This window comes from Streptomyces sp. PR69 (genome assembly GCF_026420845.1).
Taxonomy (GTDB): domain Bacteria; phylum Actinomycetota; class Actinomycetes; order Streptomycetales; family Streptomycetaceae; genus Streptomyces.
The window spans coordinates 1-44,544 of record NZ_JAOWCB010000038.1 but is presented as its reverse complement, the minus strand read 5'-3'; the positions used below and the strand labels follow the sequence as shown (position 1 = coordinate 44,544).

The window sequence follows — 44,544 nt, the reverse complement described above, 5'->3', positions numbered from 1 at the left end:
CGCACCCGGCCCCGTCCCCACACCCCCACCCGCCCTCGCACCCGGCGCGGAGGGTGAGCGCGGTCACCGAACCACCGCGGCGGCCCCGGCTAGCGTGAAGACTCCCGCGGGGGCATCGTTCCCCGCTCACCACGAGGAGTGGCCATGCTGCGTGCGGTGTGGAACGGCACAGTGATCGCGGAGGCGCCGCGCACGGTGATCGTCGAGGGCAACCACTACTTCCCGCCCGAGTCCCTGAACCGGCAGTACTTCACACCGAGCAGGGCGAGGTCGCTGTGCTTCTGGAAGGGCGTGGCGCGCTACTACAGCATCGAGGTCGACGGCCTGGTGAATCGGAACGCCGCCTGGTACTACCCGAGGCCCAGCCCCCTGGCCCGGAGAATCAAGGGCCATGTGGCGTTCTGGCAGGGCGTACGTGTGGAGGGGACGCCGGAGCCGGACCGCGCGGAGCCGGACCAGGCCGCAGCAGGCGAGGGGTGACCCGAGGAGCGACCCGATATCGGCGTCAGCCGTCATGGCCGCCCAGGTCGGCCAGGTCGGCCAGGGCGTCCTCCACGGCGCGGTGGAAGGTCGGGTACGCGAACATCATGTGCCGCAGCCGGTCGACCGGGATCTCGTTCTGGACGGCGATGGCCAGCCCGTAGAGGACCTCGCCGCCCGCCGGGCCGACGGAGGCAGCCCCGACCAGGACCCCGCGTTCGGCATCCTCGACCAGCTTGACCAGGCCGTCGTTGCCCGCCTTGTGGATCCAGCCGCGCGCCGAGGACGGGAGCCGCGCGCTGCCCGTACGCACCCGCAGCCCCTGCTCGCGCGCCGCTTGTTCGGTCATGCCCACGGAGCCGATCTCGGGGTCGGTGAAGGTGACCCGCGGCAGGGCCCGGTAGTCGGCCTCCGGCCCCGGCTCGCCGAGGATGTCGCGGACGGCGAGCTCCGCCTGGTACATCGCCACATGGGTGAAGAGGCCGCGGCCGGTGATGTCGCCGACGCCCCATACGCCCTGCGCCGCCGTCCGCATCCGGCCGTCGACGGCCAGGGCGCGCGCGCCGGGGTCGAGGCCGACGGTCTCCAGGCCGAGTCCGGCCAGGTGCGGGCGGCGTCCGGTGGCCACCAGCAGCCGCTGCCCGGTGATCTCCTCCCCGCCGTCGAGGGTGAGCCGGAAGGCGTCGGCTCCGGCGTCCGCACCGTCGTCCGCACTGTCGTCCGCGTGCCGCACTCCGGCAGCCCGCGCCCCGGTGCGTACGGTGCAGCCTTCCGCCCGCAGCACATCGGCCAGCAGGGCGCCGACCTCGGGCTCCTCCGCGGGCACCAGCCGCTCCATCGCCTCCACGACGGTCACCGCGACGCCGAAGCGGGCGAACACCTGCGCAAGCTCCACGCCGATGGCGCCGCCGCCGAGCACCAGCAGCGAGGCAGGCGGCTCCTTGGCCGAGACCGCCTGCCGGTTGGTCCAGTACGGCACCTGGTCCAGACCCGGTACGGGCGGGAGCTGCGGGCGGCTGCCGGCGGCCAGCACCACCGCGCGCCGGGCGGCGAACGTCCGGCCGTCTGCCTCCACCCGGCCGGGGCCGGCCAGCCGGGCGCGGCCGCGGATGAAGCGCCCGCCCTTGCCGGTGAACCGGTCGACGGCCACCTGGTCGTCCCAGCCGTCGGCCGCCTCCTCCCGGACGCGGTCCGCGACCGGCGAGAAGTCCGCGACGACCCGCGAGGCCCCGGCCATGCCGGGGACGCGCCGGGCCTCGGCGAGCAGATTCCCCGCCCGGATCATCATCTTGCTCGGAATGCACGCCCAGTACGGGCACTCCCCGCCGACCAGCTCCGCCTCCACCCCCAGGACGTCCAGCCCCGCGTCCGCGAGCCGCCCGGCGGCATGCTCGCCGCCGACCCCCATTCCGATCACCACGACATCGACATCATGCACCGGCACCATCAGGGGCCTCCTTGCTCAGCTGTTTCCCAGGGTCTCGGTCACCGGGTACCCGGGATGCGCCCCACACCAGCGCGCCGGTCAGCAGCAGGAGCGTCAGCGGGTAGAACACCGGGCGCAGCGGGATCAGGACCGGCAGCAGCGCGGCGGCGGCGCCCGCGCCCAGGGCGAGCAGAAAGGCCGGCACGCAGCAGGCGAATCCCAGCAGGAACGCCGGGAGCACGCCCAGGAGCCGGGCGTACCGGGTGGGCCGGCACGCGGCGGCCTGCCGGGCCGTGTGGGCGGCGACGGCGATGTTGCAGCCGACGAGCGCCGCCACGACCGCGCCCAGCAGCAGGTTGACCGGGCTGACGAACACCGCGAGATGGCTGGTGGGATGCCAGGCGAGGACCGGTTCGAACAGATACGGCGCGCGCGGGTCGAACAGCTGCTCAGGCGCGGTCCGCACGGCGGGGGAACCGGTGAACCGGCCCGAGGGGGACACCGCCAGATCCCCGATGGAGAACAGGTAGACCAGCAGGGTGACGGCGGCGGCGGTCAGCGCGACCCGGCGGCTGCGGCGAACCGCGAGGGCGCTGCGCACCCGGCGGGGGGTGGCGGCGACCGCGGCGACGGCGGCGTCCCCGGCGTCTCCGACCCTGGCGAGCGCGGTCAGGAGCCCGTTCGGGAGTCCGGTCAGGAGCCGGGTCAGGAGCCCGGTCATGGGGGTGCCTGTCATGTCCGCACCTGGCCGCTGGGGTAGAAGGCGTACCAGGCGAACCACATCGAGTCGAGATGGTCAGCGGGCTCCCAGCGCTCCCCGGCCTGCTGCACGACGCGGGCGGCGCCGAGCCTGTCGTCCCAGCGCGCCTCCACCAGGACGCCGCCGGCCTCCGCCCGCACGACCCCCTTCGTGCGGACGACGTCCTTGGGGATGGCCAGCCGCTCCGCGCCGACGCGTACGCCCACGACGACGTCCTTGTCGGCGAAGCGGTCACTGGAGGCGAGGACCGGGAAGATCGGGCGGCCCCCGGCGTAGTAGCCGCCGCGGTCCGGATAGGAGTCATAGGAGCCGTACGGGTCGCTGCCGTACGAGCGCAGCGCCCCGGTGTCGGTGGACAGCACCTGGGTGTCGGGGTGCGCGGTGCGCCACTGCCCCCATGTGGTCCAGACCAGGGGGACGGTGTCGAGCCGGGTGCCCTTGAGCGGTCCGCTGACCGCCTGACCCAGCAGCTGGGGCCACTCGGAGCCGGTCTGCCGGTCGTACATCAGCAGATTGGAGTTGACGAGCCTGCCGGTGGTGCCGAACGTCAGCCGCTGGGTGTCGGGCGGGGCGGAGAATCCGATGACCGTGCCGGTCAGGGGGCAGTAGGTGACCGCGAGCGGCGCACCGCCGACCGTGTCGTTGACGATCTCGTGCCATACCAGCACCAGCTGCGGGTACGCCTTGACCTCGCCCCGGTGCTCCAGGCCGAAGACCGGGTCGTCGTCGGAGAGGAAGCCGGCGTCGCCGGCCGCGACGAACCGGGGCTCGTCGATGGAAGGGATGCCGTCCTTGCCCGGTCCGCCGGACACCGCGGCCCCGGCGAGCGCCTCCAGCGACGGGTCCTGGCCCGGCTGCACGGCCGTGACCGGCTGGGACGGGCGGTCGGAGACGGCCTGCCAGCCGATCACGCCGCCGCCCACGAGCAGGACCGCGGCCGCACCGATCGCTCCCGCGCCCTTGACGGCCTGCCGCCGTGACCGGCGGGGCGGCTGCCGACCGTTCATCTCGCACCTCCCGGCCCCCCGGGGACGCCCCGACCCCGCGGGACACCGGCTCGTCCCGCCTGGTCGCGGTCACCCACTTCCGATGGTGCCGGGAGCATGGCGGGCGCCTCGGTGAGCGCGCTTACAGTTCCCGCCGCGGGGAGGCGGTTCAGGGCACCTGTCCCTCCGTTCAGGGCGCTATCCCTCTTCGATGAAGCCCTCCCGCACCAGCCACTCCTTGGCCACCTCGTGCGGGTCCTCGCCGCCGACGTCGACCCTGGCGTTCAGCTCCTGGGCCGTCTGGGTCGTCAGCCTCGCGGTCAGGGGGTTCAGCAGGTCCGCGATCGCGGGCCACTTTTCGAGGGTGGCGGTGTGGATCTCGGGGGCCGCGTTGTAGTTGGGGAAGAAGTGCCGGTCGTCCTCCAGGACGTCCAGGTTCATCGCCTTGATCCGGCCGTCCGTGGTGTAGACCTCGCCCAGCAGGCAGGAGTCGGACTGGGAGATCTGGGTGTAGATGATCCCGGCGTCCATCTTCTTGATGCTGGCTGCGGGGAGGTCCATCCCGTAGGCCTTCTGCATGCCGGGAAGCCCGTCGTCGCGGGACGCGAACTCGTTCTCCACGCATACGGTCACGGCGGACGGGTTCCGCTCGGCCAGCTCCGCCACGTCCGAGAGCGTCTTCAGTCCGTACTCCGCGTTGTTCCGCTTGCTGATCGCCAGGGCGTAGGTGTTGTCGAGGGTGGACGCGGGCAGCCAGGTCACGCCTTCCGCGAGGTCCGTGTCGCGGACGGCCTGCCACTGCTCCCGCGGGTCGGTGATCGGGTCCTGGTTGCCCTGGTAGGTGATCCAGGCCGTGCCCGTGTACTCGTACATCGCGTCCGCGTCGCCGTTCACGATCGCCTCGCGGGCGCTGATCGAGCCGGGCAGGTTCGTCCGGTCCAGCACCTCCGCGCCCGCCGCCTTGAAAATCAGGCCGATCATCTGGCCCAGGATGAGCTGCTCGCTGAAGTTCTTGGACGTGACCGTCAGCGAGGCGCCTTCGAGGGGGCGGCCCCGGCCCACCGAACCGGGGGAGACGTCGTCGGCCAGCGGCGAGCCGCTCTTGAGGCCGCAGCCCGTCAGCCCGCCGAAGGCCAGCAGGGCGAGGGCCGCCGCCGCGGCCGTGAACCGTTTCACTCCGCCTCCAGCCCGCGCGGGGTCAGCACCAGCTCCGCCAGCGACGCCAGCCAGTCGACCAGCAGCGCCAGCGCCACCGTGAGCACCGAGCCGAGCACCAGTACCGGCATCCGCTGCGTCTGGATGCCCGAGGTGATCAGATCGCCGAGCCCGCCGCCGCCGACGAACGTGGCCAGCGTCGCCGTGCCGACGTTGAGGACCAGCGCGGTGCGCACCCCCGCCAGGATCAGCGGCACGGCCAGGGGCAGTTCGACTCTCAGCAGGGTGCCGGCCGCGGACATGCCGATGCCGCGCGCGGCCTCCACCAGCTGTGGGTCGATCGCTTTCAGGCCCGCGACCGTGTTGGCCAGCACCGGCAGCACCGCGTAGATCACCATGCCGGTGACGGCGGTCGAGGGGCCGATCCCCAGCCAGATCACCAGCAGCGCCAGCAGCCCGATCGCCGGGGTGGCCTGCCCGATGTTGGCGATGGCGGTCACCACGGGGGAGGCCCTGCTCAGACCGCGCCGGGTCAGCGCGATGCCCAGCGGGATGGCGATCAGCAGCACCCAGAAGGTGGAGATCGCCGTGAGCCGGATGTGCTGCCACAGCCGCAGCTGCACGGTGTCTCCGGCGAGCGCGTTCCCGGCGATCGAGTCGAGGTCCGCGTTCGCGATCCAGACCCAGGTGGCCGCCGCGACGAGCACGACCACACTCGGCAGCAGCGTCAGCCGCTGCCACCCGATGCGGGGCCGGGGGCGGGGCGCGAGCCGCGGAGGGGGTTCCTCCGCCGCCCGGTCCGCCGCCCGGTCCGCCGCCTGGTCCGGGGCGTGATCCCGAGCCTGATCCGGAGCCCGGTCCGGGGTCCGATCGGCCGCGAGGTCCTCGCTCATCCGCCGAACCCCTCAAGCTCCCGCTCCGTACGGTCGTGGCGCAGCTCCTCCAGGTGGTGGTGGTGCTCGATCGCCGCCAGCCGGTCCGCCTCCAGCATCTCGTGCACGGAGTTCATCAGCGTCTCCATGTCGACGACGCCGATGTACTCGCCCCGCCGCCCGGTCACCGCCGCCCGGCCCCCGGAGTCCGTCAGCACCGCCTCCAGCGCGTCGCGCAGGGTGGCGTCCCGTGTCACCGTGTCCTGGACCAGCTGTCCCGCCCTGGCCAGCGAGCCCTTGGCGCGCGCCAGATCGCCGCGGCGCAGCCATTTGTACGGGCGGCCGCGCCGGTCCAGCATCAGCAGCTCATTGTGCGGGCCCTCCCGCAGCTTGTTGAAGATGGACTGCAGCGGATCGTCGACGCTGACCGTCGGGAACTCGGCGATCACCACATCCCGTACACGGGTGAGGTTGAGCCGCTTGAGGGCCGCGCCCGCTCCCACGAAGCCGGAGACGAAGTCGTCCGTCGGGTTGGTGAGGATCGCCTCCGGGGTGTCGAACTGGGCGATGTGCGATTGCTCCCGCAGCACCGCGATCCGGTCGCCGAGCTTGATCGCCTCGTCGAAGTCATGGGTGACGAAGACGATGGTCTTGCGCAGTTCGTGCTGCAGCCGGATCAGCTCGTCCTGGAGATGGTCCCGGGTGATGGGGTCGACCGCGCCGAACGGCTCGTCCATCAGCAGCACCGGCGGGTCCGCGGCCAGCGCCCGCGCGACGCCCACCCGCTGCTGCTGGCCGCCCGACAGCTGCCGCGGATAGCGGCCGTGGAACTCGCGCGGGTCCAGGCCCACCAGATCGAGCATCTCCTCGACCCGGCCCCGGACCCGCGCCTTCGGCCAGTCGGCCATCCTCGGCACCAGGGCGATGTTCTCCGCGACTGTCATATGCGGGAACAGCCCCGAGGCCTGGATCGCGTACCCGATCTTCCGCCGCAGCTTGACCGGGTCCATGTCCGTGACGTCCTCGTCGTTGATCCGGATACGGCCGGACGTGGGCTCGATCAGCCGGTTGATCATCTTCAGCGTGGTCGACTTCCCGCAGCCGGACGGGCCCACGAAGATCACGATCTCGCCGGCCTTGATCTCCATGGAGACGTTGTCGACGGCGGGCGTGGGGTTGCCGGGGTAGCGCTTGGTGAGGTTCTCCAGCTGGATCGTGGCGCCGGACGCGCCATCCGGGGAGACGGCGGTGCTCGCGGACCCGGTGTTCCCGGACCCGGTGTTCCCGGACGCGGTGTTCTCAGGCACGGATCCCCCTCGGAATGGTCAGCCGGCCGAGCAGTACATACGCGGCGTCGAACAGCAGGGCGAGGACGACGATCCCGAGCGTGCCCGCGAGAACCTGGTTGACGGCGTTGGCGCTGCCGAGCGAGGCGATGCCCCGGAAGATCTCATTGCCCAGGCCGGGGCCCGACGCATACGCGGCGATCGCGGCGATGCCCATCAGCATCTGCGTCGAGACCCGGATGCCGGTCAGAATCGGCGGCCAGGCGAGCGGCAGCTCCACCCGCAGCAGCCGGGCCGTACGCGACATCCCGATGCCCTTGGCCGCGTCGACGAGCGAGGGGTCCACCCCGCGCAGCCCGACGATCGCGTTGCGGACGATCGGCAGCAGCCCATACAGCGTCAGGGCGATCACCGTCGGCGCCACGCCCAGGCCCACGACCGGGATCAGCAGGCCGATCAGGGCGAGGGAGGGGATGGTGAGGAAGGTGGCCGTGGAGGTGATGGCGAGATTCCCGGCCCAGGCGCTGCGATAGCTGAGCACCCCGACGAGGACGCCCAGCGCCGTGGCGATCACCATGCACTGGAAGACGGCGCTGGCGTGCTGGAAGCCGTCCGTGAGCAGCTGCTGGTGCCGGGTGGTCAGATACTCCCAGAAGCTCACACGCGCTCCCTCGGTCGGCGGACACTCCGATGTCCTCTCCTCGCCGAGAGGCCCTCGCCGAGGGGCGGCTACCCGGTCTGCGCCCGGCTAGGGGGCGTTTTCCGGCCAGACCGCCGGCCGCGCCGTCCGCTGAACTGCTGCTCCGGCGGCCACTGCTCGCAGCTCCGCGGCCACTGAGCCCGGCCCCGCCCGCCGCTACTGCGCCCGGTCCCGGGCCGCCTGCTCCACCAGCGGGATGATCCGCAGCGGCACAGGGTTCTCCATCACGATCGCCGTCGACGCCCGCACGATGCCATCAAAGCCGACAACCCGGTCGATCACCCGCTGAAGGTCGGCGTTGGAGCGGGCGACGAGCCGGCAGAGCATATCCCCGTGACCGGTCGTGGTGTGCAGCTCCAGCACCTCCGGCACGGTCGCCAAATGGGCCCGGACATCAGCCCCTTGGCCCTGTTTGATCTCCAGCGTGGCGAACGCGGTGACGGGATAGCCCAGGGCGGCCGGATCGACGTCCGGGCCAAAGCCGCGGATGACTCCATTGGACTGAAGCCGGTCCATCCGCGCTTGCACCGTGCCCCGCGCCACGCCGAGCCGGCGGGACGCCTCCAGCACCCCGATCCGCGGCTCACGCGCCAGCAGGACGATCAGCCGGGCGTCCAGATGATCGATCACCATGAGGTCTCCTGAGTGGTCATCCTGTACACATAGCCCGGCGATTCCCGGCTCACGCTATGCAGATTGCCCAGCGCACAGGCAAACTATTGCGCACCTTGTGGATCGGCGGGAGTCTGCGGCTATGGCAGACAACGCGATGACCATGGATCAGACCCCTCACACCGCGCGCGAGGCAGACCCCTTCCCGGTCAAGGGAATGGACGCGGTCGTCTTCGCCGTCGGCAACGCCAAGCAGGCCGCGCACTACTACTCCACGGCCTTCGGCATGAAGCTCGTCGCCTACTCCGGGCCGGAGAACGGCAGCCGCGAGACCGCCAGCTATGTGCTGACGAACGGCGCGGCCCGCTTTGTCCTCACCTCCGTGATCAAGCCGTCCACGGAGTGGGGCCGCTTCCTCGCCGAGCATGTCGCCGCACACGGCGACGGAGTCGTCGACCTCTCCATCGAGGTCCCGGACGCCCGCGCCGCCTACGCGTACGCCGTCGAGCACGGCGCGACCGGCCTCACCGAGCCGTACGAGATCAAGGACGAGCACGGCACGGTCGTGCTGGCCGCGATCGCGACCTACGGCCAGACCCGCCACACGCTCGTCCAGCGCGACGGCTACGACGGCCCGTATCTGCCGGGCTTCGTCGCCGCCTCCCCGATCGTCGAGCCCCCGGCCAAGAGGACCTTCCAGGCGATCGACCACTGCGTCGGCAACGTCGAACTCGGCAAGATGAACGAGTGGGTGGGCTTCTACAACAAGGTCATGGGTTTCACCAATATGAAGGAGTTCGTCGGCGACGACATCGCGACCGAGTACTCGGCGCTGATGTCGAAGGTCGTCGCCGACGGCACCAAGAAGGTGAAGTTCCCCATCAACGAGCCGGCCATCGCCAAGAAGAAGTCCCAGATCGACGAGTATCTGGAGTTCTACGGCGGCCCCGGCGTCCAGCACATCGCACTCGCCACCAACGACATCGTGTCCACCGTGCGCTCGATGCGCGCCGCGGGCGTGCAGTTCCTCGACGTCCCCGACACGTACTACGACACGCTCGGCGAGTGGGTCGGCGACACCCGGGTGCCGATCGAGGAGCTGCGCGAGCTGAAGATCCTCGCCGACCGCGACGAGGACGGCTATCTGCTGCAGATCTTCACCAAGCCGGTGCAGGACCGGCCGACGGTCTTCTTCGAGATGATCGAGCGGCATGGCTCCCTGGGCTTCGGCAAGGGCAACTTCAAGGCGCTGTTCGAGGCCATCGAGCGCGAACAGGCCAAGCGCGGCAACCTCTGACCGCCGGCCTCTGACCGGCGGCCACGACCGCCGGCCTCTGACCGGCGGCATCGGAACGCCGAGCGATGGACCGCTGTCCGGGAGCGGGGGCCCGGGCAGCGGTCGCTTACGATCGGCGGGGTGTGCGCTGATGTGATGGTCGCCGAGGACGACGGCAAACAGGGCGAGTTGATCCGCCGCTATCTGGAGCGGGAAGGACACACCGTCACGCTCGTACGGGACGGGCGCGCCGCGCTCGACCTCGTACGGCGGCGGGAACCCGATCTGCTCGTCCTCGATGTGATGATGCCGCGCGCCGACGGGCTCGATGTGCTGCGCGTGCTGCGGGCCGAGGCCAGCGAACTGCCCGTGCTCATGCTGACCGCCCGCAGCACCGAGGACGATCTGCTGCTCGGGCTCGACCTCGGCGCGGACGACTACATGACCAAGCCGTACAGCCCGCGCGAGCTGATGGCCCGCGTCCGCACCCTGCTCCGCCGCACCCGGCGCGGCGCAGGCGGAGGACCGGCGGCGGCCGACCCGGTGCTCGCCGTCGGCACGCTGACGGTCGACCCGCAGCGGCACGAGGTGACCGTCGACGGGACGGGCGTGGAGTGCACACCCGGCGAGTTCCGCATCCTCGCCGCCATGGCCGCCGAACCCGACCGGGTCTTCACCCGGCAGCGGCTCCTCGAAGAACTCCACGGCTTCGACCGGTACATCAGCGGCCGCACCGTCGACGTGCACATCATGAACCTCCGCAAGAAGATCGAGGCCGCCCCGCGCCGCCCCGCCCGGCTGCTGACGGTCTACGGCGTCGGCTACAAGCTGACCGACCCGGCCGCCTCCGCCGCCCGCGCCCCGCGCACGATATGAAGCGCGCCCGGAAGCCGGCCGACCGGCGGCTGCCCCTGCGCAAGAGCCTCCTCGGGCGGCTGCTCGCCGTCTCCGCGCTGGCAGCCGCCTGCTCCGTCGCGGCCACCGCCTGGCTGGCTGCCCAGACCACCTCCGGCGCGATCCGGCAGGAGCAGGGGCAGAACCTCGCCGACGACGCCCGCATCTACAACACCCTGCTCGGCTACGCGGCCACCCACCCCCGCTGGGACGGCGTCGAGACGGCCGTACGGGAGCTCGCACAGCAGTCCGGCCGCCGTATCGCGCTCACCACACAGGACCGCCGTACGCTCGCCGACTCCGCCGCCCCGCACGGCGAGGGGACAGCCGGCGGCGGGGCGGAGGGGCCGCCGCCCGAACTGCCGCCCCGCGCCTCAGCCGTCGTCGACCCCCTCTCGCCCGACACCGCCCTGTCGCCCCCGGCCGACCCGTCCCGGGCCGCGGCGGCCGACCGCATCGACCCGCGCGCCGTCGGCCCCTTCAAGCTGCCCGCCGCCGAACGCGCCGCACTGCGCCGCACCGCCGAGACCACGGCCGACTGCCTCAGCAAGTTCTCCGTCGCCGCCGACATCGTCGACGGCCCCAGCGGCCGCCCGCACATCCAGGTCGTCGGCAGCACCGAACGCGCCGAAGCCACCCGCTGCCCGACCGAGGACCTCGACCGGCCCACCAAGACCGAGGCCAAGGCACTCGACGCACTCAGCAGGCTCACCGACGCCTGCCTGCAGCGCCAGGGACTGGCACCCGTCGAACTCTCCCTCGATCTGTCCTGGACGGCGGCGAACCCGGCCCCCGTCCCCCGCGAGGCCCTCCCCGCCGAGCAGACCGACGCCGCCGACCGCGCCATCGCCTCCTGCGTGGACACCGCACGCCGCGAACAGCTCAGCTCCTACGTCGCCTCACCCGCGCTGCTCTACATCGGCGACCCCCGCGGCGGCGCCGTCCCCGGCTTTGAACTGTCCCCCGCCAACACCGCGAAGATCGCCGGGGCCGCCGCCCTCGTGCTCGCCCTGACCGTCGGCGCTTCGGTGCTCGCCGGCACCCGTCTCGTACGGCCGCTGCACGCGCTCACCGGGGCCGCCCAGCGGATGAAGGACGGCGAGGACACCGCGCCCGTGCCCGTCACCGCGGACAACGAGATCGGACGGCTGGCCGCGGCCTTCAACGACATGTCCGCGCACCGCGCACGGCTCGAAGCCCAGCGCAAGGCGATGGTCAGCGATGTCGCACACGAGCTGCGCACCCCGCTGAGCAATATCCGCGGCTGGCTCGAAGCCGCGCAGGACGGACTCGCCGACCCCGACCCCGCGTTCGTCTCCTCCCTCCTGGAGGAGGCGATGCAGCTCCAGCACATCGTCGACGACCTCCAGGACCTGGCGGAGGCCGACGCCGGCGCGCTGCGGCTGCACCCGGAGCCGCTGCGGGCCGCCGACCTCCTCGCCCAGGTCGCCGCCGCGCACCAGGCCCGCGCCGAGACCGCCGGGGTCACGCTCGCCGTCGACGCCGGGCCGCCGGACGGCCGCCCGCCCGCGCCGGAACTCCACGCCGACCCCGTGCGGCTGCGCCAGGCCGTGGGCAACCTCGTCTCCAACGCCGTACGCCACACCCCGCCCGGCGGCCGCGTCACGCTGCGCGCGTACGGCTCCGAGGGCGGCGGCGGCTTCGACGGCGGCGGGGCGGCGGCCGGGCCCGCGGCCCTGATCGAGGTCGCCGACACCGGGTGCGGCATCCCGGCCGCCGACCTCCCTCATGTCTTCGACCGCTTCTGGCGCGCCGAGAAGTCCCGCAGCCGTCGCACCGGAGGCAGCGGTCTCGGCCTCGCCATCGTCCGCAAGCTGGCGGAGGCGCACGGGGGTGCGGCGCGGGCGGAGAGCGAGGAGGGGAAGGGGTCGGTCTTCTCTCTGAGGATTCCGGCCGCACCGCCCGGACCGAGAGACGAAGCGCCCTGATCCGAAACACACAGCGGTCTGACAGCTTTCTCACAACTCCCCGCCAGTCTGGGGGACATGCCCGGCGGCGAGCAGTTCCGGCCGATGACCGGGCGTTGTCCAACCCAGCTGACACGGGAGCTTCACGCTATGTCCCACCGACTGACCCTGCGCGCCGCCGTCCTCACCGCCTCCGTGGCGGGCGCGGTGCTCTTCCCGTCCGCCGCCGCCTTCGCGGACGGCATCCCGACCCCGGCCCCCAAGGAGGATGCGTCCGTCCAGCCCAAGGACGACACAGCCCGTCCCGTCCCGGCCGAGAACGACCGCGAGGCCAAGGCGCGCGCCGAGAAGGCGCAGGCGGACAAGGAGGCCATGCCCGCGCCGCGGGGCGGGGTGGCCGCGGGTGAGCGGGCCGATGAGGGCACGACGAACACCGCCGCCGTCCTTGCCGGTTCCGCCGCCGGTGCGGCGCTCCTCGGCGGCGTCGGCTTCACCGTGATCCGCCGCCGCGCGGGCGCCTCACGCGCCTGACATCCACCGCGCCCCTCCCCCTGACCGGGGGCTCCGCCCCCGGACCCCTGCGCCTCACTCTCCCCCAGCTACCGCTGGGAGGTGCCCCCAGGCGGGGCTGGGTTTCTGGCTCTTGCGCCTCAATCGCCGGCGGGGCTGAGTGTGTGCTGCCAACGCCCGGCGGGCTGGGATTTGGCGCAGCCAAAATCCAGCCCGTTGGGGGCACCTCCCGGACGGAGTCTGGGGGAGTTTGAGGACACGGCCGAAGGCCGTACGGGGGTCTGGGGGCTGCCCCCAGTTACGGGAAGGGGCGGGGTGGGGGAAAGAACAGGAACCCCATGACCCTGACCCGCGCGCGACTCCTCGTCGCCACCCTCGCCACCCTCGCCGCCCTCACAGGCTGCTCCGCCTCACAGGACGCCGCCCGTACGCCCCCGCCGCCCGCCCCGACCGTCGCCGTCGTCCCCGGAGGGGACACAGCCACCGCATCCGCGGAGCCCGTCCACCTCGCCATCCCCTCGCTCGGCGTGCAAAGTCCCCTGATGCGGCTCGGCCTCAACGCCGACGGGACCGTCGAAGTGCCGCCGCCCGACAAGGGGATGACCGCAGGGTGGTACACCGGCCGCTCCAGGCCCGGGGAGACCGGGCCCGCGGTGGTCATCGGGCACAATGACACCCGCTACGGACGGGCCGTGTTCCACGATCTGAAGAAGATCGCCAAGGGCGCGGACATCGCCGTACGGGACACCCGCGGCCGGACCGTCCACTTCACCGTCACGGCGACGGAGGTCGTCAGCAAGAAGGCGTTCCCCACCGAGAAGGTGTACGGCGCGACGGACGCCCCCGTGCTGCGACTGGTCACCTGCGACGGCGGATTCGACGCCGAGGGCCATCCGGTCGACAACCTCATCGTGTACGCCGAGCTGGCCCGCTGAATCACGTTCAGCTCCCTGACGCGGAGGGCGACGGAGACGGCGAAGGTGACCGCGGCGCCGGGGTCGGCGCCGGCGCCGCGCTCGACGCCGCCGGAGTCCCGGCCGGGGTCCGGGCCGGGGTCCGGACCGGCTGCCGCTCCGGCCGCTCCAGGTCCCGCGGCCCGCCCTCCGGCGGCTCCCCGAGCGCCTCCAGCGCCTCCTTCGCCTTCGGCGCCCACAGCGGCGAGAAGTCGGGGTTCGTCCGCACGGCCTCCTCCAGATGCCGCCGCGCCGCCCCGTACTGCCCCAGCGCCCGCTCGATCTCCCCCCGGTGGTACGAGAACAGCGCACTGCGCCGCCCTTCGTCCGTCGCCTTCCGGGCGAATTCCAGCGCCTGCTGCGAGCGGCCCGCCCGGTGCAGCGCCCAGCCCAGCGCATCCGCCATGTCAACGCTGTGCCGCCCCTTGTCCCACTGGGCCTGCAGCCGCCGCGCCGCCGTCTCGGGGCTGCCGTGGTCGGCCTCGTACCGCCCCAGCTCCAGCGTCGAGTCCACCCCGTGCTTCGCCGCCTCAGCCGCTCCTTCGCGGAGCCGCTCGTACTGGAGGCGGGCGTCGCCGTCGAGGCCGAGCGACTGGTAGAGCTCACCGGCCTCAAGCGCGTACGCGGGCAGCGGACGGCCCTTCTGCGCCGCCTGGTAGTCGCGCAGCGCCTCGTCCGTACGGCCCAGCGCCGCCAGCGCCCGGGCCCGTCCCGCCAGCGAGGCGTGATGGTCGCGCCGGGACCGCAGCGCCGCGTCGTAGTGGGCGATGGCCTCCGCGGGCTCGCCCCGCTCCCAGGCGAATTCGCCCATCCGGTACAGCGCCGCCGCCTTCTGCTCTGGGTGCTCTGCGTTCGCGGCGGCGTCGTGCGCCGTCGCGGCCGCGTCCTCGCGCCAGCCGCGGTCGCGGTAGACGAGCGCGGCCGTGCCCATCGCCTCGGGTCCGGAGTTCAGCTCCAGCAGCCGGTCCATGGCCCTGGCGGCCGCCTTGTAGTCGCCCAGGCCGTTGTACGCGTCGATCAGCAGCGGATACGTCGTCCACCGCTTCGGCTTCCGCTTGACGGCCCGCTCGCCCCACTCGCGGGCCCCGGCGAAGTCCCGCCGGGCGTTGGCCAGCGCCGCCATGCCTGCCATCGCCTCGACGTTCCCCTTGTCGGCCGGGACGACGTCCAGCGACTTCTTCAGCGCCCGCTCGGCCTTCGGGAACTGCTCCGGCCGCGCCAGCCGCATCCCGCGCTGCACATACGCCGCGCCGAGCACCGCCCACGCCTCCTCGTCGCGGGGGTGGTCCTTCAGCCATTTCTCCCGGTCCTCGATGAGCGCGGCCAGATCGGCGGGCGCGGCGGGGGCGCCGCTGCCCGCCGCCGCCATCGCCCGCCCGGCGGGCCCCGGCGCGGACGGCGGATCCTCGCCCCATCCGGGCGCGAGCGCGATGACTCCGGCGACGAGCGTCGCACCGACCAGCAGGCTGACCGCGGCGTTCTTCACGTGATCCCTCATGGCGCTCACTGTGCGTCAGGGCGCAGCCCGTACGGAGGACACACTCGGCGGTGCGCAGTACAAGGCGGCCGGGTTCACACCGATGGCCCCCGGTGGAAGGCTGGGATCATGGATGAACTCCTGCACCGCGGTCCGCAGCGGGCCCCGCAGCCGCTGATCGAACGGCTGGCCGCCGGGCTCCCCGCAGAGGCCCTGATCTCCGACCCGGACGTCATGGCCTCCTACGCCAACGACATGGCCAGCTTCTGTCCGGCGGGCCTCCCCGCCGTCGTCGTCCTGCCCCGCACGGTCGAACAGGTGCAGCACATCATGCGCACGGCCACGGAGCTTCGCGTCCCCGTCGTCCCGCAGGGCGCCCGTACGGGCCTGTCCGGCGCGGCCAACGCCAGCGACGGCTGCATCGTGCTGTCCCTGGTGAAGATGGACCGCATCCTGGAGATCAGCCCCGTGGACCGGATCGCGGTCGTCGAGCCCGGCGTGGTCAACGCGGCGCTGTCCCGCGCGGCGGGCGAGCACGGCCTGTACTACCCGCCCGACCCCTCCAGCTGGGAGAGCTGCACCATCGGCGGCAACATCGGCACGGCCTCGGGCGGACTGTGCTGCGTCAAGTACGGGGTGACGGCGGAGTACGTCCTCGGCCTTGACGTCGTCCTCGCGGACGGCCGGCTGCTCACCACCGGCCGGCGCACCGCCAAGGGCGTGGCGGGCTATGACCTCACCCGGCTGTTCGTGGGCTCCGAGGGCAGCCTCGGCATCGTCGTCAAGGCCGTCCTCGCCCTGCGGCCCAAGCCGCCCGGGCAGCTCGTCCTCGCCGCCGAGTTCGACTCGGCCGCCGACGCCTGCGCGGCCGTCTGCGCGATCATGGAGCGGGGCCATACGCCGTCGCTGCTGGAGCTGATGGACCGTACGACCCTGCGGGCGGTCAACGCACTGGCCGGCATGGGGCTGCCGGAGCGCACCGAGGCGCTGCTGCTGACCGCCTTCGACACCGCGGAGCCGGCCGCCGATCTGGCCGCCGTCGGCGAGCTGTGCGCGGCGGCGGGCGCGAGCGAAATCGTTCCTGCGGATACGGCGGCCGAATCCGAGCTGCTGCTCCAGGCGCGCAGAATGTCGCTCACCGCTCTGGAGGCCGTGAAGTCCGCCACGATGATCGACGATGTGTGCGTGCCGCGCTCCCGGCTGGGCGCGATGCTCGACGGCACGGCCGCCATCGCCGACAAGTACGGGCTGACCATCGGCGTCTGCGCCCACGCGGGCGACGGCAACACCCACCCGGTGGTCTGCTTCGACCATGCCGACCCCGATGAGTCCCGGCGGGCCCGGGAGTCGTTCGACGAGATCATGGCGCTCGGTCTGGAACTCGGCGGCACCATCACCGGCGAGCACGGCGTGGGCGTGCTGAAGAAGGAGTGGCTGGCGCGGGAGCTGGGACCGGTGGGCATGGAGCTGCAGCAGGGCATCAAGCAGGTCTTCGACCCACTCGGTCTGCTCAACCCCGGCAAGCTGTTCTGAGCCGTCCGCGTCGCGCTGAGCCGCCGAAGCCGCCGAAGCCGCCGAGGTCGCCGAGGTCGCCGAGCCGCAACGGTCGTAGGACACGGGTCGCAGCGGGGTCGGCACAAAAGACCGATGACCGGATGGGGGCCTCCGCATAGCGTGAGCAGGGTCATACCGGACCGGAGCTGACCGACCGGACCTGAGGAGGAACAGCCGTGCCCGCACGCCTCGACCACACCATCGTTCACAGCCGTGACCGCTTTGCCTCCGCGCGCTTTCTCGCCGAGCTGATCGGCGAGCCGGAGCCCAAGCCCTTCGGCCCCTTCGCCAGCCTTCCGCTCGCGGGCGGCGTCACCCTCGACTACCTCGACGCGGACGACGACGACTTCACCCGGCAGCATCTGGCGCTCCTCGTCTCCGAGAGCGAGTTCGACGAGATCCTCGGCCGCATCACGGCGCGCGGACTGCCCTACTGGGCCGACCCGCGGCATCAGGAGCCGCAGCAGATCAACCACCACTTCGGCGGCCGCGGGGTCTATATCGACGACCCCGACGGCCACAACATCGAGTTCCTCACCCATACGTACGTCATCGACTGAGGTCAGCCCTGCCCCTCCGAAGACTCGTCGGAAGACGGCCGGAACCTCTCCCGCAGCCATACGTCGTCGGCCGGGGTCCGTGCGAGCAGCCCGGCCAGGCCATCGTCGATGCCGAGCTGCCCGGACTCAGAGCCCGGAGGGACCACCCGCAGCGTCCGCTCCAGCCAGGCGGACACCGCGGGCGACGGCGCCTCCAGCAGCGCGTCGCCGTCGGGGGAGCTGAGCGCCATCAGCACGACGCTGCGCCCCTCGTACTTCGTCGGCCAGATCCGCACATCCCCCTGGCCGCACGGCCGGAACACGCCCTCCACCAGCAGCTCACGGGCGAAGGTCCAGTGCACGGGGTGGTCGGAGCCGATGTGGAAGGTGATGTGCACGGCGTACGGGTCATCGGTGCGATAGGCCAGCCGGGCCGGCACGGGGATGCTGCGCTCGGGCGACAGCACCAGTTTCAGCTCCAGCTCGCGTTCCACGACGGTGTGCTGCATCGAAGTGCCTCTTCTCTCGCTTTCGGGTGTTTCTGAGTGCGGGTGCACCGGCCGCCCCGGGGGCGGCCCTGCTGGAGGAGACACGGATGCCGGCCGGTCATTACGCGGGTTCCGAAGATTTTTCCGGGGCAACTTTCCGTTACCGCATGGCGACTGAAAAGTGGTCGTTACGGCTGGAGCGGTCCGCGGGCGCTCAAGGGTCTGATAGATGTGGTGCCTTGAAGTGAGCCTCGAGCAGATACGGGACCACGGTGATGAGCGCCCCAACCCCGGCCACAGGTGACGGCAGCAGCCCCACACCCGGCTATTACCCGGATCCCTCCATTCCCGGATATGTCAGGTACTGGAACGGCGCGGCCTGGGTGCCCGGCACAAGCCGTCCCGCTCCGAAGGCGGGCGAGGCGATGCCCGCCGCCCCGCGTTCGGCGGCCGCGGCCGCCGCTTCCGCGACCGCCTCGGCGTCCGCGCCTCCGCCGCCCGCGGCGACGCCGGGCCCGGCCGCCGTGGAGGAGACCGGCCCGGTCTTCCTCGACGAGGAGCCGGACGCGGGGGCCCCGGCCTCCGGGGCGTCGCACTCCGGTGCGCTCCCCGAGCCGGCCAGTGCCTGGGCGGCCGACGCCGCACGGCAGTCGGGCTTCGGCGGGGAGCGCGACAGCCGCGTCTCCTGGGGAGACACCGCGGGCACGGGCGGGGCGGAGTCCGGTGCGCCCGCGGACCCGAGGGCGCCCGCCGATCCGACAGGCGGGGCGCTGCCCGGGGTCCGGGCGTCCGGCTCCGGTTCCGGCGGCGCTGGCGGCTCCGGCGCGGGCGAGGCCACGGGCCAGGGCGACGGGACGATGACCTTCCGCTCTCCCGTGAAGGGCGCCTCCGGTGCGGGCGCGCCCGCCGCATCCGCTGCCTCCGCCGCGCCCGCTGCCGAGAGGCCGCGCCCCCAGCCGCGTACCCCGCAGTCGCAGTCGCAGTCGCAGACGCCCGTACGCCCCCACGTCCCCTCGCAGCCCCAGCCCCAGTCGCAGCCTCAGCAGCCCCGGCCGCACGCCCCTGCCGCCCAGTCGCAGTCCCCGGTGGCCGCCGGGCCCGGCGGCGGCGCGGCGTCCTGGCCGCAGCAGGTCCATCAGCTCGCCCAGGGAGCACAGGCCGCCCAAGCGGCTCAGCCAATCCAGCCGGGGCAGCCGGGGCAGTCCGCCCACGGCGTCCGCACCGGCAGGGAGCCGGAACAGCCGGTCGTCCCCTGGAAGCCGCCGGTCAACGACCCCTTTCTGCAGGCGGCCCAGGCCCAGGCGGCGGCCCGCCCCGCGTCCCTCGGCAAGCGGTTCGCGGCGCGGCTGATCGACACGCTGCTGCTCGGCGGGCTCGTCGCCACCGTCGCGGTGCCGGTGCTCGGCCAGGCCGTCGCCCATGTCGACGGCAAGATCGAGGCCGCCAGGCAGTCGGGCCAGACCGTCACCGTGTGGCTGGTCGACGGCACGACCGCGGGCCATCTCGGCATCGTCCTCGCCGCCCTGCTGGTCTTCGGGCTGCTGTACGAGACGCTGCCGACCGCCAAGTGGGGCCGCACCCTCGGCAAGAAGCTGTGCGGTCTGAAGGTCTGCCATATCGAGTCCCACGAGACGCCGACCTTTGTGGCGGCGCTGCGCCGCTGGCTGGTCTACAGCCTGCTCGGCGTCCTCGTCATCGGTCTGCTCAATGTGCTGTGGTGTCTGTTCGACCGTCCGTGGCGGCAGTGCTGGCACGACAAGGCGGCGCATACGTTCGTCACCGGCTGACGCCCTGCGCCCATCGGCTGACGGTCCGTCGGAGACTGTCGCCCGAACGGCGTGTCATACGTTGCGAGGGCCCCGGGGGCACGGTGCACTGCCCCCATGAGCCCCATGAGCAATGACGACCGGCCGCCGTCCGGAGAGCCGCCCGAGGAAGACCCGTTCCGCAAGAAGCCGCCCGAGCAGCCGCCGCCCGGCTCGACGCCCCCGCCAGGTCCGCCCCCTCCGGGTTCCACGCCGCCGCCCCCTCCGCCGGGCGGCGGCGGTCCTCTGCCCCCGTACGGTCCGGGCGGCGGCTACGGAGGCGGCTATGGCGGCGGCCCCTACGGGGGCGTCGATCCGCTCGCCGGGATGCCGCCGCTCGCGGACTTCGGCCGGCGGCTGGCGGCCAGGATCGTCGACTGGCTGATCATCGCCGTGCCGCTGTTTCTGCTCTCCCTGCTCTTCGGCGGCTGGGACTTCACCACGGAGAGCGACAGCTGGGAGGAGATCAGTGAGGAGCTGAACACCGGCAGACAGTGGCTCTACTCGATTGTCTCGGTCGTCGCGTACGTCGGCTACGACACCCTCATGATCAGGAATGATGGCCAGACCCTGGGCAAGCGCTGGATGAAGATCCGCGTGGCCATGCTCAACGACGGCAGCGTGCCGGATGTGAACTCCTCCCTGCTGCGCGCCGCCGTGCTGTGGGTGCCCGCGCTGATCTGCTGCTTCTGCATCTGGTGGATCGTCATCGTCATCACGATGCTGACCGACAAGCCGTATAAGCAGGGAATGCACGACAAGGCGGGCAAGACGGTCGTGGTGCGGGTGCAGTAACGCTTCAGCGGTGCAGGGAATGGACGCCCGCGCCCGTGCGCTGCGCCGGCACGGGACCGGTCGGCGTGGCCGGCGCGGCAGGCGCGGCCGGCGCGGCGGAGGGGCCGGGCTGCGCCTCCCGTGCCGTATGCAGTGCGGCGTCCAGGGCTGCCCCGCGACGCCTGCGCATGTCCCGCTGGTGCAGCGCGGCGGAGACGGTCAGCCCAAGACCCAGTGCCACGGCGGCGACGGCGGCGACGGCGATGCCGCTCTCGGCGCCTGTGAGCAGCAGCAGGGCGAGGGCTGAGAAGACGACGGCAGCGGAACCGTAGGCGAACTGTGCGGCAGTCGGACGCGGCATGACGGTATCCGTCCTCGGGGCAGGGGGGGCGGCCTCGGGAGCCGGCCGGCGCGGTCGCACTGCCGATCGACTCTATGACGGTGCATGCCCGAGGGGAACCAGCGGTAAGCGTGACCTAACCCACGGTGCCGGTGCATGGGGGGCGCATGGATTCATCCGCGCTGCCAATTGGCCGAAAATATGCGCCTATTGTCCGGTCCTTAACCCTTTCGAGGGTGTTCGAATTCCGGAACCTGACTCGCACATAGTGCAGTTGGCTTGTCCAAGTCAAGGACTGTCTTTTCTTCGTCAACTCCGGTCGAATGTCGTCACTTGTGACGCGACTCCGCGCGCGGACTACCCCACATCTTGTCCGTGGCGGCGGGGCGCAGGGGAGGACACCAATCAAGTGACCAGTAGACGACGCACGTTCAGAGCGTCCGCGGTGCTCGTGGCGCTCGCCGCGACCACCGCGACGGCCTCGGCCTTCGCCACCGCGCAGGCCGACGACCACCGCTCGGACCCGACCGCCATCGAACGCCATGACCCGGCGCCGGGCAAGGCCAAGGGGGGGCATGGCGAGGGGCCCGAGAAGGCCCATGTCGAGCACGATCTCGAAGGCCCGTTCAGCAAGCAGCAGGAGGAGCAGCGGCAGGCTGCCCTCGAACAGGTCATATCGGGCGACGCGACCGTCCAGAAGCGGGGTGCTTCCAAGGTCGTGCGGCTCGATGACAAGAAGTACGTCGAGCTGGGCCGGGAGAAGACCGACAAGATCTTCACCATCCTGGTGGAGTTCGGCGACAAGGTCGACGACACCACGATGTACGACCCCGACGGCGACGGCCCCAAGCCGCCCGTCAAGAAGTACGGCGGCACTCCGGGCCCGCTGCACAACGAGATCGCCAAGCCCGACCGCTCGGTCGACAACTCCACCGCCTGGCAGGAGGACTTCGACCGGGAGCACTTCCAGGACCTGTACTTCGGCGAGGGCGAGAACGCCGACGGCACGCCCAAGCACTCGCTGAAGACCTACTACGAGCGGGCCTCCTCGGGCCGCTACTCGGTCGAGGGCACGGTCTCCGACTGGGTCAAGGTCGAGTACAACGAGGCCCGCTACGGCTCCAACTACTGCGGCCAGTCGAACTGCTCCAACGTCTGGGACGCCGTCCGCGACGGCGTCAACGCCTGGACCGCCGACCAGAAGGCCAAGGGCAAGACCGACGAGCAGATCAAGGCCGAGCTGTCCCAGTACGACAAGTGGGACCGCTATGACTTCGACGGCGACGGCGACTTCAACGAGCCCGACGGCTATATCGACCACTTCCAGATCGTCCACGCAGGCGAGGACGAGTCCGCGGGCGGCGGCGCACAGGGCGGCGACGCCATCTGGGCCCACCGCTGGTACGCCTACGGCACCGACGTCGGCAAGACCGGCCCCGCCGAGAACAAGGCGGGCGGCACGCAGATCGGCGACAGCGGCATCTGGGTCGGCGACTACACCGTGCAGCCGGAGAACGGCGGACTCGGCGTCTTCGCCCACGAGTACGGCCATGACCTCGGCCTGCCGGACCTCTACGACACCTCCGGCGGCGGCGAGAACTCCACCGGCTTCTGGTCCCTGATGTCGTCCGGCTCCTGGCTGGGCACCGGCGGTGAGACCATCGGCGACCTGCCCGGCGACATGACCGCCTGGGACAAGCTTCAGCTCGGCTGGCTCAACTACACCAAGGGCAAGGCCGCGACGAAGTCCAAGCACAAGCTGGGCGTCGCCGAGTACAACACCAAGAACCCGCAGGCGCTCATCGTCGAGCTGCCGAAGAAGGAAGTCACCACCACCGTCGTGAAGCCCGCGCAGGGCTCCAAGCAGTGGTGGAGCCAGATGGGTGACGACCTCAAGAACACCCTGACCCGCTCCGTCGACCTCACCGGCAAGACGTCGGCCGAGCTGTCGCTCAAGGCCTGGTACGACATCGAGGCCGAGTACGACTACCTCTACACCGAGGTCTCCACGGACGGCGGCGCGACCTGGACCGCGCTGGACGGCACCGCCGACGGCCAGGCCATCCCGCGCGACGCCTCCGACACGCCCGCGCTGACCGGCGTCTCGGAGACGCACAAGGACCTCGTCTACTCGCTGGACGCGTACGCGGGCAAGAAGTTCGACCTCCGCTTCCGCTACCAGACGGACGGCGGCGTCGCGCCGCTCGGCTTCACGGCCGACGCGATCACCCTGACCGCGGACGGCGCGACCGTCTTCAGCGACGACGCCGAGGGCGACGACGCGGGCTGGACCGCCAAGGGCTTCACCCGCATCGGCGAGGGCTTCACCAAGGAGTACGAGCAGTACTACATCGCCGAGAACCGGCAGTACGTCTCGTACGACCAGACCCTCAAGGTCGGCCCCTACAACTTCGGCTTCGCCGAGCCGAAGGAGAGCTGGGTCGAGCACTACCCGTACCAGAACGGCCTGCTGATCTGGCTCTGGGACACCTCCCAGGCCGACAACAACACCAGCCAGCACCCCGGCAAGGGCCTGATCCTGCCGGTGGACGCCCACCCCGAGCCGCTGAAGTGGAAGGACGGGTCGCTGATGCGCAACCGCATCCAGTCCTACGACTCGACCTTCAGCTGGTGGCCGACGGACAGCATCAAGCTGCACAAGGCGGGGGTCGCCCAGCGGATCTGGCCGAAGTTCGGCAACCCCGTCTTCGACGACCGCAAGGGCACCTACTGGTACAAGGAGAACCCGACCGCGAGCGTCGACGTTCCTGACACCAACACCAGGATCTCGATCCTCTGGCAGCCCTGGAGCGGCAAGACGGTCACCGTCAAGGTCGGCCCCTCCACCAAATAATTGACATAATCGCAGGTCAAACCATGATCGGCCGTTGCCCCCTGGCGGGCGGCGGCCGATCGTGTTTAGGTGCGGGGGACGAGACCCTTATTGACACCAGCGCACGGGGGAGTGGATTGGCATGCCCGGAGGCGGGTTCTGCAAGCTGCCGGGAGGCAGCGTCGTGGTAGCGATAGGGCTGCCCAGTCCGGCCGGGGACGGCGGGACGGTCCGCATCCTGGTCCACGCGGCGAACCGGGCGAGGGCGCTGACGCGGCTGCGGAATCTGGGGCTGCGGGCGGTGTACCTCCGCGGCAATGCGGAGCCGCCGACGCCGGATGAGATCACGGCGGTGCTGCACCACCCTGACGGCCTCCTCTGGCGCACGTCGGGCGCGCCCGCGGCGCAGGAGCTCTGGCACCCGATCCGCGCGCTGCTGCGGCCTGCGAGCAGCGCCTGACCGCCCCTCCGGGGGCTCCGCCCCCGAACCCCCGCGCCTCAATCTCCCCCAGCTACCTCCCCCAGCTACCGCTGGGAGGTGCCCCCAGGGGTGCCCCCAGGCGGGGCTGGGTTTCCGGCCCCCGCGCCTCAAACTCCCCCAGCTCCCCCCAGACTCCGTCCGGGGGTACCCCCACGGCGGTACCCCCAGGCGGGGCTGGAAAATCCAGCCGTTGGGGGGCGCCTCCCGGACGAAGTCCGGGGGAGATTGAGGACACGGCCGAAGGCCGTGCAAGGGGTCTGGGGGCTTAAGCCCCCAGTGTCGGGAAGGGGAACGTCACACCACCGGCTTGCCGGAGAGTTCGACGCCCGCGGCCCGCATCTCCTCCAGCGCCCGCTGCGTCGTCTCCTCCGCCACCCCCGCCGTCAGATCCAGTAGCACATGCGTGCGAAACCCCTCGCGCACCGCGTCCAGCGCGGTCATCCTCACGCAGTGGTCGGTGGCGATGCCGACGATGTCGACGTCGGTGACGTCGTGCCGGCGCAGCCAGTCCGCCAGCGGCGTGCCGTTCTCGTCGGCGCCCTCGAAGCCGCTGTACGCCGCCGTGTGCGCGCCCTTGCTGAAGACCGCGTCGATCGCGCCCGAGGCGACGGCCGGGGCGAAGTTCGGGTGGAAGCCGATGCCCTCGGTGCCCGCGACGCAGTGGGGCGGCCAGGAGTGGACGTAGTCCGGGTGGTCGGAGAAGTGGTCGCCGGGATCGATGTGGTGATCGCGGGTGGCGACGACATGGGCGTAGCCCGCCTGGGACTCGCCGATCAGATCGGTGATGGCGGCCGCGACGTCCGCGCCCCCCGCCACCGCGAGGCTGCCGCCCTCGCAGAAGTCGTTCTGAACGTCCACGACGATCAATGCGCGGTGCATGGCGGGTGTCCTTCGGTGGGGGCGGGGTCGACGGCTGCTGAGGCGGCACCCCGTGCGGGGGCATCCCCTACAGGGGATGAGATCGAGCGTAGAGACTTCGCGCGCCCAGTGGGAGGGGGCATCGCCGTCGCACGGGGCGCGTTAGCCCAGGGCGCGCCAACGGGTACCCCGCTCATGGCCGCCGCATGCACCAGCGCCGTACTCGCCGTGCCGGCCGCACCCGCCGTGCCCGCCGTGCCCGCCGCACAGGCCGTGCCCACCGCGCCCGCCGTACGCACCGCACAGGCCGTGCCCACCGCGCCCGCCGCGCCCGCCGTACGCGCCGCACCCTCCGTACTCATCGGTACTCCGTGGGGATCACCGGCTCGCCCCGCGACAGCTGCATCGCCGACAGCGGCAGCCCCGCCCGCGCCGTCGCATGCCGCTCCCGCGCGGCCTCCAGCGGCTCCCGCGCCACGACCTCGCCGCCCTTGACCAGCTCCACGAGCAGCTGCCGGTCGACGAGGTCCGCCGGGACCGTCCCCGCGGAGACGACCTCCGCCTCGGCGACCCCGTATGCGTCCGGCCGCCGCGCCGCCCACTTGCGGCCGCCGAGCGAGCTCTTCGCGCCCAGGGACTTCTTCGCCACCGGCCGCAGCGGGGCCCCGGCGTCCGCGGACTCCGCGCGCGCGACCAGCTTGTAGACCATCGAGCAGGTGGGGTGCCCGCTGCCGGTGACGAGCTGGGTGCCCACCCCGTACGCGTCCACGGGCGCGGCCGCCAGCGAGGCGATGGCGTACTCGTCCAGATCGGAGGTGACGACGATCTTCGTGTCGGATGTGCCCAGCTCGTCGAGCTGCTGCCGGACCCGGTGGGCCACGAGCAGCAGATCGCCGGAGTCGATGCGCACCGCCCCCAGCTCCGGCCCGGCGACGGCGACGGCGGTGCGGACCGCTTCGGCGACGTCGTAGGTGTCGACGAGCAGCGTGGTGCCCCGGCCGAGGGAGTCGACCTGCGCCTGGAAGGCGTCCCGCTCGCTGTCGTGCAGCAGGGTGAAGGCGTGGGCGCTGGTGCCGACCGTCGGGATGCCGTAGCGGAAGCCGGCCGCCAGGTCGGAGGTGGAGTCAAAGCCGCCGACGTACGCGGCGCGCGCCGCGGCGACCGCGGACAGCTCATGGGTGCGCCGCGCGCCCATCTCGATCAGCCGCCGCCCGCCCGCGGCGACGGACATCCGCGAGGCCGCCGCCGCGATCGCCGAGTCATGGTTGAGGATCGACAGGATCACGGTCTCCAGCAGCACACACTCGGCGAAGGAGCCCTCGACGCGCAGCACCGGTGAGCCGGGGAAGTACACCTCGCCCTCCGGATAGCCCCAGATGTCCCCGCTGAAGCGGTAGCCCGCGAGCCAGCGCAGGGTGGGTTCGTCGACGATCCGCCTTTCGCGCAGAAAGCCGAGCACGGCGTCGTCGAAGCGGAAGTTCTCGACGGCGTCCAGCACCCGGCCGGTGCCTCCGACGACGCCGTAGCGGCGGCCCTCGGGCAGCCTGCGGGTGAAGACCTCGAAGACGGAGCGGCGGTCGGCGGTGCCCGCCCGCAGGGCGGCCTGCACCATCGTGAGCTCGTACTGGTCGGTGAAGAGCGCCGTCGAGGGAACCTCGACGGGCAGTCCCAGGTCCGCTGTGTCCATGACGAGGATGCTACACCTGATTTCGTCAGAGTGACGAGATCTCTCCGTGAGGGGCGGTTCTGGCCCCCTGTCAGGGGGAGCCGTTTGTGCGCCGGACCGGTGCGGGTGGCAGCATGGATCGTGTGAGTGTCGCTCCCGTAGAGCCAGTGGAAACCGCCCGCCCCGATGCGGAGGAAGAGGCCTTCGCCGTCCCTGAGCCGGACGTGCCCTGGGTGACGCTCGTCCACAATGATCCGGTCAACCTGATGAGCTACGTCACCTATGTCTTCCAGGCGTACTTCGGGTACTCCAAAGACAAGGCGCGCAAGCTGATGCTCGACGTACACCACAAGGGCCGCGCGGTCGTCTCCAGCGGCACACGCGAGGAGATGGAACGCGACGTGCAGGCCATGCACGGCTACGGACTGTGGGCGACGCTCTCCCACGACCTCACGTGATGGCGAAGGACATGGCCGGACACTTCGAGCCGATCCCCGGCGGCGGGGCCGCCGTCGCCCTGGACGAGGTCGAGATCTCGATCCTGCGCTCTCTCGCCGTACAGCTGATGGAGCTGATCGGGCCGGGTGAAGAGCCCGCGGGCGGCGAGGAGGACCCGCTGGCCGCCCTGTTCGCCGAGGGGCCGAGCGAGCCGCCCGCCGACCCGGCGCTGGCCCGTCTCTTCCCCGACGCCTACGGCGGGCCGGACGGCGAGCAGGACGATCAACTGCACGCGTACTCCGCCGAGTTCCGCCGCTACACCGAGAACGATCTGCGCACCCGCAAGCGCGAGGACGCGCTCGCCATGATCCGCAGTCTTGACGCGCTGACCGCCCAGGGCGAGGGCGGCGCCGTCCTCAAGCTCTCCGCGGAGGACTGCCGGCGCTGGCTCGGGGCGCTCAACGATCTCCGGCTGACCATCGGCACCCGGCTCGACGTCCGGGACGACGACGACACCGCCGAGCTGTACCAGCTGCCCGACTCCGACCCGCGCAAGCCGATGGTGATGGCCTACCTCTGGCTCGGCTCGCTCCAGGAGTCACTTGTGGAAACGCTGCTGACCTGATGTTTTAGTGTCTGGAAACAGACATCTGCTGTCTTGAACGCGTTCGCTCAACGGACCCTCAGATCCGGATAACGATCCCGTCACCGCCCCCGCCGTTTCACCAGGCGAGGGCGGTTTTTACGTTTTGCGTGTGACCTACGCCACTCACCGTGGCGCAAAAGGCGTGGTAAGAATTCGCAACTCCTTTGCGGCGTGACCCACCGTTCGCAGCGGAGCGGCCGGGACCGACCCGGCCGGTACGACCAAGGCGCCAACGGTTCCGATTGTCCGCGGATCCTGCCCTACGTCGCCGATCGGACAACGGCGTTCGCTCAACCAAAACCAGCCCCGTACGGCCGGTCGCCGCGCCACCGCGCTGCGGCACCCCTCCCTGAGGTAGCCAGATGTCACTCGACAGCATCACCAAGACCATCGATGAAGGCGTAAGCAACTTCTTCGAACCCGTAGCTTCAGCGCTCGGAGACTTCGTCTTCTACAGCGTCAACATAAACGGCGCCGAGCTTCCCCTGATCGTCGCCTGGCTCGTCGTCGCGGGCCTCGTCTTCACCGGATGGTTCGGCTTCGTCCAGTTCCGCAAGTTCCGGCTCGCTGTGGACGTGGTGCGCGGCAAGTACGACGACAAGGACTCCGAAGGCGAGGTCAACCACTTCCAGGCGCTGACCGCCGCCGTCTCCGGCACCGTCGGCCTCGGCAATATCGCCGGTGTCGCCGTCGCCGTCTCCATCGGCGGCCCCGGCGCCACCTTCTGGATGATCCTCTGCGGTCTGCTCGGCATGGCGAGCAAGTTCGTCGAGGTCACCCTTGGTGTGAAGTACCGCGAGGTGCACGAGGACGGCACCGTCTCCGGCGGTCCGATGCACTACCTGCCCAAGGGTCTCGCCGAGCGCTTCGGCGCGAACGGCAAGGCCGTCGGCAAGGTGCTCGCCATCCTCGCCTCCGTGATGATCCTCTTCTTCGGTCTCTTCGGCGGCAACCTCTTCCAGGTCAACCAGAGCTACAGCCAGCTCTCCTCCGTGGCCGGCGGCGGCTCCTCCACCTTCGCGCTGTTCTTCGGCCTGCTGATCGCCGCCCTCGTCGGTCTGGTGCTGCTCGGCGGCATGCGCTCCGTCGCCTCCGTCACCAGCCGTCTGGTCCCGGCGATGGCCGCCATGTACATCGTGGCCTGCCTGGTCGTCATTCTGTTCAACGTCACCGCGGTGCCGGACGCGATCGGCACGATCATCACCGAGGCGTTCAGCCCGTCCGGCGTCGCCGGCGGTGTCATCGGCGCCCTGATCGTCGGTTTCAAGCGCGCCGCGTTCTCCAACGAGGCCGGTCTGGGCTCCGCCCCGATCGCCCACTCCGCGGTCAAGACCAAGCACCCCGCGAGCGAGGGCCTGGTCGCCTTGCTGGAGCCGTTCATCGACACGGTCGTCATCTGCACCATGACCGCGCTGACCATCGTGATCGCCAACCCGGCCAGCTGGGCGGAAGCGCGGGCCGGCGAGTCCATCGGCGGTGTCACCATCACGTCCGACGCGTTCGAGACCGTGATGCCGTGGTTCCCGTACCTGCTCACCGTCGCGGTGCTGCTGTTCGCCTTCTCCACGCTGATCACCTGGGGCTACTACTGCCTCAAGGCCTGGTCGTACCTCTTCGGCCGCAGCAAGGCCAGCGAGCTCACCTTCAAGGTGATGTACGTGGTGGTCGTCGTCCTCGGCGCCCTGGTCTCGCTGGACACGCTGATCAGCATGGCCGACTCGGTGCTCTTCATGCTGGCCGTGATCAACATCATCGGTCTCTACCTGCTGGCGCCGATCGTCAAGAAGGAGCTGGACAAGTTCCTGGCGTACGTCGCCTCCCGGCGCTCCGGTGAGGCCGTCGAGGCCTCCGAGACCGCCGAGCCGGAGGACGAGGAGCCCGTGAAGGTCGTCTGACGCCCGTCATGACCTGACACGGATCTGCGGATCCACAGACGAGTCCGCCCGCACCGCCTGCCGGTGCGGGCGGACTCGTCTGTCCGGGAACCTCAGCGTTCGCTCAACGGACGTTCAAATCCGAGTAACGATCAAGTTTGCCGATCGCCATGCTTTGACCCAGGAAGGGGGTGATGTCCCCTTCTTCCTGTGTTCTGTGCCACATTCGCCCCAAACCGCCCATGTTTCCAGCGTGTTACAACTTCACGACCACTCGCGGGACGCCACCCCTGTCCCCGAGGGCGCCACAACCGGCCGACCGCCGGTGGCACTCCATCCACATCCGGGGGGATCAGCATGGAGAAAGGCGCAGCACCATGACCTCGGCGCAGGTCGAGAAGGACCCCGCGCACACCGCGGGAGACGCTCCGGACGGGGGCGAGGGCTACCAGCGCGGACTGGGCGCCCGGCAGATCCAGATGATCGCCATCGGAGGGGCCATCGGCACCGGCCTCTTCCTCGGCGCGGGCAAGGCCATATCCCAGGCCGGCCCCAGTCTGATCCTGGCCTACGCCCTGGCGGGCCTGGTCATCTTCTTCATCATGCGGGCGCTCGGCGAACTGCTGATGTACCGCCCGGTGTCGGGCTCCTTCTCGGAGTACGCCCGCGAGTTCATCGGCCCCTTCGCCGGCTTCGTCACCGGCTGGACCTACTGGCTCTTCTGGGTGGTCACCGGCATCACCGAGGTCACCGCGGCCGCCACCTATATGACGTACTGGTTCAGCCTGCCGCAGTGGATCTCCGCGCTGCTCTTCACGGTGATCCTCTACACCGCGAACCTGATCTCCGTGAAGCTCTTCGGCGAGATCGAGTTCTGGTTCTCGATGGTGAAGGTCACCGCCATCCTCGGCATGATCCTCATCTGCGCGGGCGTCCTCACCCTCGGCTTCTCCGACGCCGGCGACACCGCCTCCGTGAGCCATCTGTGGGACCAGGGCGGCTTCTTCCCGTACGGCATCGGCGGCACCCTGGGCACCCTCCAGATCGTGATGTTCGCCTTCCTCGCGGTGGAACTCGTCGGCGTCACCGCGGGCGAGTCCAAGGACCCCGAGACCACCCTGCCCAAGGCCATCAACACCGTGCCCTGGCGTATCGCGGTCTTCTACGTCGGCGCGCTGATCATGATTCTCTCGGTGGTTCCCTGGAGCGAATTCCAGCCCGGCGTCTCGCCGTTCGTCGCCGCCTTCGAGAAGATGGGCCTCGGCGTCGGCGCCGCCATCGTCAACTTCGTCGTGCTGACCGCCGCGCTCTCCTCCTGCAACTCCGGCATGTACTCGACCGGCCGGATGCTGCGCGACCTCGCCCTCAACGGCCAGGGCCCGAAGCTCTTCACCCGGCTCACCCGCAGCGGCACCCCGCTGATCGGCACCACCTTCTCCGCCGCGCTGATGCTCGTCGGGGTCTGGATCAACTACCAGTGGCCGGGCGAGGCCTTCGAGTACGTCGTCTCCTTCGCCACCATCTCCGGCATGTGGGCCTGGATCATGATCCTGGTCAGCCATCTCCGCTACCGGGCCAGGGCCGGCCGCGGCGAGCTGCCCGCATCCTCCTTCAAGGCCCCGGGCGCCCCGTGGACCAGCCTGTTCGCCCTCTTCTTCCTCGGCTGCGTCATCGTCATGATGGCGGCCGACGCCGATGCGCGGATCTCCCTGTACTGCGCGCCGCTGTGGGCGCTGCTGCTGCTCGGCTCCTATCTGGCGCTGCGTGCCAGAAACCCGCGGGGCGCGGCCTTCACCAAGCGCCGCTGACCCGCCCGAGCCTCGCCCGAGCCCCTGGCCCTGAGCCTCTGGGCCTGAGCCTCTGGCCCTGGGCCTCAAGCCCCCGGGCCTCAGGTCCCTGGCCCGGCGACTGCCGTCCCGCTATCCGGTCGGCCCCGTACCACTCCTCGGTACGGGGTCGACCGTCTGCTTATCCTGTCGCTCATGCTGACCCTTACCCAGGCCCTCTACGACCAGATCGTCGCGCACGCCCGCGCCGACCACCCCGACGAGGCGTGCGGCGTGGTCGCCGGGCCCGCGGGCACGGACCGCCCCGAGCGCTTCATCCCGATGCTCAACGCCGCCCGCTCGCCCACCTTCTACGAGTTCGACTCCGGCGATCTGCTCAAGCTCTACCGGGAGCTCGACGACCGCGACGAGGAGCCGGTGATCATCTACCACTCGCACACCGCGACCGAGGCGTACCCCTCCCGCACCGACATCAGCTACGCCAACGAGCCCGGCGCCCACTACGTCCTCGTCTCCACCGCCGACACCGACGCAGCGGGCCCCTTCCAGTTCCGCTCCTTCCGTATCGTGGCCGGCGCGGTGGAGGAAGAAGAGGTCAAGGTCGTCGAGGCGTACTGAGGCGCGCACGGCCCGCGCGCGTTCGGGGCGTCCGCCTGGCGAACGGCAGACGTCCGGAATCTGAGATCACATTCCAGAATCCGAACCGGGAATCGATACGATGAGCGCATGGTTGTGAGCGACGTGAGCGACAAGACGCCCAGCAGGCTGCTGCTCGTGGCGCGGCTGCACGTCGACCTGTGCCGCCTCGCCAGCGCGATGTGTACGAACCGCACGGGCACGCCCCGCGCGGCGCTCTGAACCGCGCACCGACGATCCGCCCGCACCGTACGCACGCCCGCACGTCTGCCCGCCCCGCCGCGGGCCCGGCCGCGCGCCCGGACGCACACCCGCCCGGGGCGCTGCCGAAGACCGCCCCCGACCTCTCCCGACTTCTCCCGACAGGAGCCCACCCATGGCCATCGAGGTCCGCATCCCGACCATCCTCCGCACCTACACCGACGGCGCCAAGGCCGTCGAAGGCAGCGGAGAGACCATCGCCGAGCTGTTCGCAGACCTCGAGACCCGCCACGCCGGAATCCTGGAGCGCCTGGTCGACAAGGACAACGGCGACCAGCTGCGCCGCTTCGTCAACGTCTACCTCAACGACGAGGACGTCCGCTTCCTCGAAGGCATCTCCACCAAGCTCAGCGACGGCGACAGTGTGACGATCCTGCCCGCCGTCGCCGGCGGATCGCTCTGATGGCCCGGTACGACAGTCCCCTCGCCGCGGTCGGCAACACCCCGCTCGTCCGGCTGCCGCGGCTGTCCCCGTCCGACGACGTGCGGATCTGGGCGAAGCTTGAGGACCGCAACCCGACCGGCTCGGTCAAGGACCGCCCCGCGCTCCATATGATCGAACAGGCCGAGAAGGCCGGCCGGCTCACCCCCGGCTGCACCATCCTGGAGCCGACCTCCGGCAACACCGGCATCTCCCTCGCCATGGCGGCCAAGCTCAAGGGCTACCGCATCGTGTGCGTCATGCCGGAGAACACCAGCGAGGAGCGCCGCCAGCTGCTCGCCATGTGGGGCGCGGAGATCATCTCCAGCCCGGCGGCAGGCGGCTCCAACACGGCCGTCCGCGTCGCCAAGGAGCTGGCCGCCGAGCATCCCGAGTGGGTGATGCTCTACCAGTACGGCAACCCGGACAACGCGGGCGCCCACTACGCCACCACCGGGCCGGAGATCCTCGCCGACCTGCCGTCCGTCACCCATTTCGTCGCCGGCCTCGGCACCACCGGCACGCTGATGGGCGTCGGCCGCTATCTGCGCGAGCACGTCCCCGGCATCCAGATCGTCGCCGCCGAGCCGCGCTACGACGACCTGGTCTACGGGCTGCGCAACCTGGACGAGGGCTTCGTGCCCGAGCTGTACGACGCCTCTGTGCTCACCACCCGCTTCTCCGTGGGCTCCGCCGACGCGGTCACCCGCACCCGTGAGCTGCTCCAGCAGGAGGGCATCTTCGCGGGCGTCTCCACGGGCGCGGCACTGCACGCGGCGATCGGCGTCGGCAGGAAGGCGGTCAAGGCGGGGCAGTCCGCGGACATCGTCTTCGTGGTCGCCGACGGCGGGTGGAAGTATCTGTCGACGGGCGTCTACACCGCGCCGACGACGGAGGCGGCGATCGAGACGCTCCAGGGCCAGCTCTGGGCGTAACGCCTGCGGAACCGCTCGGGCCTTGCGGCCCGCGCGGGTCGTCGTACGCCCATGCGCCCGGACGCGCCGGTCATACGGCCTGAGCCGGGCGCGGCCCGCCACGTCAGGCCGACGGATCTTGGGGACCTGAGGCGGACCTGTCCGCCACCGGCGCCCGAACAGCCCTGCCGCCGCCCGTCTCCGACCGGCGGGTCTCGCGGCTCGCCGTGCGACAGGGCATGTATGCGGCGGTCCGTGGGACCGTCGTACGGCTGTATGCCCGGACGCTCCTACCCACAGGGCCTGAGCCTCTGGTGTGGTCCGCCGCCCCAGGCTGGCGGAGCTTGCGGGCTTCGGAGGGACTTGCCCGCGCCGGTCGCCCGGCGGTATGCGCGGCCCCAGGGAGCCCTGCGGACTTTCCGGCCTCAGATCGGTCTGTCCGCGGCCAAGTCGCGCGGGCGGCCTTGCCGCCGGGCGTGTCCCTGACCCGGCGGGTCGTCGCGGCTCGGCGTGCGGTGGGGTACGCGCGCTGCGCCGTCGGTCAGGGCCGGTCGGCCCGGCGGGACCTGCGCCGCCCGCCCGCCCCTGTCGGTCTACGTCGCCAGATGACGGACGTGGTCCCAGACCGCCGGGTCGACCACCCCGACCCGGCGGCGGAAGGCCCACAGCTCCACCTCCCGGAGCTCGTCCGTCTCCAGGAAGCTGGGCCGTCCCCGGGCGTCCCCCACCGTGCCGGGCGGGAGCGGGATCACTCCGGGCCGCTCGTCCCGGTACCGGCTGGTGATCTTTGCGACCTGGACCGTGCGGCCGCGCGCCGACAGCACCAGACACGGCCGGTCCTTGACCCCGGGCCCGTCCTCGTACGGCACCTCAGCCCACCAGATCTCTCCGGGCCGGGGACGCCGCGCGGGCCGGGCCGGCCGCCCCGGCGGCCTGGTGCGCCCGCCGGGCCGCACCAGGCCCGGCCGCCCGCCCGGCCGCCTTCCGCTTCGGCCCAGCCCGTCCGAGACCGCGGCGATCAGCGCGATCACCACCACAGCGAGCACCGCGAGCCACCAGGACGTGTCCATGGGCAGACCGTACCCCGCGGCACCCCGCGGCGGCCGACCGCCGGCCGACCATCGGCCGCCGGATGCCGAACACCCGTGTACCGCGCGTATGAGCACGTGAGCACATGCCCCTGACGGGTGACGCAGCAGGTGAGTTCCCCCACAACGGCACCTCGCGGAGGAGCGACCGCCCGCTTCGCGCCTTACGCTCGACAGACCGCACGACCCGCCCCCAGCCCTCCCCGTCAACGGAGGTTCCAGCTCAATGAAGGTCACCGTCGTCGGCTGCTCGGGGTCGTTCCCGTCCGCGGAATCGGCCTGTTCGAGCTACCTCGTCGAGGCCGACGGCTTCCGGCTGCTTCTCGACATGGGCAACGGCGCCCTGGGCGAGCTGCAGCGCCACTGCGGTCTCTACGACCTCGACGCCATCTTCCTCAGCCATCTCCACGCGGACCACTGCATCGACATGTGCGGGTACTTCGTCGCCCGCTACTACCGCCACGACGGCGGCCGCTGCCCCGCCCTCCCCGTCTACGGTCCCGAGGGCACCGAACAGCGCCTGACCGCCGCGTACGCCGACACGCCCTCCGCCACCTCGATGAGCGAGGTCTTCGACTTCCACACGCTGAAGTCCGGCAGCTTTGACATCGGCCCGTTCTCGGTCCGCACGGAGCGCGTCTCGCATCCGGTGGAGGCGTACGGCATCCGTCTGGAGCACGGTGGCCGCAGCTTCGCCTACTCCGGCGACTCGGGCGTCTGCGAGGGGCTGCACGAGCTCGCCGACGGCGTGGACCTCTTCCTGTGCGAGGCGTCCTTCACCCACGGCAAGGAAGACGTCCCCGACCTCCACCTCAACGGCCGCGAGGCGGGCGCGCACGCGCGCCGCGCGAACGTCGGCCGGCTGGTGCTGACCCACATCCCGCCGTGGACGGACGCCGAGCGGAACCTGGCGGACGCGCGCGCGGTCTACGACGGCCCGTGCGAGCTCGCGGCCCCGGGCCGCGTCTACGAGGTCTGAGCCCCCGGAGCCCCGGAGCCCCCGGAGCCCGCGGAACCCTGTGGGACCCGCGGAACCCGCGGCCCCTGAGGGACCTGTGAAACGCACCGCGGCCCCCGTGTCTTCCGTACCAGACACGGGGGCCGCTGCTCTGCGCGGTCCGGCGGCCTACTTGGCCTCCGCCTTCTGCAGCTCGGCCAGCTCCTCGTCGGACTCACGGCCCGGCGTCGGGAGGTTGAACTTGATGATCGCGAAGCGGAAGATCGCGTAGTAGAGGGCCGCGAAGCACAGCCCGACCAGGACCAGGCCCCAGGGGTTGGACGCGATGCCCAGGTTCAGCAGGAAGTCGATGGCGCCGGCGGAGAAGCCGAAGCCGTCCTTCATGCCGAGCGCCCAGGTCAGCGCCATCGAGACACCGGTGAGCACCGCGTGGACGGCGTACAGCACCGGCGCGATGAACATGAACGTGAACTCGATCGGCTCGGTCACACCGGTGACGAACGAGGTCAGCGCCAGGGAGAACATCATGCCGCCGACGACCTTGCGGCGCTCGGGACGGGCGCAGTGGACGATGGCGAGGCAGGCCGCCGGGAGGGCGAACATCATGATCGGGAAGAAGCCGGTCATAAACTGCCCGGCCGCCGGGTCCCCGGCGAGGAAGCGGGCGATGTCGCCGTGCTTGCCGTCGAACTCACCGGCCTGGAACCACGGGAAGGAGTTCAGCAGGTGGTGCATGCCCACCGGGATCAGCGCACGGTTGGCGACGCCGAAGATGCCCGCACCGGCCGCGCCGGAGCCGACGAGCCACTCGCCGAAGTGGTGCAGACCCGTGCCGAGGACCGGCCAGATGAGACCGAAGACAATGCCGACCAGCAGTCCGGCGAAGGCGGAGAGAATCGGGACGAGGCGGCGGCCGCCGAAGAAGCCCGCCCAGTCGGGCAGCTTGGTGCGGTAGAAGCGCTGGTACAGCAGGGCGACCACGATGCCCATGACGACACCGCCCAGCACCCCGGCGTTGACCGGCGCGTCCACATGGACGATCTTGTCGTCGACGACCTTCGCCACCTGCGGCAGATTGCTGTCGGTGAAGGTGGCGAGCACCTTCTGGAAGACCAGATAGCCGGTCACGGCCGCAAGGGCCGTGGAGCCGTCGGACTTCTTGGCGAAGCCGATCGCGATGCCGACGCAGAACAGCAGCGCCATGTTGTCGAGCAGCGCCCCGCCGCCCGCCGCCATATAGCCGGCGATCTTGGTGATGAAGTCCGGGAAGGACTCACGGGCCAGCATGTCGGCCTGGCCGAAACGGACCAGCAGCGCGGCAGCGGGCAGCACCGCGACCGGGAGCATCAGGCTGCGGCCGATGCGCTGCATGACAGCCATCGCGCCGGCGCCCTTCTTCTTGTCCGCCGCGGGGGCGGCGCTCGCCGTACTCATCAACTTCCTCCAGGGGACAAGGCGCCGCCAGGGGACAGTTCACGGGGGGACGGCGGCGTCTCAAGGGGAACGCGGCAGGACATGCGCACGGCCGCGTGGTCTACACCATTAGAGGTGTAGACCAGTTGTAGCACGGTGAGGGTTAGATAAGGAACCTGCGAATTCTGTGGCCCAGGCCATAACGGCAAATGAACGACATATGGCCGCACACCCCGGCATGTAGCCCCTTCTTACGTGATGTTCTCCCGCTCCAGCCGGTCCGCCAGCTCCTTTGGCTCACGGCCCGGCGTGGGGATGTCGAACTTGGTGATCGCGAAGCGGAAGATCACGTAATAGACGACGGCGAAACACAGCCCGATGGGAATGATCAACCACGGTTTCGTTGCCAGACTCCAGTTGATCACGTAGTCGATCAGGCCCGCCGAGAAGCTGAAGCCGTCCTTCACCCCCAGCCCCCACGACACCGCCATCGACACCCCCGTCAGCAGCGCATGCACCGCATACAGCGCGGGCGCGATGAAGAGGAACGAGTACTCGATCGGCTCGGTGATGCCCGTGACGAACGACGTCAGCGCCACGGACATCATCAGTCCGCCCGTCTCCTTGCGGTGCTCGGGACGGGCGCAGTGCGTGATCGCCAGCGCCGCGGCCGGCAGCGCGAACATCATGATCGGGAAGAAGCCCGTGGTGAACTGCCCCGCCGTCGGGTCCCCGGCCAGGAAGCGTGTGATGTCACCGTGCACCACCGTGCCGTCCGGTTTGGTGTAGCTGCCGAACTGGAACCACACCGGCACATTCAGGAACTGATGCAGTCCGATCACCAGCAGCGCGCGGTTCGCGACGCCGAAGATGCCCGCGCCCCAGGCGTCGAGGTCCACCAGCCAGTCGCTGAAACTCTCCAGGCCGTCGCCGATCGGCGGCCAGATCCACAGACACAGCGCGGCGAAGAGAATCCCCACGAACGACATGATGATCGGCACCAGCCGGCGGCCGTTGAAGAAGCCCAGCCAGTCCACCAGCCTGGTGCGGTGGAAGCGCTGCCAGAAGTACGCGGCCAGCAGACCCATGATGATCCCGCCGAAGACCCCGGGATTCTGGAACGTGAACGCCGCCACCGTCCCGTCGCCCGCCTGGCAGCCGGTCGCCACCGCCCGGGAGCCCTCCGGGCAGTCCTTGGGAAACTGCTGCAGGACGTTGTAGTAGACGAGAAAGCCCGCCACCGCCGCCAGCGCCGTCGAGCCGTCCGCCTTCTTCGCCATGCCGATGGCCACGCCCACACAGAACAGCAGCGGCAGACCGATCCCCGGATCGAGCAGCGCGCCCCCCGCGCCCGCCATCACCTTGGCGACATCGTCCCAGCCCAGCCCGTCCGCGCCGAACACATCGGGCTGCCCCAGCCGGTTGAGGATGCCGGCGGCGGGCAGCACGGCGATCGGAAGCTGCAGGCTGCGCCCCATCTTCTGCAGCCCCTGGAACGCCACATGCCATCGGCTCGGCGGCGCGGCCTCGGTGCTGTCGGCGCTCATCGGCGTCCTCCCGGAGGATGCCCGGCTGGTGCAGGCCCGGTTTGGCAGGTGTTGCAGACTGGTGTAGACCAGTCGGGTGAGGGTCCCGGAGCCCGTCGGGAAGAGGGTCCTCCGGTGATCATCATCATTCGGTACGAGACGGTTACTCGCCCGCGAAGATGGGCCAACCGTGCGTTACCGTGATCAAGCGGACCGAAGGTGGGCCGAACAGCGACGCCCAGGCGTCGCCCAGCGCTCAGATACGCAGGGAGAGAACATGGCCAGCAAGGCTGAGAAGATCGTCGCCGGCCTCGGCGGCATCGACAACATCGAAGAGATCGAGGGCTGCATCACCCGCCTCCGTACCGAGGTCAACGACCCCAGCCTGGTCGACGAAGCCGCGCTCAAGGCCGCCGGCGCCCATGGCGTCGTCAAGATGGGCACCGCGATCCAGGTCGTCATCGGCACCGACGCCGACCCCATCGCCGCGGACATCGAAGACATGATGTGAACGAAGCCATGATGTGCAGGACTGCATGAAGGGCGAAGCGAACCGCTGAGTCCGGCTGCAAAGCTGAGTCCGGCTGCAAAGGGGACAAGGGGCCTGTCCACACCCGGACAGGCCCCCTCCGCATGTGCCGATAGGCTCGATGCCATGTCTCGAATCGACGGCCGCACCCCCGAACAGCTCCGCCCCGTCACCATCGAACGCGGATGGAGCAAGCATGCCGAGGGCTCCGTCCTCATCTCCTTCGGCGACACCAAAGTCTTCTGCACCGCCTCCGTCACCGAAGGCGTCCCCCGCTGGCGCAAGGGCAGCGGCGAAGGCTGGGTGACCGCCGAGTACTCGATGCTGCCGCGCTCCACCAACACCCGAGGCGACCGCGAATCCGTACGCGGCAAGATCGGCGGCCGCACCCATGAGATCAGCCGCCTCATCGGCCGCTCCCTGCGTGCAGTCATCGACTACAAGGCACTCGGCGAGAACACCATCGTCCTGGACTGCGACGTCCTCCAGGCCGACGGAGGCACCCGCACCGCCGCCATCACCGGCGCCTATGTCGCCCTCGCCGACGCCGTCGCCTGGGCCCAGAGCAACAAGCTCGTCAAAGCCGGACGCAAGCCCCTGACCGGAACCGTCGCCGCCGTCTCCGTCGGCATCGTCGACGGCACCCCCCTCCTCGACCTCTGCTACGAGGAGGACGTACGCGCCGAGACCGACATGAACGTCGTCTGCACCGGCGACGGCCGCTTCGTCGAGGTCCAGGGCACCGCGGAGGCCGAGCCCTTCGACCGCAAGGAACTCAACGCCCTGCTCGACCTCGCGTCCGGCGGCTGCGCCGACCTCGCGGCGATCCAGCGCACCGCGCTCGAAGGCTGACGGGTCAGCCGGCGGCCAGAGAAAGGTAAAGAAGCAACCAAGAAGCAGGCTCGCTGCGTCTGTACCGTCACGGGCGTGCGGATCGAACCGTACGCCCGTCCACACCTGGGGGAGGACCCGCAACCCATGCGCAGCAGCCGCCGTATCCGCACCGCCGTCGTCGCCACCGCCGCCGCAGCCGCTCTGACCGGAGTCATCGGCTGCGGCGCGCTCGACAAGGCACTCGACTGCGTGCAGACCGCCGACGCCATAGCCACCAGCGTCAACAAGCTCCAGCAGGCCGTCTCCACGGCAGCGGACGACCCCACGCAGCTCAACGAAGCCCTCGACGAGATCGACACCGAACTCGGCAAGCTCAAGAACGACACGGACAACGCCGACCTCTCCAAGGCCGTCGAAGACCTCGACAAGGGCGTCGACTCGGTCCGCGAAGCCGTGAACAACGGCGACGCAAACCCGGACATCAGCCCCGTCACCGACGCGGCCGCCGAGATCGGCAAGGTCTGCACGCCCGGATAATCGTCGGCATGACCCGACTGATCCTCGCCACCCGCAACACCAAGAAGATCACCGAACTCCGCGCGATCCTCGCCGACGCAGGACTCCACCATGAACTCGTCGGCGCGGACGCCTATCCCGACGTCCCCGACGTCAAGGAGACCGGCGTCACCTTCGCCGAGAACGCCCTCCTCAAGGCCCACGCCCTGGCCCGGGCCACCGGCCTGCCCGCCGTCGCCGACGACTCCGGCCTCTGCGTGGACGTCCTCGGCGGCGCGCCCGGCATCTTCTCCGCCCGCTGGGCGGGCACACACGGCGACGACACGGCCAACCTCAATCTGCTCCTCGCCCAGCTCGCCGACATCGACGACGCCCACCGCACGGCCCACTTCGCCTGCGCGGCCGCGCTCGCGCTCCCCGACGGCACCGAGCGCGTCGTCGAAGGCCGCCTCACCGGCACCCTGCGCCACACCCCGTCCGGCACGGGCGGCTTCGGCTACGACCCCATCCTCCAGCCGGACGGCGAGACCCGCACCTGCGCGGAGCTCACCCCTGCGGAGAAGAACGCGATCAGCCACCGGGGGAAGGCGTTCCGGGCGCTGGTTCCGGTGGTGCGGGAGCTGCTGGGCTGAGCCGGGGCAGGCGCGAGCGGCACGGCGTTTCTTTAATAGGAGCCGCGCCGCTCGTGCATCACGTGAGCCCGGTGGGACTCGAACCCACGACATACCGGACCTAAACCGGCATCCTCTAGCCAGCTGGGATACGGGCCCAGGCCGCCTACTGTACTGTGCCCGGCCGCACCGCCGAGACGGGACGTGGCTTGGGCCCCGGCTTCGCGAATGTGCCCGTCTGGCTGTGGCAGGAAGGGCACAGATAGCGCAGGTTCTCACGGCGGTTGTCCAGTCGGTCGCCGTTGATGTGATCGATCTCCAGAACGAGCCTGCGGCCTTGCCAGGTGTCTCCGATCCCGCATGCATCGCAAACATGGGGCACGCCAAGGTCGTCGAGCGCGCGTCTCAACAGGGCTGTCTTGGCCCGCGATGTCCCCGGAGCGAGTCGAACCAGGACGTCGGCCGCCGACTTGCGGTTCCACGACTGGACACCGCGGCGGTGGGCCTGTCCTGTGAAATGGGCGGTCGATAGTCCATGGGCTTCGATGCTCTGCTTCAGATGACGGCGAGCCGTGGTGCCGTCGGGCAGACCGAGTGCGGCGAGAGTGCCCGCGAGGCTGGCGGCTGACTCGACCGCGGCGGCAATCCGATCGCGGGGCAGGGCGCTGAGGTAGCAAGCGGTGAAGCCGCGTGCCCTGCTCATGCCGCTGACCTCTTCCTGCGGCCGCGATATGTGTCCGTCACCGCATGGCAGTTGGGACAGAGCAGCCGGAGGTTCTCCGGACGGTTGTCCCACCAGTCGCCGTTGACATGGTCGACTTCCAGCCGGAGGGGCTGCCCGTTCCACTCAGGCCCTGTGCCGCACATCGCGCAGTTCTCCGGGACCCCAAGGAGGAGCAGCCGCCGGCGGAGCCGAGCTCCCGGAACCCGGCCGTCATCCGGTGAGCCGAGAACCAGCGGATTGGCGCGAGCTGCCTTCCGCGCTCCTCGGCGGGTCGTGAAGTGCGAGGTGTCTATGCCGAGCGCTGCGATGCGACGGCTGATGTGGGTGTGATTCCCGCCCACCGGGCTGATCCCGAGTCGGCGCACGACTTCTTTGACGCTGGCCGAGACGGCGACGATCTTGCGGAGAGTCTCCTCTGTATGACGCTCCCGGCGCGTCGTGAAGTGTGAGACGTCGATGTCCGCTTCCGCCATTCTCTGCCGCAGATAGCGCCTGCTGCCCGGCGTGGGCCTCCCGCCGCACCACCTCACTGCGTCGTCCCAGTTCGTCGTCGCGCGAGCGGCTTCTTCCAGCAGCTTCCGTGTGTATCGGACCGGCATTGCTGCGTCCCCCTCCGTTCCGGCCGTGCGTTCGCAGCCTCGTACGGAGTAACGAGCCGGATATCGGATGGTCACGTCCAGAATGCGGAACGGTCCGCACCGCTTGACTGCGGTGCGGACCGTTCTCCGGGGCGGGCCCGCAGCTCAGATGCCCAGATCCTTGATGATCTTGGCGACATGGCCGGTGGCCTTGACGTTGTAGAGGGCGCGTTCGACCTTGCCGTTCTCGTCGACGACGACCGTGGAGCGGATGACGCCCGTCACCGTCTTGCCGTACAGCTTCTTCTCGCCGAACGCACCGTACGCGGTCAGGACCTCCTTCGAGGGGTCCCCGACGAGGGTGACCTTCAGGGACTCCTTGTCGCGGAACTTCGCCAGCTTCTCCGGCTTGTCCGGGGAGACGCCGATCACGTCGTAGCCCGCCTCGGCGAGCAGGTCCAGATTGTCCGTGAAGTCGCAGGCCTGCTTGGTGCAGCCGGGGGTCAGGGCCGCCGGGTAGAAGTAGACGATCACCTTGCGGCCGCGGTAGGCGGCGAGCGAGATCTCGTTGCCGTCCGCGTCGGGCAGGGTGAATTCCGGGGCCGGGTCGCCGGGCTGGAGGCGCTCGCTCATGGTGCTCCTTGGGAGAGGTCTGGGTGTACGCCGTCGAGCGTAATAGGGGTGCCGTGGGGTGCGAGCCCGGTCGAGCTGACAGACTGTCGAGGAAGGATTGCCGGATACGACGACGGAGGCAGCGCGGTGTCGGACGCCAGGACCCCTGCGCAGATCGAGGCGGACATCGTCCGCCGGCGCGAGCAGCTCGCCGGGACACTCGACGAGATCGGGGTGCGGATGCACCCCAAGACGGTCATCGGCGACGCCAAAGCCAAGATCGCGTCCACCGTGGACCGGACCGCGGGCCGGGCTCTCGTCACCGTCAACCGCACGGTCTCCGACATGCGGTCGAAGTTCGTCGACGAGGAGGGCGCCCCGCGCCTGGAGCGGGTCGTGCCGGTGGCGCTGGTGGCCGTGGGCCTGGTGGGGCTGTACGCGGTGTCGGCGAGGCGGCGGCGGGCGTGACCCTCGCGGGCGCACCGCGGGCGTGGGCAGGTAGGTTCGACGCGTGAGCGAGAACACCCACCACGAGCACCACGACAAGCTGCCCATCCGGATGCTGCACGACCGCGTGCTGGTCCGCACGGACATCCCGGAGGGCGAGCGGCGGTCCAGCGGCGGCATCGTCATCCCGGCGACCGCGGCCGTGGGCCGGCGGCTCGGCTGGGCGGAGGTCGTCGCCGTCGGGCAGAACGTACGGACCGTGGAGCCGGGCGACCGGGTGCTGTACGACCCCGAGGACCGCGCCGAGGTCGAGGTCCGCGGGGTGGCGTACGTACTGATGCGGGAGCGCGATCTGCACGCCGTGGCCGCCGACCGCTTCCAGGGGTCCGAAGACACCACCGGTCTCTATTTGTGAGGCTGTGCGGCCGTGCCGCGCGGAAGGGGCCTGGTGACCGGTGTCACCAGGCCCCTTCGCCGTAGTTTGCTAGCTTGGAGGCACCCGACGAGACGCGCCGTACCGGGACCCGCAAAGACGACGCACACCTGAAGCTGTCGTTTTTGAGGTTCCGGAGGTGCCGTCATGGCCTGGGTTCTGCTCGTCGTCGCCGGTCTGCTGGAGGTCGGCTGGTCGATCGGGATGAAGTTCACCGAGGGGTTCACCCGTCTCTGGCCGAGTGTGTTCACCGGCGCGGGGATCGTCGCGAGCATGCTGCTGCTGTCGTACGCGGCGAAGTCGCTGCCCATCGGCACGGCGTACGGCGTCTGGGTCGGCATCGGCGCGGCGGGCGCGGCGGTGGTCGGGATGACGGCGCTGGGTGAGCCCGCGACGGCCGCGCGGATCTTCTTCGTCTGTCTGCTGCTGGTGGCGGTGGTGGGGCTGAAGGCCACCTCGGGTCACTGAGGGCTGCCGTCGAGCGAGCCGCCGAGAGGACCGCCGAGTGGTGCGTCGGGCGGGTCGGCGAGTCGGTCGGCGAGCTGACCCGCCGACTGGTCCGCGAGCGGATCGGTGGGCAGCTGACCGGCGGGCTGGTCGGCGGGCGCGCCGGGACGCCGCGGCGGCCCCGGGTGCGGCCCTGGG

Annotated in this window: 47 protein-coding genes, 1 tRNA gene, 1 pseudogene and 1 riboswitch; of the genes and pseudogenes, 28 read left to right on the top strand and 21 right to left on the bottom strand. The window is 70.8% G+C overall.

The genetic code is table 11. The features are described from left to right. Positions 1-144 precede the first annotated feature (144 nt). On the top strand, positions 145-480 hold the full coding sequence (locus tag OF819_RS25670; protein ID WP_267246011.1) for a DUF427 domain-containing protein: 336 nt from the start codon (positions 145-147) through the stop codon (positions 478-480). A gap of 25 nt (positions 481-505) precedes the next feature. On the opposite strand, the gene OF819_RS25665 is transcribed toward OF819_RS25670, so the two are convergent. From OF819_RS25665 to OF819_RS25630, 8 genes are all read right to left on the bottom strand, one after another. Then, positions 506-1,927: a dihydrolipoyl dehydrogenase family protein gene (locus OF819_RS25665; protein ID WP_267246010.1), complete on the bottom strand. Its 1,422-nt coding sequence runs from the start codon at positions 1,925-1,927 to the stop codon at positions 506-508. Further along, positions 1,911-2,642 carry a hypothetical protein gene (locus OF819_RS25660; RefSeq protein ID WP_267246009.1) on the bottom strand — a complete coding sequence of 244 codons (732 nt, stop codon included), beginning with the start codon at positions 2,640-2,642 and terminating at the stop codon, positions 1,911-1,913. Before OF819_RS25660 ends, OF819_RS25665 begins: the two co-directional genes overlap by 17 nt. Then, positions 2,639-3,673 (bottom strand): DUF3179 domain-containing protein, encoded by a 1,035-nt coding sequence (locus OF819_RS25655; protein ID WP_267246008.1) that lies wholly within the window; start codon positions 3,671-3,673, stop codon positions 2,639-2,641. Before OF819_RS25655 ends, OF819_RS25660 begins: the two co-directional genes overlap by 4 nt. A gap of 177 nt (positions 3,674-3,850) precedes the next feature. Then, positions 3,851-4,828, bottom strand: a complete 978-nt coding sequence (locus OF819_RS25650) for a glycine betaine ABC transporter substrate-binding protein (RefSeq protein WP_267246007.1) — start codon at positions 4,826-4,828, stop codon at positions 3,851-3,853. Beyond that, complete coding sequence (locus tag OF819_RS25645) at positions 4,825-5,700, bottom strand: ABC transporter permease (RefSeq protein WP_267246006.1); 876 nt, start codon at positions 5,698-5,700, stop codon at positions 4,825-4,827. Before OF819_RS25645 ends, OF819_RS25650 begins: the two co-directional genes overlap by 4 nt. Next, positions 5,697-6,986 carry a betaine/proline/choline family ABC transporter ATP-binding protein gene (locus OF819_RS25640; RefSeq protein WP_416370623.1) on the bottom strand — a complete coding sequence of 430 codons (1,290 nt, stop codon included), beginning with the start codon at positions 6,984-6,986 and terminating at the stop codon, positions 5,697-5,699. The genes OF819_RS25645 and OF819_RS25640 overlap by 4 nt, the downstream gene beginning before the upstream one ends. Then, entirely contained in the window at positions 6,979-7,626 is a 648-nt protein-coding gene (locus OF819_RS25635) for an ABC transporter permease (RefSeq protein WP_267246005.1), read from the bottom strand. The genes OF819_RS25640 and OF819_RS25635 overlap by 8 nt, the downstream gene beginning before the upstream one ends. Positions 7,627-7,821: 195 nt before the next feature. Further along, positions 7,822-8,298, bottom strand: coding sequence for an Lrp/AsnC family transcriptional regulator (locus OF819_RS25630; RefSeq protein WP_267246004.1), 477 nt, complete (start codon positions 8,296-8,298; stop codon positions 7,822-7,824). A gap of 142 nt (positions 8,299-8,440) precedes the next feature. Here OF819_RS25630 and hppD point away from each other — a divergent pair, with 142 nt between their 5' ends. The 5 genes from hppD (at position 8,441) to OF819_RS25605 (ending at position 13,820) form a co-directional block, all read left to right on the top strand. After that, entirely contained in the window at positions 8,441-9,574 is a 1,134-nt protein-coding gene (gene hppD / locus OF819_RS25625) for a 4-hydroxyphenylpyruvate dioxygenase (protein WP_267246016.1), read from the top strand. 135 nt (positions 9,575-9,709) lie between these two features. Continuing rightward, complete coding sequence (locus OF819_RS25620; protein ID WP_267246015.1) at positions 9,710-10,429, top strand: response regulator transcription factor; 720 nt, start codon at positions 9,710-9,712, stop codon at positions 10,427-10,429. Further along, positions 10,426-12,396, top strand: coding sequence for a sensor histidine kinase (locus tag OF819_RS25615; protein ID WP_267246003.1), 1,971 nt, complete (start codon positions 10,426-10,428; stop codon positions 12,394-12,396). Before OF819_RS25620 ends, OF819_RS25615 begins: the two co-directional genes overlap by 4 nt. A 129-nt stretch (positions 12,397-12,525) precedes the next feature. Continuing rightward, entirely contained in the window at positions 12,526-12,906 is a 381-nt protein-coding gene (locus tag OF819_RS25610) for a hypothetical protein (RefSeq protein ID WP_267246002.1), read from the top strand. Between the two features lie 317 nt (positions 12,907-13,223). Continuing rightward, entirely contained in the window at positions 13,224-13,820 is a 597-nt protein-coding gene (locus tag OF819_RS25605; protein ID WP_267246001.1) for a class F sortase, read from the top strand. Between the two features lie 7 nt (positions 13,821-13,827). On the opposite strand, the gene OF819_RS25600 is transcribed toward OF819_RS25605, so the two are convergent. Next, the gene (locus OF819_RS25600; RefSeq protein WP_267246000.1) at positions 13,828-15,336 is read right to left on the bottom strand and encodes a tetratricopeptide repeat protein; all 1,509 of its coding nucleotides are present in this window, start codon (positions 15,334-15,336) and stop codon (positions 13,828-13,830) included. A 108-nt stretch (positions 15,337-15,444) separates the two neighbouring features. Here OF819_RS25600 and OF819_RS25595 point away from each other — a divergent pair, with 108 nt between their 5' ends. Beyond that, positions 15,445-16,848 (top strand): FAD-binding oxidoreductase, encoded by a 1,404-nt coding sequence (locus OF819_RS25595; protein WP_267245999.1) that lies wholly within the window; start codon positions 15,445-15,447, stop codon positions 16,846-16,848. 197 nt (positions 16,849-17,045) lie between these two features. Beyond that, positions 17,046-17,429 (top strand): VOC family protein, encoded by a 384-nt coding sequence (locus OF819_RS25590; RefSeq protein ID WP_267245998.1) that lies wholly within the window; start codon positions 17,046-17,048, stop codon positions 17,427-17,429. 2 nt (positions 17,430-17,431) lie between these two features. On the opposite strand, the gene OF819_RS25585 is transcribed toward OF819_RS25590, so the two are convergent. Then, positions 17,432-17,917, bottom strand: coding sequence for an SsgA family sporulation/cell division regulator (locus tag OF819_RS25585; protein WP_267245997.1), 486 nt, complete (start codon positions 17,915-17,917; stop codon positions 17,432-17,434). Between the two features lie 254 nt (positions 17,918-18,171). Between OF819_RS25585 and OF819_RS25580 the strand changes: the two genes are divergently transcribed. Then, on the top strand, positions 18,172-19,683 hold the full coding sequence (locus tag OF819_RS25580) for an RDD family protein (protein ID WP_267245996.1): 1,512 nt from the start codon (positions 18,172-18,174) through the stop codon (positions 19,681-19,683). Positions 19,684-19,788: 105 nt separating this feature from the next. Next, complete coding sequence (locus OF819_RS25575; RefSeq protein WP_267246014.1) at positions 19,789-20,496, top strand: RDD family protein; 708 nt, start codon at positions 19,789-19,791, stop codon at positions 20,494-20,496. Between the two features lie 4 nt (positions 20,497-20,500). Here OF819_RS25575 and OF819_RS25570 read toward each other — a convergent pair whose 3' ends face one another. After that, positions 20,501-20,836 (bottom strand): hypothetical protein, encoded by a 336-nt coding sequence (locus OF819_RS25570; protein WP_267245995.1) that lies wholly within the window; start codon positions 20,834-20,836, stop codon positions 20,501-20,503. A gap of 388 nt (positions 20,837-21,224) precedes the next feature. Here OF819_RS25570 and OF819_RS25565 point away from each other — a divergent pair, with 388 nt between their 5' ends. Both OF819_RS25565 and OF819_RS25560 read left to right on the top strand, forming a co-directional pair. Continuing rightward, a complete protein-coding gene (locus tag OF819_RS25565; protein ID WP_267245994.1) occupies positions 21,225-23,669 on the top strand; it encodes an immune inhibitor A domain-containing protein in 2,445 nt (814 codons plus the stop codon). Between the two features lie 121 nt (positions 23,670-23,790). Next, positions 23,791-24,108, top strand: coding sequence for a hypothetical protein (locus OF819_RS25560; RefSeq protein ID WP_267245993.1), 318 nt, complete (start codon positions 23,791-23,793; stop codon positions 24,106-24,108). Positions 24,109-24,423: 315 nt separating this feature from the next. Here OF819_RS25560 and OF819_RS25555 read toward each other — a convergent pair whose 3' ends face one another. Together OF819_RS25555 and OF819_RS25550 are read right to left on the bottom strand one after the other, a co-directional pair. After that, entirely contained in the window at positions 24,424-25,008 is a 585-nt protein-coding gene (locus tag OF819_RS25555; protein WP_267245992.1) for an isochorismatase family protein, read from the bottom strand. 337 nt (positions 25,009-25,345) lie between these two features. Continuing rightward, positions 25,346-26,674, bottom strand: coding sequence for a nicotinate phosphoribosyltransferase (locus OF819_RS25550; protein WP_267245991.1), 1,329 nt, complete (start codon positions 26,672-26,674; stop codon positions 25,346-25,348). 113 nt (positions 26,675-26,787) lie between these two features. On the opposite strand from OF819_RS25550, the gene clpS reads away from it, so the two are divergent. The 8 genes from clpS (at position 26,788) to OF819_RS25510 (ending at position 33,651) form a co-directional block, all read left to right on the top strand. Continuing rightward, positions 26,788-27,111 (top strand): ATP-dependent Clp protease adapter ClpS, encoded by a 324-nt coding sequence (clpS, locus tag OF819_RS25545; RefSeq protein WP_267245990.1) that lies wholly within the window; start codon positions 26,788-26,790, stop codon positions 27,109-27,111. 11 nt (positions 27,112-27,122) lie between these two features. Then, entirely contained in the window at positions 27,123-27,716 is a 594-nt protein-coding gene (locus tag OF819_RS25540; RefSeq protein ID WP_267246013.1) for a DUF2017 domain-containing protein, read from the top strand. Between the two features lie 383 nt (positions 27,717-28,099). Then, the gene (locus tag OF819_RS25535) at positions 28,100-29,632 is read left to right on the top strand and encodes an alanine/glycine:cation symporter family protein (RefSeq protein ID WP_267245989.1); all 1,533 of its coding nucleotides are present in this window, start codon (positions 28,100-28,102) and stop codon (positions 29,630-29,632) included. Positions 29,633-29,988: 356 nt separating this feature from the next. Next, positions 29,989-31,419: an amino acid permease gene (locus tag OF819_RS25530; RefSeq protein ID WP_267245988.1), complete on the top strand. Its 1,431-nt coding sequence runs from the start codon at positions 29,989-29,991 to the stop codon at positions 31,417-31,419. A gap of 174 nt (positions 31,420-31,593) precedes the next feature. Beyond that, a complete protein-coding gene (locus OF819_RS25525; RefSeq protein ID WP_267245987.1) occupies positions 31,594-32,016 on the top strand; it encodes a M67 family metallopeptidase in 423 nt (140 codons plus the stop codon). A gap of 108 nt (positions 32,017-32,124) precedes the next feature. Then, entirely contained in the window at positions 32,125-32,256 is a 132-nt protein-coding gene (locus OF819_RS25520; protein WP_267245986.1) for a putative leader peptide, read from the top strand. 154 nt (positions 32,257-32,410) lie between these two features. Further along, the gene (locus OF819_RS25515; RefSeq protein ID WP_267245985.1) at positions 32,411-32,698 is read left to right on the top strand and encodes a MoaD/ThiS family protein; all 288 of its coding nucleotides are present in this window, start codon (positions 32,411-32,413) and stop codon (positions 32,696-32,698) included. Continuing rightward, positions 32,698-33,651, top strand: a complete 954-nt coding sequence (locus tag OF819_RS25510) for a PLP-dependent cysteine synthase family protein (protein WP_267245984.1) — start codon at positions 32,698-32,700, stop codon at positions 33,649-33,651. Before OF819_RS25515 ends, OF819_RS25510 begins: the two co-directional genes overlap by 1 nt. Before the next feature lie 572 nt (positions 33,652-34,223). On the opposite strand, the gene OF819_RS25505 is transcribed toward OF819_RS25510, so the two are convergent. After that, complete coding sequence (locus OF819_RS25505) at positions 34,224-34,700, bottom strand: type II toxin-antitoxin system PemK/MazF family toxin (protein WP_267245983.1); 477 nt, start codon at positions 34,698-34,700, stop codon at positions 34,224-34,226. A 244-nt stretch (positions 34,701-34,944) separates the two neighbouring features. Here OF819_RS25505 and OF819_RS25500 point away from each other — a divergent pair, with 244 nt between their 5' ends. Next, positions 34,945-35,697, top strand: a complete 753-nt coding sequence (locus OF819_RS25500; RefSeq protein WP_267245982.1) for an MBL fold metallo-hydrolase — start codon at positions 34,945-34,947, stop codon at positions 35,695-35,697. A gap of 147 nt (positions 35,698-35,844) precedes the next feature. Here the strand turns inward: OF819_RS25500 and OF819_RS25495 are convergent, their stop codons facing one another. Next, positions 35,845-37,110, bottom strand: coding sequence for a PTS transporter subunit EIIC (locus OF819_RS25495; RefSeq protein ID WP_267245981.1), 1,266 nt, complete (start codon positions 37,108-37,110; stop codon positions 35,845-35,847). 230 nt (positions 37,111-37,340) lie between these two features. Beyond that, a complete protein-coding gene (locus tag OF819_RS25490) occupies positions 37,341-38,636 on the bottom strand; it encodes a PTS transporter subunit EIIC (RefSeq protein ID WP_267245980.1) in 1,296 nt (431 codons plus the stop codon). A gap of 169 nt (positions 38,637-38,805) precedes the next feature. On the opposite strand from OF819_RS25490, the gene OF819_RS25485 reads away from it, so the two are divergent. From OF819_RS25485 to rdgB, 4 genes are all read left to right on the top strand, one after another. After that, positions 38,806-39,126, top strand: coding sequence for a PTS glucose/sucrose transporter subunit IIB (locus OF819_RS25485; RefSeq protein WP_267245979.1), 321 nt, complete (start codon positions 38,806-38,808; stop codon positions 39,124-39,126). A 144-nt stretch (positions 39,127-39,270) separates the two neighbouring features. Next, positions 39,271-39,996, top strand: coding sequence for a ribonuclease PH (gene rph / locus OF819_RS25480; protein WP_267245978.1), 726 nt, complete (start codon positions 39,271-39,273; stop codon positions 39,994-39,996). A gap of 126 nt (positions 39,997-40,122) precedes the next feature. After that, the gene (locus tag OF819_RS25475) at positions 40,123-40,515 is read left to right on the top strand and encodes a hypothetical protein (RefSeq protein ID WP_267246012.1); all 393 of its coding nucleotides are present in this window, start codon (positions 40,123-40,125) and stop codon (positions 40,513-40,515) included. A gap of 8 nt (positions 40,516-40,523) precedes the next feature. Further along, positions 40,524-41,126, top strand: coding sequence for an RdgB/HAM1 family non-canonical purine NTP pyrophosphatase (rdgB, locus tag OF819_RS25470; protein ID WP_267245977.1), 603 nt, complete (start codon positions 40,524-40,526; stop codon positions 41,124-41,126). A gap of 63 nt (positions 41,127-41,189) precedes the next feature. Here rdgB and OF819_RS25465 read toward each other — a convergent pair. The 4 genes from OF819_RS25465 to bcp all read right to left on the bottom strand — a co-directional run bounded on the left by OF819_RS25465 (position 41,190) and on the right by bcp (position 43,040). Beyond that, positions 41,190-41,264: transfer RNA gene (locus OF819_RS25465), tRNA-Leu, on the bottom strand. A gap of 7 nt (positions 41,265-41,271) precedes the next feature. Then, positions 41,272-41,808, bottom strand: a complete 537-nt coding sequence (locus OF819_RS25460; RefSeq protein ID WP_267245976.1) for an HNH endonuclease — start codon at positions 41,806-41,808, stop codon at positions 41,272-41,274. After that, positions 41,805-42,428, bottom strand: coding sequence for an HNH endonuclease (locus tag OF819_RS25455; RefSeq protein WP_267245975.1), 624 nt, complete (start codon positions 42,426-42,428; stop codon positions 41,805-41,807). The genes OF819_RS25460 and OF819_RS25455 overlap by 4 nt, the downstream gene beginning before the upstream one ends. A gap of 144 nt (positions 42,429-42,572) precedes the next feature. Beyond that, positions 42,573-43,040 (bottom strand): thioredoxin-dependent thiol peroxidase, encoded by a 468-nt coding sequence (gene bcp, locus OF819_RS25450; RefSeq protein ID WP_267245974.1) that lies wholly within the window; start codon positions 43,038-43,040, stop codon positions 42,573-42,575. A gap of 126 nt (positions 43,041-43,166) precedes the next feature. Between bcp and OF819_RS25445 the strand changes: the two genes are divergently transcribed. The 3 genes from OF819_RS25445 (at position 43,167) to OF819_RS25435 (ending at position 44,367) form a co-directional block, all read left to right on the top strand. After that, complete coding sequence (locus OF819_RS25445) at positions 43,167-43,487, top strand: DUF3618 domain-containing protein (RefSeq protein WP_267245973.1); 321 nt, start codon at positions 43,167-43,169, stop codon at positions 43,485-43,487. Between the two features lie 91 nt (positions 43,488-43,578). After that, on the top strand, positions 43,579-43,881 hold the full coding sequence (locus OF819_RS25440) for a GroES family chaperonin (protein ID WP_240135641.1): 303 nt from the start codon (positions 43,579-43,581) through the stop codon (positions 43,879-43,881). A gap of 61 nt (positions 43,882-43,942) precedes the next feature. After that, positions 43,943-44,008, top strand: a riboswitch (guanidine-III (ykkC-III) riboswitch). 38 nt (positions 44,009-44,046) lie between these two features. Then, a complete protein-coding gene (locus OF819_RS25435) occupies positions 44,047-44,367 on the top strand; it encodes a DMT family transporter (RefSeq protein ID WP_267245972.1) in 321 nt (106 codons plus the stop codon). On the opposite strand, the pseudogene OF819_RS25430 reads toward OF819_RS25435, so the two are convergent. Beyond that, a pseudogene (locus OF819_RS25430) lies at positions 44,361-44,544 on the bottom strand (hypothetical protein); the annotation flags it as partial. The gene OF819_RS25435 and the pseudogene OF819_RS25430 overlap by 7 nt on opposite strands.

Excerpts from the sequence above, each read along its gene's own strand:
- OF819_RS25670 (WP_267246011.1), top strand. The coding sequence starts at position 145 with ATGCTGCGTGCGGTGTGGAACGGCACAGTGATCGCGGAGGCGCCGCGC.
- OF819_RS25665 (WP_267246010.1), bottom strand. The coding sequence starts at position 1,927 with ATGGTGCCGGTGCATGATGTCGATGTCGTGGTGATCGGAATGGGGGTC.
- OF819_RS25660 (WP_267246009.1), bottom strand. The coding sequence starts at position 2,642 with ATGACAGGCACCCCCATGACCGGGCTCCTGACCCGGCTCCTGACCGGA.
- OF819_RS25655 (WP_267246008.1), bottom strand. The coding sequence starts at position 3,673 with ATGAACGGTCGGCAGCCGCCCCGCCGGTCACGGCGGCAGGCCGTCAAG.
- OF819_RS25645 (WP_267246006.1), bottom strand. The coding sequence starts at position 5,700 with ATGAGCGAGGACCTCGCGGCCGATCGGACCCCGGACCGGGCTCCGGAT.
- OF819_RS25630 (WP_267246004.1), bottom strand. The coding sequence starts at position 8,298 with ATGGTGATCGATCATCTGGACGCCCGGCTGATCGTCCTGCTGGCGCGT.
- hppD (WP_267246016.1), top strand. The coding sequence starts at position 8,441 with ATGGATCAGACCCCTCACACCGCGCGCGAGGCAGACCCCTTCCCGGTC.
- OF819_RS25620 (WP_267246015.1), top strand. The coding sequence starts at position 9,710 with ATGGTCGCCGAGGACGACGGCAAACAGGGCGAGTTGATCCGCCGCTAT.
- OF819_RS25615 (WP_267246003.1), top strand. The coding sequence starts at position 10,426 with ATGAAGCGCGCCCGGAAGCCGGCCGACCGGCGGCTGCCCCTGCGCAAG.
- OF819_RS25610 (WP_267246002.1), top strand. The coding sequence starts at position 12,526 with ATGTCCCACCGACTGACCCTGCGCGCCGCCGTCCTCACCGCCTCCGTG.
- OF819_RS25605 (WP_267246001.1), top strand. The coding sequence starts at position 13,224 with ATGACCCTGACCCGCGCGCGACTCCTCGTCGCCACCCTCGCCACCCTC.
- OF819_RS25600 (WP_267246000.1), bottom strand. The coding sequence starts at position 15,336 with ATGAGGGATCACGTGAAGAACGCCGCGGTCAGCCTGCTGGTCGGTGCG.
- OF819_RS25595 (WP_267245999.1), top strand. The coding sequence starts at position 15,445 with ATGGATGAACTCCTGCACCGCGGTCCGCAGCGGGCCCCGCAGCCGCTG.
- OF819_RS25585 (WP_267245997.1), bottom strand. The coding sequence starts at position 17,917 with ATGCAGCACACCGTCGTGGAACGCGAGCTGGAGCTGAAACTGGTGCTG.
- OF819_RS25580 (WP_267245996.1), top strand. The coding sequence starts at position 18,172 with ATGAGCGCCCCAACCCCGGCCACAGGTGACGGCAGCAGCCCCACACCC.
- OF819_RS25575 (WP_267246014.1), top strand. The coding sequence starts at position 19,789 with ATGAGCAATGACGACCGGCCGCCGTCCGGAGAGCCGCCCGAGGAAGAC.
- OF819_RS25570 (WP_267245995.1), bottom strand. The coding sequence starts at position 20,836 with ATGCCGCGTCCGACTGCCGCACAGTTCGCCTACGGTTCCGCTGCCGTC.
- OF819_RS25560 (WP_267245993.1), top strand. The coding sequence starts at position 23,791 with ATGCCCGGAGGCGGGTTCTGCAAGCTGCCGGGAGGCAGCGTCGTGGTA.
- OF819_RS25555 (WP_267245992.1), bottom strand. The coding sequence starts at position 25,008 with ATGCACCGCGCATTGATCGTCGTGGACGTTCAGAACGACTTCTGCGAG.
- OF819_RS25550 (WP_267245991.1), bottom strand. The coding sequence starts at position 26,674 with ATGGACACAGCGGACCTGGGACTGCCCGTCGAGGTTCCCTCGACGGCG.
- clpS (WP_267245990.1), top strand. The coding sequence starts at position 26,788 with ATGGATCGTGTGAGTGTCGCTCCCGTAGAGCCAGTGGAAACCGCCCGC.
- OF819_RS25540 (WP_267246013.1), top strand. The coding sequence starts at position 27,123 with ATGGCCGGACACTTCGAGCCGATCCCCGGCGGCGGGGCCGCCGTCGCC.
- OF819_RS25535 (WP_267245989.1), top strand. The coding sequence starts at position 28,100 with ATGTCACTCGACAGCATCACCAAGACCATCGATGAAGGCGTAAGCAAC.
- OF819_RS25530 (WP_267245988.1), top strand. The coding sequence starts at position 29,989 with ATGACCTCGGCGCAGGTCGAGAAGGACCCCGCGCACACCGCGGGAGAC.
- OF819_RS25525 (WP_267245987.1), top strand. The coding sequence starts at position 31,594 with ATGCTGACCCTTACCCAGGCCCTCTACGACCAGATCGTCGCGCACGCC.
- OF819_RS25520 (WP_267245986.1), top strand. The coding sequence starts at position 32,125 with ATGGTTGTGAGCGACGTGAGCGACAAGACGCCCAGCAGGCTGCTGCTC.
- OF819_RS25515 (WP_267245985.1), top strand. The coding sequence starts at position 32,411 with ATGGCCATCGAGGTCCGCATCCCGACCATCCTCCGCACCTACACCGAC.
- OF819_RS25510 (WP_267245984.1), top strand. The coding sequence starts at position 32,698 with ATGGCCCGGTACGACAGTCCCCTCGCCGCGGTCGGCAACACCCCGCTC.
- OF819_RS25505 (WP_267245983.1), bottom strand. The coding sequence starts at position 34,700 with ATGGACACGTCCTGGTGGCTCGCGGTGCTCGCTGTGGTGGTGATCGCG.
- OF819_RS25500 (WP_267245982.1), top strand. The coding sequence starts at position 34,945 with ATGAAGGTCACCGTCGTCGGCTGCTCGGGGTCGTTCCCGTCCGCGGAA.
- OF819_RS25495 (WP_267245981.1), bottom strand. The coding sequence starts at position 37,110 with ATGAGTACGGCGAGCGCCGCCCCCGCGGCGGACAAGAAGAAGGGCGCC.
- OF819_RS25490 (WP_267245980.1), bottom strand. The coding sequence starts at position 38,636 with ATGAGCGCCGACAGCACCGAGGCCGCGCCGCCGAGCCGATGGCATGTG.
- rph (WP_267245978.1), top strand. The coding sequence starts at position 39,271 with ATGTCTCGAATCGACGGCCGCACCCCCGAACAGCTCCGCCCCGTCACC.
- OF819_RS25475 (WP_267246012.1), top strand. The coding sequence starts at position 40,123 with ATGCGCAGCAGCCGCCGTATCCGCACCGCCGTCGTCGCCACCGCCGCC.
- rdgB (WP_267245977.1), top strand. The coding sequence starts at position 40,524 with ATGACCCGACTGATCCTCGCCACCCGCAACACCAAGAAGATCACCGAA.
- OF819_RS25460 (WP_267245976.1), bottom strand. The coding sequence starts at position 41,808 with ATGAGCAGGGCACGCGGCTTCACCGCTTGCTACCTCAGCGCCCTGCCC.
- OF819_RS25455 (WP_267245975.1), bottom strand. The coding sequence starts at position 42,428 with ATGCCGGTCCGATACACACGGAAGCTGCTGGAAGAAGCCGCTCGCGCG.
- bcp (WP_267245974.1), bottom strand. The coding sequence starts at position 43,040 with ATGAGCGAGCGCCTCCAGCCCGGCGACCCGGCCCCGGAATTCACCCTG.
- OF819_RS25440 (WP_240135641.1), top strand. The coding sequence starts at position 43,579 with ATGCTGCACGACCGCGTGCTGGTCCGCACGGACATCCCGGAGGGCGAG.
- OF819_RS25435 (WP_267245972.1), top strand. The coding sequence starts at position 44,047 with ATGGCCTGGGTTCTGCTCGTCGTCGCCGGTCTGCTGGAGGTCGGCTGG.